This is a genomic window from Planococcus salinarum, from assembly GCF_007004625.1.
Lineage (GTDB): Bacteria > Bacillota > Bacilli > Bacillales_A > Planococcaceae > Planococcus > Planococcus salinarum.
Map to the genome: position 1 here is coordinate 1 of NZ_VIFV01000021.1, position 53175 is coordinate 53175.

Annotated in this window: 49 protein-coding genes; 18 read left to right on the forward strand and 31 right to left on the reverse strand. The window is 46.4% G+C overall.

Annotated elements, in window-relative coordinates; all coding sequences use genetic code 11:
• Positions 1 to 523: 523 nt before the first annotated feature.
• The 7 genes from DIJ65_RS11575 to DIJ65_RS11605 form a co-directional block, all read right to left on the reverse strand.
• Positions 524 to 2503, reverse strand: a complete 1980-nt coding sequence (locus DIJ65_RS11575) for a S9 family peptidase (protein WP_117302487.1) — start codon at positions 2501 to 2503, stop codon at positions 524 to 526.
• A gap of 464 nt (positions 2504 to 2967) precedes the next feature.
• A complete protein-coding gene (locus DIJ65_RS11580; RefSeq protein WP_117302483.1) occupies positions 2968 to 4524 on the reverse strand; it encodes a fatty acid--CoA ligase family protein in 1557 nt (518 codons plus the stop codon).
• A gap of 100 nt (positions 4525 to 4624) precedes the next feature.
• Positions 4625 to 6562: an ABC transporter permease gene (locus tag DIJ65_RS11585; RefSeq protein ID WP_117302481.1), complete on the reverse strand. Its 1938-nt coding sequence runs from the start codon at positions 6560 to 6562 to the stop codon at positions 4625 to 4627.
• Positions 6534 to 7307, reverse strand: a complete 774-nt coding sequence (locus tag DIJ65_RS11590) for an ABC transporter ATP-binding protein (RefSeq protein WP_117302479.1) — start codon at positions 7305 to 7307, stop codon at positions 6534 to 6536. The genes DIJ65_RS11585 and DIJ65_RS11590 overlap by 29 nt, the downstream gene beginning before the upstream one ends.
• Positions 7288 to 8313, reverse strand: a complete 1026-nt coding sequence (locus DIJ65_RS11595; RefSeq protein ID WP_117302477.1) for a sensor histidine kinase — start codon at positions 8311 to 8313, stop codon at positions 7288 to 7290. The genes DIJ65_RS11590 and DIJ65_RS11595 overlap by 20 nt, the downstream gene beginning before the upstream one ends.
• Positions 8313 to 9017, reverse strand: a complete 705-nt coding sequence (locus tag DIJ65_RS11600) for a response regulator transcription factor (protein WP_117302475.1) — start codon at positions 9015 to 9017, stop codon at positions 8313 to 8315. Before DIJ65_RS11600 ends, DIJ65_RS11595 begins: the two co-directional genes overlap by 1 nt.
• Before the next feature lie 70 nt (positions 9018 to 9087).
• Positions 9088 to 10080, reverse strand: coding sequence for a lipoate--protein ligase (locus DIJ65_RS11605; RefSeq protein ID WP_117302473.1), 993 nt, complete (start codon positions 10078 to 10080; stop codon positions 9088 to 9090).
• Between the two features lie 145 nt (positions 10081 to 10225).
• Here DIJ65_RS11605 and yhfH point away from each other — a divergent pair, with 145 nt between their 5' ends.
• Positions 10226 to 10351 (forward strand): protein YhfH, encoded by a 126-nt coding sequence (gene yhfH, locus DIJ65_RS11610; RefSeq protein ID WP_117302471.1) that lies wholly within the window; start codon positions 10226 to 10228, stop codon positions 10349 to 10351.
• 58 nt (positions 10352 to 10409) lie between these two features.
• On the opposite strand, the gene DIJ65_RS11615 is transcribed toward yhfH, so the two are convergent.
• The 3 genes from DIJ65_RS11615 to hemE all read right to left on the reverse strand — a co-directional run bounded on the left by DIJ65_RS11615 (position 10410) and on the right by hemE (position 12982).
• Positions 10410 to 10886, reverse strand: a complete 477-nt coding sequence (locus DIJ65_RS11615; RefSeq protein WP_117302469.1) for a FixH family protein — start codon at positions 10884 to 10886, stop codon at positions 10410 to 10412.
• Between the two features lie 92 nt (positions 10887 to 10978).
• Entirely contained in the window at positions 10979 to 11911 is a 933-nt protein-coding gene (gene hemH, locus DIJ65_RS11620; protein ID WP_117302467.1) for a ferrochelatase, read from the reverse strand.
• Positions 11912 to 11938: 27 nt separating this feature from the next.
• A complete protein-coding gene (hemE, locus tag DIJ65_RS11625; RefSeq protein ID WP_117302497.1) occupies positions 11939 to 12982 on the reverse strand; it encodes a uroporphyrinogen decarboxylase in 1044 nt (347 codons plus the stop codon).
• Between the two features lie 204 nt (positions 12983 to 13186).
• Between hemE and DIJ65_RS11630 the strand changes: the two genes are divergently transcribed.
• From DIJ65_RS11630 to DIJ65_RS11640, 3 genes are all read left to right on the forward strand, one after another.
• Positions 13187 to 13696: an antibiotic biosynthesis monooxygenase family protein gene (locus tag DIJ65_RS11630; protein ID WP_117302465.1), complete on the forward strand. Its 510-nt coding sequence runs from the start codon at positions 13187 to 13189 to the stop codon at positions 13694 to 13696.
• Positions 13697 to 13754: 58 nt separating this feature from the next.
• Positions 13755 to 14753 carry a sodium:calcium antiporter gene (locus DIJ65_RS11635; RefSeq protein ID WP_117302463.1) on the forward strand — a complete coding sequence of 333 codons (999 nt, stop codon included), beginning with the start codon at positions 13755 to 13757 and terminating at the stop codon, positions 14751 to 14753.
• 216 nt (positions 14754 to 14969) lie between these two features.
• Entirely contained in the window at positions 14970 to 16136 is a 1167-nt protein-coding gene (locus DIJ65_RS11640) for a M20 family metallopeptidase (protein WP_117302495.1), read from the forward strand.
• 43 nt (positions 16137 to 16179) lie between these two features.
• Here the strand turns inward: DIJ65_RS11640 and DIJ65_RS11645 are convergent, their stop codons facing one another.
• Complete coding sequence (locus DIJ65_RS11645; protein WP_117302461.1) at positions 16180 to 17385, reverse strand: ABC transporter permease; 1206 nt, start codon at positions 17383 to 17385, stop codon at positions 16180 to 16182.
• The gene (locus DIJ65_RS11650; protein WP_117302459.1) at positions 17369 to 18118 is read right to left on the reverse strand and encodes an ABC transporter ATP-binding protein; all 750 of its coding nucleotides are present in this window, start codon (positions 18116 to 18118) and stop codon (positions 17369 to 17371) included. Before DIJ65_RS11650 ends, DIJ65_RS11645 begins: the two co-directional genes overlap by 17 nt.
• A 331-nt stretch (positions 18119 to 18449) precedes the next feature.
• Between DIJ65_RS11650 and DIJ65_RS11655 the strand changes: the two genes are divergently transcribed.
• The 7 genes from DIJ65_RS11655 (at position 18450) to DIJ65_RS11685 (ending at position 22718) form a co-directional block, all read left to right on the forward strand.
• Positions 18450 to 18881 (forward strand): HIT family protein, encoded by a 432-nt coding sequence (locus DIJ65_RS11655; protein WP_117302457.1) that lies wholly within the window; start codon positions 18450 to 18452, stop codon positions 18879 to 18881.
• 108 nt (positions 18882 to 18989) lie between these two features.
• A complete protein-coding gene (locus tag DIJ65_RS11660; protein WP_117302455.1) occupies positions 18990 to 19520 on the forward strand; it encodes a tryptophan transporter in 531 nt (176 codons plus the stop codon).
• 124 nt (positions 19521 to 19644) lie between these two features.
• Positions 19645 to 20091, forward strand: coding sequence for a YtxH domain-containing protein (locus DIJ65_RS11665; RefSeq protein ID WP_117302453.1), 447 nt, complete (start codon positions 19645 to 19647; stop codon positions 20089 to 20091).
• 141 nt (positions 20092 to 20232) lie between these two features.
• Complete coding sequence (locus DIJ65_RS11670) at positions 20233 to 20790, forward strand: HTH-type transcriptional regulator Hpr (protein WP_142836498.1); 558 nt, start codon at positions 20233 to 20235, stop codon at positions 20788 to 20790.
• A gap of 109 nt (positions 20791 to 20899) precedes the next feature.
• Positions 20900 to 21445 (forward strand): DUF3267 domain-containing protein, encoded by a 546-nt coding sequence (locus tag DIJ65_RS11675; protein ID WP_117302449.1) that lies wholly within the window; start codon positions 20900 to 20902, stop codon positions 21443 to 21445.
• 59 nt (positions 21446 to 21504) lie between these two features.
• Positions 21505 to 21690, forward strand: a complete 186-nt coding sequence (locus tag DIJ65_RS16585; protein ID WP_033542465.1) for a hypothetical protein — start codon at positions 21505 to 21507, stop codon at positions 21688 to 21690.
• A 140-nt stretch (positions 21691 to 21830) separates the two neighbouring features.
• Positions 21831 to 22718, forward strand: a complete 888-nt coding sequence (locus tag DIJ65_RS11685; protein ID WP_117302447.1) for a peptidylprolyl isomerase — start codon at positions 21831 to 21833, stop codon at positions 22716 to 22718.
• Between the two features lie 53 nt (positions 22719 to 22771).
• Here the strand turns inward: DIJ65_RS11685 and yhaM are convergent, their stop codons facing one another.
• The 5 genes from yhaM to DIJ65_RS11710 form a co-directional block, all read right to left on the reverse strand.
• On the reverse strand, positions 22772 to 23710 hold the full coding sequence (yhaM, locus tag DIJ65_RS11690) for a 3'-5' exoribonuclease YhaM (RefSeq protein ID WP_117302445.1): 939 nt from the start codon (positions 23708 to 23710) through the stop codon (positions 22772 to 22774).
• Positions 23707 to 26544, reverse strand: coding sequence for an ATP-binding protein (locus tag DIJ65_RS11695; RefSeq protein WP_117302443.1), 2838 nt, complete (start codon positions 26542 to 26544; stop codon positions 23707 to 23709). The genes yhaM and DIJ65_RS11695 overlap by 4 nt, the downstream gene beginning before the upstream one ends.
• A 4-nt stretch (positions 26545 to 26548) precedes the next feature.
• Positions 26549 to 27766 carry a DNA repair exonuclease gene (locus DIJ65_RS11700; RefSeq protein WP_117302441.1) on the reverse strand — a complete coding sequence of 406 codons (1218 nt, stop codon included), beginning with the start codon at positions 27764 to 27766 and terminating at the stop codon, positions 26549 to 26551.
• Positions 27767 to 28259: 493 nt separating this feature from the next.
• Complete coding sequence (locus DIJ65_RS11705) at positions 28260 to 29507, reverse strand: ABC transporter permease (protein WP_117302437.1); 1248 nt, start codon at positions 29505 to 29507, stop codon at positions 28260 to 28262.
• Positions 29500 to 30399: an ABC transporter ATP-binding protein gene (locus tag DIJ65_RS11710; RefSeq protein WP_117302435.1), complete on the reverse strand. Its 900-nt coding sequence runs from the start codon at positions 30397 to 30399 to the stop codon at positions 29500 to 29502. Before DIJ65_RS11710 ends, DIJ65_RS11705 begins: the two co-directional genes overlap by 8 nt.
• A gap of 133 nt (positions 30400 to 30532) precedes the next feature.
• Here DIJ65_RS11710 and DIJ65_RS11715 point away from each other — a divergent pair, with 133 nt between their 5' ends.
• Entirely contained in the window at positions 30533 to 30718 is a 186-nt protein-coding gene (locus DIJ65_RS11715) for a YhzD family protein (protein WP_117302433.1), read from the forward strand.
• 183 nt (positions 30719 to 30901) lie between these two features.
• Here the strand turns inward: DIJ65_RS11715 and DIJ65_RS11720 are convergent, their stop codons facing one another.
• The 3 genes from DIJ65_RS11720 to DIJ65_RS11730 form a co-directional block, all read right to left on the reverse strand.
• The gene (locus DIJ65_RS11720) at positions 30902 to 31681 is read right to left on the reverse strand and encodes an enoyl-CoA hydratase (RefSeq protein WP_117302431.1); all 780 of its coding nucleotides are present in this window, start codon (positions 31679 to 31681) and stop codon (positions 30902 to 30904) included.
• Between the two features lie 279 nt (positions 31682 to 31960).
• Positions 31961 to 32308, reverse strand: coding sequence for a YlbF family regulator (locus DIJ65_RS11725; protein WP_117302429.1), 348 nt, complete (start codon positions 32306 to 32308; stop codon positions 31961 to 31963).
• Between the two features lie 13 nt (positions 32309 to 32321).
• The gene (locus DIJ65_RS11730) at positions 32322 to 33470 is read right to left on the reverse strand and encodes a DUF445 domain-containing protein (RefSeq protein ID WP_230321400.1); all 1149 of its coding nucleotides are present in this window, start codon (positions 33468 to 33470) and stop codon (positions 32322 to 32324) included.
• A gap of 81 nt (positions 33471 to 33551) precedes the next feature.
• Between DIJ65_RS11730 and DIJ65_RS11735 the strand changes: the two genes are divergently transcribed.
• Complete coding sequence (locus DIJ65_RS11735) at positions 33552 to 33755, forward strand: YheE family protein (protein WP_117302427.1); 204 nt, start codon at positions 33552 to 33554, stop codon at positions 33753 to 33755.
• Between the two features lie 533 nt (positions 33756 to 34288).
• On the opposite strand, the gene DIJ65_RS11740 is transcribed toward DIJ65_RS11735, so the two are convergent.
• Together DIJ65_RS11740 and DIJ65_RS11745 are read right to left on the reverse strand one after the other, a co-directional pair.
• On the reverse strand, positions 34289 to 36043 hold the full coding sequence (locus tag DIJ65_RS11740; RefSeq protein WP_117302423.1) for an ABC transporter ATP-binding protein: 1755 nt from the start codon (positions 36041 to 36043) through the stop codon (positions 34289 to 34291).
• A gap of 2 nt (positions 36044 to 36045) precedes the next feature.
• On the reverse strand, positions 36046 to 37782 hold the full coding sequence (locus DIJ65_RS11745) for an ABC transporter ATP-binding protein (RefSeq protein ID WP_117302421.1): 1737 nt from the start codon (positions 37780 to 37782) through the stop codon (positions 36046 to 36048).
• Positions 37783 to 38625: 843 nt separating this feature from the next.
• Here DIJ65_RS11745 and DIJ65_RS11750 point away from each other — a divergent pair.
• Both DIJ65_RS11750 and DIJ65_RS11755 read left to right on the forward strand, forming a co-directional pair.
• Positions 38626 to 39147: a universal stress protein gene (locus DIJ65_RS11750; protein ID WP_117302419.1), complete on the forward strand. Its 522-nt coding sequence runs from the start codon at positions 38626 to 38628 to the stop codon at positions 39145 to 39147.
• A 176-nt stretch (positions 39148 to 39323) separates the two neighbouring features.
• A complete protein-coding gene (locus DIJ65_RS11755; protein ID WP_117302417.1) occupies positions 39324 to 39758 on the forward strand; it encodes an arsenate-mycothiol transferase ArsC in 435 nt (144 codons plus the stop codon).
• A 45-nt stretch (positions 39759 to 39803) separates the two neighbouring features.
• Here the strand turns inward: DIJ65_RS11755 and DIJ65_RS11760 are convergent, their stop codons facing one another.
• The 3 genes from DIJ65_RS11760 to chrA are packed head-to-tail and all read right to left on the reverse strand — an operon-like array spanning position 39804 to position 42868.
• Positions 39804 to 40427: a cyclase family protein gene (locus tag DIJ65_RS11760; RefSeq protein WP_117302415.1), complete on the reverse strand. Its 624-nt coding sequence runs from the start codon at positions 40425 to 40427 to the stop codon at positions 39804 to 39806.
• A complete protein-coding gene (gene kynU / locus DIJ65_RS11765; protein ID WP_117302413.1) occupies positions 40428 to 41681 on the reverse strand; it encodes a kynureninase in 1254 nt (417 codons plus the stop codon).
• Between the two features lie 17 nt (positions 41682 to 41698).
• A complete protein-coding gene (gene chrA, locus DIJ65_RS11770) occupies positions 41699 to 42868 on the reverse strand; it encodes a chromate efflux transporter (protein ID WP_260678703.1) in 1170 nt (389 codons plus the stop codon).
• 296 nt (positions 42869 to 43164) lie between these two features.
• Between chrA and DIJ65_RS11775 the strand changes: the two genes are divergently transcribed.
• From DIJ65_RS11775 to DIJ65_RS11785, 3 genes are all read left to right on the forward strand, one after another.
• Positions 43165 to 44481, forward strand: a complete 1317-nt coding sequence (locus DIJ65_RS11775; protein ID WP_117302411.1) for a hemolysin family protein — start codon at positions 43165 to 43167, stop codon at positions 44479 to 44481.
• A gap of 65 nt (positions 44482 to 44546) precedes the next feature.
• Positions 44547 to 45449, forward strand: a complete 903-nt coding sequence (locus DIJ65_RS11780; RefSeq protein WP_117302409.1) for a cation diffusion facilitator family transporter — start codon at positions 44547 to 44549, stop codon at positions 45447 to 45449.
• Positions 45450 to 45452: 3 nt separating this feature from the next.
• Positions 45453 to 46016: a hypothetical protein gene (locus tag DIJ65_RS11785; RefSeq protein WP_117302407.1), complete on the forward strand. Its 564-nt coding sequence runs from the start codon at positions 45453 to 45455 to the stop codon at positions 46014 to 46016.
• A 40-nt stretch (positions 46017 to 46056) separates the two neighbouring features.
• On the opposite strand, the gene DIJ65_RS11790 is transcribed toward DIJ65_RS11785, so the two are convergent.
• The 6 genes from DIJ65_RS11790 to DIJ65_RS11815 all read right to left on the reverse strand — a co-directional run bounded on the left by DIJ65_RS11790 (position 46057) and on the right by DIJ65_RS11815 (position 52691).
• Positions 46057 to 47157, reverse strand: coding sequence for a mechanosensitive ion channel family protein (locus DIJ65_RS11790; protein WP_230321399.1), 1101 nt, complete (start codon positions 47155 to 47157; stop codon positions 46057 to 46059).
• 3 nt (positions 47158 to 47160) lie between these two features.
• Positions 47161 to 48462 carry a DUF2254 domain-containing protein gene (locus DIJ65_RS11795; protein WP_117302405.1) on the reverse strand — a complete coding sequence of 434 codons (1302 nt, stop codon included), beginning with the start codon at positions 48460 to 48462 and terminating at the stop codon, positions 47161 to 47163.
• A 138-nt stretch (positions 48463 to 48600) separates the two neighbouring features.
• Positions 48601 to 49008, reverse strand: coding sequence for a DUF2512 family protein (locus DIJ65_RS11800; protein WP_071152190.1), 408 nt, complete (start codon positions 49006 to 49008; stop codon positions 48601 to 48603).
• 88 nt (positions 49009 to 49096) lie between these two features.
• Positions 49097 to 50293, reverse strand: coding sequence for a cytochrome P450 family protein (locus tag DIJ65_RS11805; protein WP_117302404.1), 1197 nt, complete (start codon positions 50291 to 50293; stop codon positions 49097 to 49099).
• 107 nt (positions 50294 to 50400) lie between these two features.
• Complete coding sequence (locus tag DIJ65_RS11810) at positions 50401 to 51465, reverse strand: phosphotransferase family protein (protein ID WP_071152191.1); 1065 nt, start codon at positions 51463 to 51465, stop codon at positions 50401 to 50403.
• Positions 51466 to 51482: 17 nt separating this feature from the next.
• A complete protein-coding gene (locus DIJ65_RS11815) occupies positions 51483 to 52691 on the reverse strand; it encodes an acyl-CoA dehydrogenase (RefSeq protein ID WP_117302402.1) in 1209 nt (402 codons plus the stop codon).
• Between the last annotated feature and the right edge of the window lie 484 nt (positions 52692 to 53175).

The following is a 53175-nucleotide window of genomic DNA, read 5'->3' on the forward strand; positions in this document are numbered from 1 at the left end:
CGGTTTCCTGGTCCGGATTCTGAGATCCACGCATCCGCACGACTTCACTTCACTTCTACAAAAAAATAGTAGCACAGACCATGGCCGTGGTCTGTGCTACTAATGTTAGTATGTTTCCGCGGGGAGCGGCCTGAGCCTCCTCATCGCTGACGCTCTTGCGGGGTCTCAGTCTCGCTCTTTGTCCCGCAGGAAGCGATTCACGCTTGCGTGAATCGTTTGCGACGAAGCAGCGCAGCGATGCAGGAGCATATCTTTGCCCTTCACCGCCTGCCGCTCCATGCTGGTTCTGTGTACAACAGTGTTATCAACTTCTCGAAACAGACTTGAAAGGATATTCCATTATAGAAGGTGATCCTGAGATATGGAGCAAAACAGCGAAGACGCCTTGGGGACCAAGCGAAGTGCTGAGATCCACTCGGGCGAAGTGCAACGAGACCGAGTTAGCTCAGCGCAAGCCCCCGGCAAGCGAAGCTGTTTTGCGGAATATCGATTATTAAAAATTATTAGTTCGAACTATATAGTTTTATTTCAAGTACTTCTCCATCCAGCCTGCAATCTGTTCTAGACGTGCAAAGCGCAGATTCGGTTTTCCTGTACGGGACAGATTATGGTCGGCTTCAGGGAATCGCACAAATTCCGTTTCTTTGCCCATGCTTTTCAGCGTGATATACAATTGCTCCGATTGTTCGATCGGGCAGCGGTAATCGTTTTCGGAATGCAGGATCAATAATGGGGTTTCCACATTCTTGGCATATTTCAACGGAGAATGGTGCCATAGCTTATCGACATCTGTCATATCCGCCTGCATCTGCCATTCGGAGAAATAATAACCGATATCCGACACGCCGAAGAAGGAAATCCAGTTGGATATTGACCGTTGAGTTACGGCCGCTTTAAAGCGGTTACTGTGTCCGACGATCCAATTGGTCATGAAGCCGCCGTAGCTGCCGCCGGTGACGCCGAGGCGTTCCGTATCAATCCAGCTGTTCGCTTCAATGGCGCCGTCCAGCGATTTCATGATGTCTTCGTAGTCACCGCCGCCGTAATCGCCGCGCACCGCATCGACAAATTGCTGGCTGTAGCCGTGGCTGCCTCGCGGATTGACATAGAGGACACCAAAACCGCGAGCCGCCAGCAACTGCATTTCATGGAAAAATGAATTGGCATACATCGCATGCGGGCCACCGTGGATATTGACCACGAGTGGATATTTCTCTCCTTCTTTGAAACCCTGGGGCTTCATCAGCCAGCCATGGACAGCCCATTCCTTAGCCCCTTTGGCAATGATCAGTTCCGGCGCCACCAATTCGGTTTCTTCCATATAAGCTTTATTGAATTGGGTCAGCGCTTTTCGCTCGCCGGTTGCAATCGTCAAAAGGTATAGTTCGCCTGGGTCCACCGGGTTGGTGATTGCCGCAAGCGCAAACTCGCCGCTGCGTGCCACATCGTAGCCATAGACATGCTCCATATCCGGTGAAGCCGGATAGACTGCACCGTCAAGCGATGCAAAATACAGACGCACATCGCCCATTGTAGACACCTGGAAATAAAGATGATCGTCTTTCGTCCAAACAGCTCCCGGTGCACTCGCATTCTGCTGATGATCCGCCACCACATAATCGCCGACAGGAATGTCCAGGCCTTCTGTCAGGCACATAGAGGTATCCGATGCAATCGTGTGGACATAAAGCTCCGTATGCGTCGCATTCTGAAAATGGCGCGTGCTGCCCACATAAGCGATATGTGCATCGTCATGGGAAAATACTGCGTCTCCGAAATAGCCTTCTTCGTCAACCAGCGGTGTTTCCTTTTTGCTGTCGGTATGGTAAATGAACAGCGGCTGGCGGAAGACGAAATCGAGGTTTTCTTCGCGTGTCACGCCGTAGACAATTTTACTGCCGTCATGCGACACGGCTTCCAGGCCGTGATGGTATGTGCCGTCAGTGATCTGTTCGACTTCCTCCGTTTCAATGTCAATGAGGCCAACCTGCCGGTGAAACTCTTTCGGCAGCAGGCCCATGCCGTCCATTTTGTATTTCATTTTATCCACAACGTACGGTTCCGGAAATTTCTTTTCATCTTTCTCTTCTTTGTCTGTGAATGTCTTGCCTTCTTTCACCATTGCATCGAACCAGATCCTCTTGTTGCACGGAGACCAGCGGAAGCTGTTGACCCCTTTTTCAAAATTGGTCAATTCACGTGCTTCGCCGCCTTTTGCAGGCAAAATGTAAAGTTGGTTCTTTTCGGTCCGGTCTGAAAGAAACGCAACGGATTTTCCGTCTTCCGACCATTGCGGTGATGACACCCGCTGCTTGCCATATGTCCATTGCGTCAATTCGCTTGAGTCGAGATCAACGTGCCAAAGGTGTGCTATATATGTATTTTCCTCTTCATCAATATGCGTCCGGATAAAAACGGCTTCTGTGCCATCTGGTGAAATATGCGGATCTGCCACCGATACCAATTTTGTTAAATCTTTTGTTTCCACTGCTTTTTTAACCACTCTGTTTCCTCCTCGAAACTATTTCGATTCTCGCAATACTTACTCTTCCACTATAATGAAAAAAGTCAGTAAGTTCAATGAATTTTGAAATTTATAAATTGAGATAAAAAATGTGGAAAGCGATATTCCGCAAAACAGCTCGCTTGCCAAAAACCCTGTGCTCCTGCATCGTTGCGCTAGCTTCGTCGCAAAGAGCCGGCCTTGCAGGCTGCGGCCAACTCTTGGCTCGTGTCGAGCTAACTCGGGCTCGTTCCCCTTCGCCCGAGTGGATCTTGCACTTCGTCGGCATTCGCCTGCTCCCCTGGGCGTCTTCGCTGTTTTTCTCCATATCTCTAGAGACTTCTCTCAACGCAGAAGCAGAGAATTAAATAGTTTTTAGTTTAAATAATTTTGTTAAGGTATTTTTTCAGAAAAAATATAACACAAAACCCCCGGCAAATACGACGGGGGTTTTGCAACTCCTATTATTGCTGTTTCAACGCCTGGTCCTTCAACGAGCGGCGCAGGATTTTGCCTGTAGTGTTTTTCGGCAGCTCATCAATGATTTCAAAATGCTTCGGCACTTTGTATTTCGCCAAATGTTCTGTGCAGTATCTCTGAAGGTCTCCGGTTGTGTAGACCTGGTCCTTCAAAACAACATATGCGTTGATCGATTCGCCGAAATCCGAGTCCGGCAAGCCGACGACAGCCGCTTCGGATACGCCCGGATGCGCGAACAGCACTTCTTCGACTTCACGCGGGTACACGTTATAGCCACCTACGATAATCATGTCTTTTTTACGGTCCACGATGAAGAAATATCCTTCTTCATCCACTGTTGCCAAGTCACCCGTATAAAGCCAGCCATCTTTGATCGTTGCATTCGTTTCTTCCGGCATCTTGTAATAACCCTTCATGACGTTCGGACCGCGAACGATCAATTCCCCGACTTCCCCGACAGCCACTTCTTCTCCGAGTTCATTGACGACTTTGTTTTCTACATTGATGATGGACGTTCCAATTGAACCGGCTTTGCGCTCGCGGTCAATCGGGTTGAAGCAAGTAACAGGCGATGCTTCAGAAAGTCCGTACCCTTCGGAAATGCGGACATTGAATTTGTCTTCGAAATTATGGAGCAAAGCCACCGGAAGGGCAGAACCGCCTGAGATTGCCATCCGGATGGAATCGAAATCAGAAGGTTGCGCATCCGGAAATTGGTACATGAAATTGTACATTGTCGGAACGCCTGCAAAGACGGTCGCTTTCGTTGCTTTGATGGCATCAAATACGTCTTTCGGATTGAAACGGGGAACAAGAATGATTGTAGCTCCCTGGATCAGTGGTGCATTAACAACTACTGTCAAAGCGAATACATGGAATACAGGCAACGTTGCCACAACCCGGTCGGCAGATGAGATTTTCAAGTATTCACCGACATCCCGGGCATTGGAATAGAGATTGCCATGCGTCAGCATTGCGCCTTTCGGTTTCCCCGTAGTTCCGGATGTGTAAAGAATGACCGCAGTGTCGTCTTCAGCCACTTCGACGGGCAGGTTTACAGAAGAGGCATTGAATAGCATGCTGCTGAAGGCGTGCACTTTCCCTTTTACTGCATCCGGCAATTGAGCAAGTTTGGTCCCGGTTGACGGGTCAGTTTCACAGATAATATAGGACTCTACTTTTGGAAGAGCCATATGCGCTTTTTCAATAAGCGGCAACAACGCATCCAAAGCAATGACTACATTTGCATCGCTGTTGTTTACTATGTAAGCGATTTCATCAGGGGTATAGATCGGATTGACCGGCACAGCAGTAGCTCCGAGACGCATTGTTGCATAAAGTGAAATCATGAAATGAGGTGTGTTGCTTAACAGGAACGCAACATGGTCCCCTTTTTTCACTCCCAATGATTCCAGGGCGTTGGCAAACTTTCCGACAGTTTGTTCAAACTCTCCGTAGGAAGTATCTTTTCCCATAAAATGATAAGCCGCTTTTGATGGATTCTGGCCGGCAATTTCGTGAACACGTTTGACTAAATTCATTTTGGCATCCCTCTTTCGTATTGAATGAATACTCATTCATAATCGTCGCTTTCTTCATTATAAAATAAATCTTCAGACAATACAACAGACACCGTGAAAATCACGATGCCTGCAAGTGTGCAATATAACGCCAGCGAATCAGGTAAAAATAAAGCAACTGAACAAGTGTGAAGCCTGCCAGCACTGCGGCCATTTCACCGAGTATCGAAAGTTCGGCAAATTCATCCCATACGACCTGCAGCGAAATGAAGGCAAAACAGCTGTGAAGAAGCGCAATTGTCCACGGCAGGAAAAACTGCGGCACCAATTGCCGGTTGACGATTTTGAGCAATTCTTTTTCAGTCATTCCGAGACGCACCAGTAAGGCATATTGCTTCCGGTCCCTTTCCAATCCAGTGTAGAGCTTGAAATAGATGAAACTGCCCGCCGCCAACAGAAATACCAGCGCGACCATAACGCCGATGAACAGCATCAACGCGAAAGAAGATTTGAACCAGCGGTAATCCTCACCCGGATTTTCAAAGTAAAAAGCTATCTCATCAAAATTCCCGGTTTCGAAAGCTTCAGCCATTCTGTCTGACAGCGAATTGCCAATACCGAGCGTCGCTGTCCAGTCCGGCACATCAAATGCGTAATACGTAAAACTCGACTGCTCCCCGGTGTAGCCGGTTAGCGGTTCGTCGATTGCTTCAAAGTCCTGGTCGTTTACGATAATGCTGTTGGCATTCAGCGTATGGTTCGGAAACATGATATGCGGGTAAGCATCGTCGATAAAAAGCGGTACATCGCTTTCACTGAGCACGGTGTCTGTTACCGTCTCATTCAAAGCTGCCAGGGATTCCTGCGAATACGGGATGAAGATTCCTTCTCCGGAATCAGGATCAACCACTTCATGGCCAAGCATTGCGGCCAGCCGGTTGAATTGCGACGCCTGCAATATATCAACTTCATTGCCGCTGGCTGCCGAGGTTTGCCTTTTGACGGTCAATTGGGCAACGCCATAGGCAAGCCCTTTTTGCTCCAACTGGTTTTTCAGCAAATTGATATGCTCATCTTCCTGCGGGTTTTCTTCAAACGAAATATAAATCAGGCTCAGCGGATTCGACTCCCGGAAATCACCGGTATAGGAAGTGAACGATGCCAAGGTCCCGACTGTGAGAAAGGCAATGGTGGAAACAATCGTCACGATAAAAAACATCTGTGCGCTGTCTTTCAATTTGACGGATGAGTCGGCAATCGAAACAAGTCTGGTTTTGTCCCAGAAAAACGTTTTTTTCTTTTTTAAAAGATTGAGTAGCGCTTGGATCGAATGCGTAAAGAAAAGATAAGTGCCAATTGTCGCAAGAGGCGGAATGATGAAGGCCATCGTATAGACGGAGTCATCATCGACAAAAGCAGCCAGTGTATACGCTACTGCCAGGAAACCGATGCCGGAAACCGAGAGAATGATTGAATTTCTCCCCATTTCATCCGCTTTCCAATATCCCTGCAACAGATTCAGAACTCTTTTTGTGCGGATAAAGCCGACGCTGATGAATGAAATGATAATGAACAGGCTTGCGAATGCGCCGATCGTCAAAACAAATGGCTGCCAGCTGAGGTATAGAGGCAGCGATTCGAGTTCCATGATTTCACGGCCAATCATGAAGAAAAACTTTGAAAACGTAAAGCCGAATGCGATACCGGCAGCCGTCGATATGCTGCCCAGAATCATCATTTCAAAAAAAATCATTTTGCTTAATTGCTTTTTGGTCATCCCGAGATGCACTAATACCCCGAACTCCTTCGACCTGGCCTGCAAAAATGCACTCATCGAATAAAACAGGAAGAAAAGGGTGAATATATAGAGTACGACTTCAGCAATCAGCATCCCGCGCACCGCCAACGTCCCAAGCCCCTCTTCTTCGAATAACGGATGGAATATGAACATCGAATAGACGAAGAACACCATTACGGACACTACACTGGCAAGAAAAAAAGCTGCATAGCTTCTGAAATTGCGCAGCACATTACGGTAAGCGAGCTGCCGAAAGGTCATTCACATTCCCCCCCAACAAGGAGAGGACGTTCAAGATGCGCTGGTAAAACGTCTGGCGCCGGTCATCGCTGTAGATTTCATTGAAAAATTCTCCATCTTTGATAAACAGGACCCGGTTGCAGTAACTGGCGGCGATCGGATCATGAGTCACCATGATAATCGTCGCGCCTTCTTCCCGGTTGATTGCTGACAGCAGCTCCAAAACTTCACGCGATGCTTTGGAGTCCAGATTTCCTGTCGGCTCATCCGCGAGAATCAGATCCGGTTTATGGATGAGCGCGCGGCCGATTGCTGTACGCTGCGCCTCGCCTCCCGAAATCTCATTGGGGCGTTTGTGGAGGATTGGCGCCAGGCTTAGCCGATCAGCAATTTCCAGAACTCTGCTCGTCATTTGATCCAATGGAATATAATCGAGTGTCAACGGCAGAACAAGGTTTTCCTCGACTGTCAACATCTGCAGCAGATTGAAATCCTGAAAAACAAAGCCCAATTTCCGTCTGCGGAAAAGTGCCAGTTCGTTTTTGTCCAACTCGTGCGGGTTGATGCCGTCGATCTGGATGCTGCCGGAAGTAAGGTCATCAATGGTTGAAATAAGATTCAGCAATGTCGTCTTGCCGCTGCCGGAAGGCCCCATAATTGCCAGGAACTGCCCTTTTTCAACTTCAAATCCCAATTGGTTTACAGCCCGGTGCGTCACTTTTCCTTCATAAACTTTCGTAATATCATCAATTTTCACTAATGGCATTTTTTCCCTCCTGTAGAACCGTATCCTGATTTGAGAAAAGGATGGACACAGTTGTTCCTTGGCCGACGCTTGATTCAATCGTCAATTCATGACCCAGTTTGCGGCAGACTTCTTTGGCGATATAAAGACCCATACCGGTGGATTCGGCTGTTTTCCGGCCATTTTCACCGGTAAAAAAGGCTTTGGTCACCCTCCCTAAATCAGTGGACGGAATACCGATACCTTCATCACGTATTGAAAGATGGATGTGGCTGTCGTGGCAAATAGCAGAAATATATACTTTTTTATCTCTTTCGAACGTGTATTTAATGGCATTTGTCAGCAATTGCCCTACTATGAATTTCATCCATTTACGGTCGGTGGCCGTGATAATTTTTTTATCCACCTCAATTACGGGATAAATTTGCTTTGATATGAAAAGCCGTTTGTTTTCCGTGATGATTTCGGTTGACAGCGCATGCAGATTTACTTGCTCAATTTGCATATCCTGTTCAAAAGTATCGAGCCGCGCGTTCATCAGCACCGTATCCAGACTTGCTTTCAGCCGGTCGATTTCTTCTGAAACACTACCTTTATCCAGTTCACCGGGATTTTGAAGAAGCAGCTGTATGACAGAAATAGGCGTTTTCATCTGGTGCACCCATTGGTTCATGAATTGAAGATGCCTGTTTTGAGAAGCGTAGAGGGACTGCGCTTCATTCTGGTAAACTTTATACAGCTTTTGAAGGTAACGTTCCAGTTGGAGCTGCTCAGGGGATCGCCCTTCTTTTTGCAGCATGTGTTCCATATTATTGGGATTTTCGGTGATTTTCTTATAATAGCGATGGCGCTTGATATAACGGGCACCCAGAAATGCCGATGTCAGCAGGATGCTGATAACAAAGGAATAGATGGCTGTATCCAGATTACGAAAACCATCCAGCCAATAAAGGATCATGATGAAGGCTACCAGTACAGCCTGAAACACCATGAAAGCGGCATGTTCTTTTAAAAAAAGACGCAGCATCAAAGTTCCTCCTCATCAATCAGGAGACGATAGCCAGCTCCCCTTACCGTTTCAATGATGGACTGCACACCATATTCAGCAAGCTTTTTGCGCACTCTCGTCATATTGACGTTGAGGGTGTTTTCATCTACAAAAGCCTGGTCATCCCATAACTCCTCGAGCAATTGCTCCCGGGAAACGACTTTCGGGTATTGGGACAACAGCAATCCGAGAATTGCGGCTTCTTTTTTTTGCAGCGGAATCACTTCATTTTTCACATGCAATTCCATTCTTTCCATATAAAGAGCAATGCGTCCCGCTTTAACAGATCGTTCATCCTGTTTTACAGCATACTCGCCGTAGGCTCTGCGGAGATGGCTTCTTATTTTTGCAAGGACGATTTCATAATGGAAAGGTTTCGTAATAAAATCATCGCCGCCGTTTTCCAATGCGAAGATCTGATCCATTTCGCCGGAACGTGCTGAAATGAAGAGGATTGGACATGTGGTTGCCAGTCGAAGTTGCCTGCACCAATAATAGCCATCATAAGAAGGAAGATTGATATCCAGCAGAATCAGATGGGGTTCAAATACTTCAGCCTCTTCCAGAATGCGGTCAAAATCCTTGGCAGTTTCCACTTCATAATGATACTTCCTCAAGGTCTCTGCCAGCAGTCTGGCAATCTTCAAATCATCTTCAACGATAAATATGCGCTGATCCGACATGAAAGCCCCCCTTCCTTTTCTCTCCATTTTAACAAAAGAGCCTGCTCAATAGCAGGCTCTTCATTATTTCTTAATAAATTAATTGCAGAAATTCATCTTTCGTAATTCCGCCGAGAAGTTTCGGAATATCAATTCCGGAAATTGCCTCATCCAGTGCAGCGCGCTCGTATTTCACGCCGGTAATGGCAGTTTCGAGTTCGGATACATCACCCACACCGAAAAAGTCGCCAAAGATTTTTGCATCTTCCACCAAACCCTTTTCAACCTGCAGGCGCACATCAATGCCGCCAACAGGGAACCGGTGTGAATGTTTCACATTGAATTTAGGCGATTTGCCATAATTCCACTCCCAGTTGCCGTAGCGCTCGCGGGAAATTTCATGTATGCCTACCCAGTCTTCCTCCGTTAGCTCCCAAAGCTTGACGTTTGCTTCACCTTCAAAAACTGAGTGAAGGATTGAAGAACGGAATTCCGTGATAGTCATAGTTTGTTCCAGGAACTCGGAAATATTCGCCACCCGGCTCCGGATGGATTTGATCCCTTTTGATTCGATTTTCTCTTTGCTGACTTTGAGCGCAGAAACAACTTCTTCCACGTCCGTATCGAACATCAAAGTACCGTGGCTGAACATGCGGCCGCGGGTGGAAAATTGAGCATTGCCGGAAACTTTGCGCCCTTCAGCCATCAAGTCGTTGCGTCCTGATAATTCTGCGTTGACCCCAAGGCTGTTGAGAGCTCTCACAACCGGCTCGGTGAACTTACGGAAATTACGGAAGCTTTCACCGTCATCAATCGTGATGAAACTGTAATTCAAATTGCCGAGATCGTGGTAAACCGCTCCTCCACCAGACAGGCGGCGCACGACGTGGATGCCGTTCGAATCGACATAATCCGTATTAATTTCTTCGGCGGTATTCTGGTTCTTCCCGATGATGATTGACGGTTCATTGATATAGAACAACAGGAAAGGATCTTTTTCAACGTCCATCTTCTTCAGCAGGTATTCTTCAATAGCCAGGTTGATGCGCGGATCGGTAATTCCCTTATTATCTACGAAATACATTAATCTCTCTCCTTTAGATTGTTTACTTCTTTCAGTTTAACGGATTTTTCATAATTATTCACGACTTAGAGTTGACTTCTCTAAACTGTTATAATACACTGGGTTTAATTATAACAGTACTATAACAAAAAAGGAGCTGGGATGAATGGTTGAGAACGTAGTCGAATTTTTCAAGAACCTGCCGCCAAAACAATGTGCAACGTGTGGAGAAAAGATTGAAGAACAGCACGAGTGCTACGGTACCAAGTGCAATTCCTGCGAAGAAGTATAAAATGAGAAAAGGCAGGCGCCGATGCGCCTGCCTTTTCATTTGCTGTTATACAACTGTATCAATGGCCGTCGCCGTGGCCCTCCATGCTGTCCATGCTGTCTTCGTCACCGCTGTCATCCGGCACGATTGTCTCCGGATCCGGATCGCCAACGGTAATTTCCTGTTTCGGCATTACGTGAAGGCGGCGGGCGGTTGTGTGCGCCTGCGCGTAATACACGCCTTCTTCGTCGAACGCAGTTTCAACTTCATAGACACCATCTCCGATATGGTCAGCAGGAAGCATTTCACTTTCTTCCCGGTTGCCTGATTCCCACACTTCATAAACCACTTCATCCGCGTCTTCCACAAATTCTTCACCTTGTGTCACGGTAACAGAAAGGATCATTTTATCCCCAGGTTCAGAAGTTTCCCCGGAATTGAATTTTGTTTCGATCGGTTCAACGTTCATGCCTGCACCCGAGGTTTCGGATTCTTCTCCACAAGCTGACAGCATCAAAAGGGATGATAACAAAACGACCCATATAAGTTTTTTCATTTTAATATAATCCTCCAGATCTCAATTGCGAAAGAGCCCGGTAAAATGCTTGCCGCCACTTTCGCACGTCGCATGATCTAAAAACAGGCAGATTATTTTTCAGCCAATTTTCTCATTACAACATCAGCAAGGCCATCGATGAACAATGGCTGCACGTTGGGCATTTCCGGACGGCGGTAAGTTGCACCGATTTCATCACATACCACTTTGCATTCGTAGTCATTGTCGAAAAGCACTTCAAGGTGGTCCGTTACAAAGCCTACCGGCGTGTAGACAAATGAGTTATAGCCTTTGACATCATGCAATTCACGCGTCAGGTCCTGAACATCAGGGCCGATCCACGGTTCAGGCGTTTGCCCGGCACTTTGCCACCCTATTTCGTAGTTTTCCACGCCTGCCGCCTGAGCAATCAGGTCCGCAGTTTCTTTTAATTGATCCGGATACGGGTCGCCGTTGGCAATGATTTTCTCCGGCAGGGAATGCGCAGAAACGATCAGGCAGGATTTTTCACGTTCTTCTTCAGACATTTCGGCGAATGTCGCACTGACTTTTTCGGTCCAGTATTGGATGAATTTCGGTTCTGTGTACCAGCTTTCCACAGATGTCAGAGAGATGCCCGCTGCTTCTGCTGCTTCTGCAGCGCGGCCGTTATAGGATTTAACAGAGAACGTTGAGAAGTGAGGCGCCAGAACAATGGAAACCGCTTCTGTAATGCCGTCTTGCTTCATCGCTTCCACTCCGTCTTCGACGAAAGGTTCGATGTGCTTCAACCCAAGATAAACTTTAAATTCGATGTCATCCTGCATGGCATTCAGGCGGTCGCCTAAAGCCTGTGCCTGCTCCTCTGTAATTCTCGCCAAGGGAGAAATCCCCCCGATTGCCTTGTAGCGGTCGCGGAGATCTTGCAGACTTTCTTCGCTCGGCTTGCGGCCGCGCCGGATGTGCGTGTAGTATCTTTCGATATCTTCTTCCTTATAAGGCGTTCCATATGCCATTACCAATAAACCCATTGTCTTTTTCATCATCAATCACCCCTGAGATTTTTTAGTCCATCATTTTTGAGATTTATATGCCGCACTGTATTCATGCACGAATGTTGTAAGGCGTTTTAATGTATCCGGATTCACTTCCGGGAAAACCCCGTGTCCCAGGTTGAAGATGTAGCCATCGTCCTGCATGCCCATATCGAGGATTCTTCTTGCGCGTTCTTCGATTACCGGCCAATCCGCCAATAGATAGGAAGGATCGAAATTCCCCATCAAGGATTTTGTCAAGCCCATTTGGCGTGCTTCTGAAATCGGCAAACGCCAATCGAGACCAACAACATCAACCGGCAGTTCATGCCATTCCTTCGCCAGATGGCTTGCACCGACTCCAAAAATTGTCAATGGCACTCCCTCTGTCCGAAGTTCATTGAAAATGCGGTCCATAACCGGTTTGATGAAAATCCGGTAATCTTCCACGTTCAAAGCGCCAACCCATGAATCGAAAATCTGGATTGCTTTGGCTCCCGCTTTGATTTGGGCTTTCACATAAGGAATGATCGTGTCCGCCAATTTGTCCATCAAGGCAAACCACATTTGCGGTTGTGACACCATCATCGCTTTGGTTTTATTGTAGCTGCGTGACGGTCCGCCTTCGATCATATAGCTGGCAAGCGTGAAAGGCGCTCCGGAGAAACCGATGAGCGGGACGTCCAATTGCTCTTCGGTTAACAATTTGATGGTCTTCAGGATATAATCGACGTCCTGTTCCGGATTGATCTCGCCAAGGCGGCTGATATCTTCCATTGTGCGGATCGGATTGTCGATCACTGGACCGATGCCAGATTTGATTTTCACATCCACACCGATTGCCGGCAGCGGGGTTACAATATCTTTGTACAGAATTGCAGCATCAACATTATATTGATCAACCGGAAGCTTGGTTACATAGGCACAAAGCTCAGGTTGGTGCGTAATTTCTTCAAGCGAGTATTTTTCCTTGATTTTGCGGTATTCGGGCTGTGAGCGGCCAGCCTGCCTCATAAACCAAACCGGTACATGGTCAGTTTTTTCGCCTCTTGTCGCCCTCAGGTAAGTATCGTTAAAAGCCATATCAAAAATCATCCCTTCAAAATGTATCATCCACTGCATATCGTTGCTATATCCGTATATACTATAGACGCTCTGTTTTCCATTGTATAGATTCTGTGCACAAATGTCATAAATTAGACGCTTCTGAATTCACCAGTTCGACAAAGAGGTTTGCTGTTATTTTGTTCAGGGAAAGTTATACTGAATATATAGGAGGGATTTAAGATGAATTTATTCATGACTACAGGAACATATGAGTACATGAGAAAAATGCGTGAGAAACACCCCGAAGAAAGCATGGTTGTCATGCAGGGCGAAAACACGACATTGATACTGCACGAAACGGAAGGCAAGAGCATCTTCCAGACCCCCCGCCGCTATGAGGTGGTGGATGGTACAGGGGAATTCAAGGAGAAAGGTTTTTTTGTCTTCAATAATATTCCTGTCACTGAGGAAGGCCGTCCGATTTTTGAACATCGCTTTAAAAACCGTGCAGGAGCAATAGAAAGCGAACCAGGTTATGTCGCGTTCCGTGTGCTGCGTCCTCTGGATTCCGACACCTATGTCGTGTTGACTGAGTGGGAATCTCCGGCTTTCTTTGAAAAATGGAAAGAATCGCAGGCTTTTTCTAAAGCGCATTCCAAACCCGAAGGTGCACCGCCGTCGAAACCGGTCAATATTTTCGCGGGATCTTCGTATGTCACCACTTATCAAGCAAAACCAGAAGATGAATGATCGACAAGCCCCGCTGATGGCGGGGCGCAGTACATATTTAGAACAGGAGGAAAATTAAGTGGTTTTTGTTTATTTTTTAATCGCCGGCATCATCACCGTCTATGCTTCAATCAAATTATCGCAGTACGCGGATGTCATCAGTGAAAAGACAGCAATGGGTGGCATGATGGTCGGTACTTTGCTATTGGCCGGGGCAACTTCCCTGCCGGAAGTTTCAACGAGTTTTTCAGCTGCTGTCATCGGTAACGCCGATATCGCAGTCGGGAACATGATCGGATCCAACCTTTTCAACTTATTCATCCTGGCAGGATTTGACTTCCTGCTTCGTAAGCGCCGCATTTTGGACCGCGCGTCACGAAACAATATTTATACAGCTCTCTTGGGTATCCTGTTGACCGTATTGGTCATAATGGCGCTTTGGCTGCGAATCGAGACACAGGTTCTTGGTATCGGCCTTGACGCCCTGATCATCGGTATCACTTATATCGTCGGTATGGTACTTATCAATAAGTTGCCTTCACTCGACCCTGCAGCTGAAGCTGCAGCTGAAGAAGAGGAAGAGCCGGACAACCCGAGCGCGACCCTTTCGCCAAAAGCCGCAATCGTCCGCTTCATCATAGCGGCACTTGTCATTCTGGGTGCCGGAACTGCCTTGTCGATCACAGGTGACCAGATCGCCATCATTACCGGCATCGGTTCCAGTTTTATCGGCAGTTTCCTGATTGCAGCCGCAACTTCACTGCCGGAAGCGATTGCTGTATTTGTTGCATTACGCCTCAACAATGTCAATATGGCTGTCGGTGCGATCCTCGGATCGAATATCTTCAATATGATCATTCTTGCTTTGTCTGATCCTGTATACAGAGAAGGCAGTTTAATTGCCGCTGCAACACCGGGCGCAACAATGATCATCGCCTCTGGGGTTTTCATCATGTCCCTATTGGCATTGTATTCACTGATCAGAAGAAACAGTGCAACCGTCATGACTTATGCACTGCCATCTCTCATCATTGTCATCATCTACTTTGTCGCATCTTATATGAACTTTACCTACTAAAAGAAAAGAGGACGTGCCTGTCCAGCTCTGAAAGGCATAAGGCAGACCAGCGAAGTGGCGCTCTTTGCCACACAGCTGGGTTGAATTATGTCCCGAAGAGCTAGGCACTGGAGTCTAGACATCGAAAGAGAGCGAACTTTGCTCTCTTTTTTTTATTGTCAATTTTTTATGTTATTATTTACTGAATAATAGATATTTCGAGGAGGAATCTGATTGGTGATCGAAAAATTATACGCTGAGCTCGATACCGCATACCCCGAGATGGTGGATATTCGGAGACATCTCCATATGCACCCTGAGGTTTCATTCAACGAAATAAAAACGGCCCATTATATCCGCCATTACTACGAGCAATTGGGTGTGGAGGTGCGCCACAACGTTGGCGGCAACGGCGTCGTCGCAACAATCCGCGGCTCTAAACCCGGCAAAACAATCGCACTGCGGGCTGACTTCGATGCATTGCCCATCCAGGATCAAAAAGACGTTCCGTATAAATCCCAGAACCCAAATGTCATGCATGCGTGCGGTCACGACGGCCATACCGCGACGCTTCTTGTGCTGGGCAAAATTCTGCACAGCCTGAGAAGTGAACTGGAAGGAACCTATGTGCTGATTCACCAGCATGCCGAAGAACTGGTGCCGGGCGGAGCAAAAGCAATGATCAAAGAAGGCGTCCTTGAAGGTGTCGATAGGATATTCGGCACCCATTTATGGTCTATGACTCCCCTTGGCCAAATCGATTACCGCGTTGGTCCGATTATTGCAGCCGCCGACAGCTTTACATTGAAAATCCAGGGCCGCGGCGGACACGGTGCGATGCCGCACAATACGAAAGACGCCATTGTACTGGGCTCACAAATCGTCATGAACCTGCAGCAATTGGTGTCGCGGCGTGTGGACCCCTTAGAGTCAGCTGTTTTGTCGGTCGGATCATTTGTTGCCGAGAATCCTTTCAACATCATCGCTGACCAAGCTGTTCTAAAAGGAACGATCCGCACTTTCAATGAAGAGATCCGAGACCTCATGGAACAGGAAATGGAACGCGTCATTAACGGCAACTGCCTTGCAGCAGGATGCACATACGAATTCACTTATAACCGCGGCTACTCCCCTCTCGTGAACCACGAGAAAGAAACGGTGTATTTAAAAGAAATCGCCGAACAGGTACCGGGTGTCGAAAAATTGTATAATACGCCGCCCCTCATGATAGGAGAAGATTTTGCTTATTATCTGGAGAAGGTGCCGGGCACTTTTTTCCTGACTGGCGCTATGCCGGATGGCGAAGTTTATCCGCATCACCACCCGAAATTCGATTTCAACGAACGGGCGATGCTGATTGCTGCCAAGACGCTGGGCAGTGCAGCCATCAATGCCCACAAATAAGTAAAGAATCCCGCCTGCTGAATCGTCAGCAGGCGGGATTCTTTCATTTCTTCTGTTTATTCTTCGCAAAAGCAAGGGTGGCCACCGATACAACCAGGATGGTAACAAACAGGATGCCGGCGGTAAGAGGAGCCCCTGTAAACAGAACAACCACCGCTGCCAATATGGATTGGAGCACCTGTAAAACCGCAATCAGTTTCCATACCGCCTGCTGCCTTGAGAATTCGGACAGCGGAAACAGATTGTCCATCCGGAAATGCTGGGTTTGGTTCAGCCCCTGCCATAATTGGATGGCGGTAGCAAATGCAAGCGCTCCTGCAAAGACAGCCGCCGCAATGGTGAACGGAATCAGCAATGCTCCGGCAATCGACAGCAACGTTAAGCGAATCCATAAATAGAATAACTCATCGGAGCGGATGAACGTCCGCCACACCAAATAATAATGCGCGTCTTTCGGCTGCTTTCCGACAAACTTATAGATCCAGTTCAGCCAGCGCCGCGCTTTGATTTTCCCTTTGATCTGCGGAACATCCGTAAAATAATTGGCGAATTGATAAAAACGCAGCATGCGATTTTCTTCCAGCCGCACGAAATGTTCGTAAGGAAAAGGAAGGCCGGCGGCGCGATTCTGCACCCATTTGCCATAGACAATCATGAAAAACAGGAAGAATGCGGCAAACAGAATGAGGTTTTCCACATACAAAAAGGTGAACGCCGCAGTCATAGCAAAACGCACGAGCCGGTCCAGCCAGGCTCCATTGCCGGCAAAGGCTTTTCGATAGAAAAATTCCAGCTGGATATTCCACCATTTGATGATCATTAATAATAGGGGGAATCCGATCAGATAAGAAGTTTCCAGTCCATAGATCGCGTTGACCATCGGCAGTGAAACGATAAATGCAATAACGGGCAAATACAGCTGTGACAAAAAAGACCAACGCAGCGCGGGCTTCAAAAATTCATCCAGTTTGCTTTCGAGCGGCAGAAAATACACCATATCCGCTTCTTTCAATAATGTCGATGGCGGACTATAGGCAAGCATTACACCAAAAATCAAAGCCAGCAGCCAAGCCGCCGGAAAATCCTGCGGGACATTCTGCACCCAATCGCTGTAAGCGTAGCCAGCTGCACCAAGAGCAAACAGTAAAACCACGGCAATATGTCCTGTGAAAATATATTTTAAATAATTCTGGACTTCAATGCTGTAGCTATGAAGTCGCTTTGACCAGACATCATGCAGGTTCTTCATTGTCATCATCCTCGGTCATCGCGATGTAAAGGTCATCAAGTGTAGCGTTCGGCATGCGGAATTCCGTCCGGAGATCATCCATCGTACCGATTGCCCGGACGCTGCCGTTGTGGAGCAGGATGATGCGGTCACAGTATTTCTCAGCAGTGGCAAGGATATGGGTGGACATGAGCACCGATGCCCCCTGCCTCTTCTGCTCTTCCATTTGATCCAGCAGCGATTTAATGCCGAGCGGATCCAAGCCGACAAATGGTTCGTCAATAATATAGAGCGCCGGATTCACGAGAAAAGCGCTCATGATCATCACTTTTTGGCGCATCCCTTTTGAAAAATGGGAAGGGAACCATCTCAGCCTCTTTTCCATCCGGAATTCCTTCAATAATTCTGCGGAACGTTTTTCAAATGTATCTTTGTCGAGACCGTAGGCCATGGCAGTAAGCTCCAAATGTTCACGCAGCGTTAATTCTTCATATAGGACCGGCGTTTCTGGTATATAGGAGAAAGATGAACGGTAAGCATCCATATCTTCCTGAAAACTTTTTCCGTTCAGACGTATTTCTCCGGATTTTGCCTGCATGATGCCTATGATATGCTTAATGGTGGTGCTTTTCCCCGCCCCGTTCAAGCCGATCAAGCCGACAAGTTCACCTTTGCCGATTGAAAAACTGACTTCTTTCAAAACCGGTTTCCGGGTATATCCCCCTGTTAATGCTTCCACTTCCAAAACAGCCAATTCAAACACCTCTTTCTTACTATGTAAGTTGAATCAAATTGAAATTAAAGTACCCGATATTCCGCAAAACAGCTCCGCTTGCCTGGGGGCTCGCGCTGAGCTAACTCGGGCTCGTTTCACTTCGCCCGAGTGGATCTCAGCACTTCACTTGGTCCCCTGGGCGTCTTCGCTGTTTTGCTCCATCTCTCTATAGACTTCTCTCAGCGCTGACGCGGTATAGACAGACTAATTATTTTTTCACCTTATATAGCATTGTACCAAAAACTGCGTGCAATTTCTTTTCCTTCATGTGTATTATGATAGACTGAAGAAAATGGAAAGGGTGTTGTATATGACGAATTGCATTTTCTGCAAAATCATTTCAGGCGAAATTCCCAGCGTAAAAATCTATGAAGATGAGCATGTTTTCGCCTTCATGGACATTATGCCTTTGTCCAAAGGGCATACCCTGCTGATTCCGAAAACGCACCGTGAATCGGTCTACGATCTCCAGGGAGATGAAGCTGCACAGCTTTTCAGCGTTGCTCCGAAAATTGCATCTGCAATCAAAGAGACTTTCAATCCGGAAGGCCTAAACCTGCTCAATAACAATGGCGCCAAAGCCGGCCAGAGCGTTTTTCACTTCCATTTGCACTTCATCCCCCGCTACGGCGAAACGGATGGCTTCGGAGCGAAATGGATCACCAAAGAAAAAGAGTATACGACTGAGCGGATTCAGGAGCTTGCCGAACAGGTAAAGAACAAGTTGGCTGCCGACGCTTGATTTAACCGTCGGGAACCTATAGAATCAGAAATAAGTTTTTCGCCTGCGGTCACGAGGACACGCCGGGAAGAATTTAAAATATAGCCTTGAGCTGAGGAGAGATGAGAAATGAATACGAAGAATCTTGTACTTATGGCGCTGCTGGTCAGCGTTGGGGCGGCATTATATGTTGTCATCCCTGGAATCAACGGTGGAATGAAGCCGGATTTTATGTTGACGATGATGTTTGTCGGCATCCTGCTGTTCCCTAATTTAAAATCAACCTTTTTACTCGCTGTTACAACAGGTGTAATTTCCGGATTGTTTTCAACTTTCCCCGGAGGGTTTTTCCCGAATATCATTGATAAATTCATCACTGCTTTCGTCTTTTTGGCGTTTGTCTTCATACTGAAGAAAGCCGCAGCGAAACTGCCGGTGGCCATTGCTTTGTGTGCAGGCGGCACCGTATTATCCGGCTCGATTTTTTTATCGGTGGCCATTGTGCTCATCGGGGCTGACATACCATTCGCTTTGTTATTTACAACAGTTGTCTTACCGGCCACGATTTTCAACGGGGTGGCATTCGGCCTTATCTATCCGGTTGTCGTCAATTTAGTGAAACGATCCAAATTTGATACTGCCGTATCTCAAGCGGCTTGACCAAAACTTTCCGGTATATAATATACCGGAAAGCTTTTTTTCTTTGAACAGCAATTCATTTTTATGTTTTAATTAAGTGGAATAGAGGAAAAGACCTTTATAGGACGAAAGGGGCGCATTATTCATGAAAGCATCGAACTTTTTTATCGGACTCGCGACAGGACTGGCTGCCGGAGCAGCAGCAACATTGTTTTCAACACCACAATCGGGTGAAGACCTGCGAACTTCTGTCAAAACGGCTTCAACAGATTGGAAGGAAAAAATGGCTGATGTAAAAGAAAAGGTCAACCAGTTAAAAGAATCTGTAAACCACTTGAAGATCGAAGCCAAAACACAAGTACCTGAAGCAATGGATGGATTAAAAGAGTCCATGGCTGAATGGCAGGAAAGTACTGCTCCTGCTAAAGAGCACCTTCAGTTGGAAATACTGGCTATCCAGAATGCAATTGAAGAATTGCAGAAATCCATCAGCAAAGACAACAAAGAAGAAAAAGATGACGATAAAAAATATGTTAAAAACCAGAATTCTGATGAATCCACGTCAGAAACTGATAAAAAAGATTCAGTATAAATCGCTCTTCAATTGATAAACTTATTAAAAAACTGCCAAAAGGCAGTTTTTTAATAAGTTTTTTTACTATTCGGACTTTAATTCACTTTACTTTATTGCTATAATTAAGAAAATCTCAAAATATGGGAAGTAGGTGCTTTTGTGGACGAACGCGAGTATACGATGAAAGAAGCGATGATGTTTAGCCAGCGTATCGGACAATTATCCAAAGCGTTGTGGAAAGCAGTCGAAAAAGACTGGCAATTGTGGATCAAACCTTATGATTTGAATATCAATGAGCATCACATTTTGTGGATTGCCTATCATTTAAAAGGCGCTTCCATTTCAGATGTGGCAAAATTCGGTGTCATGCATGTCTCCACCGCCTTTAACTTTTCAAAAAAACTCGAAGAACGGGAGCTTCTTTCTTTCTCGAAGCGTGATACAGATAAACGAAACACGTATGTCGAACTGACGGAAAAAGGACAGAATCTTATGCAGGAAATGATCGAACGCTATCATGAGACACCACATTCTGTGATTGACGGCTCGCTCAAACTGCGTGAACTTTACGGAAAATTCCCGGAGTTCCTGGATGTAATGGCTGTTATCCGCACAATTTATGGAGATGATTTCATGGAAATTTTTGAGGCTTCATTTAAAAATATCGAATCTAAATTCAATGAAGAAAATCATGTCGTTGACGTTGTCAAAAAATAACGATATCCCTCTCGGAATTATTGTATTGAATTAGGTTGCATTAATCAGAAATTCATTGTATTGTATGTATCGACTCATCGGAGAATACCATCGCACGGGGGATACTTATATGCATTGCTGGAAAACGATAAATGTTAAAAAAGAATATGGCCTGAATCGCCTTTTCACCTTTGCAGTGATGGCTGGGATGGGCGTTTTTACGACTTTCTATATCTTTTTGAATTTCTTTTATACTGCCCCTCTATCCGATCGCTATTTCCTGTATTTTATCCTGGCGATACTTGCAGTCTACCCGCTTCATAAAGTTCTCCATTTCCTGCCGCTAATCGGCAGCCGGAAATGCCTGAAGTTTATCCTGCGGAAACAGCTTGGCATGCTTCCCGGAATTTCACTTCATGTTAAAGAACCGGTGGCCAAAACAAGATTTCTGCTTGCTTTGATGACGCCTTTTGTACTTATAAATTTTTTGATTATCCTGTTAAGCGTTCTCTACCCTGCCTATATTCATTACTTTGCAATTCTACTTGCTTATCATTGCAGCCTCTGTCTGACAGACCTGATCTATATCCGGCATTTGCTTCGCACACCGAAGCATGCATTGATTGAAGAAACAGAGTCCGGTTTTGAAATACTGGTTCCACAATCAATGGCTTAATCCTGTATTTTCCCTCTCAATTTGTTATACTTAAATCTAAGGCAGAGGGGAGGAAATACATGATTATCGCGTTTGTAGTTATGTTCTCAGTGTTTTACCTGTTCCAAATCAACCGAATGACTTTGGCATTGGTGACATCACGGGAAATTCCAGAAGAAAATCACGAGAAAATATTCCGCACCATCAATATATTGATTACTATACTATTGGTATCACTCTATGTTGGCGTTGAATTTACCCCATAAGTCTATTTGCCCTTCGGCAGATAGCTTTTTTTTGCCTGAATTTTGCAAGAAGCTTATAATTTCGGAGAAACTTTTTTAATTTTTAAACGTTTATGGTATAGTAACAACGGCAATAAGAATGTGAGTTGGGAGCGAAAACTATGAAAAAATCAGTATTAACCTTATCTTTAGCGGCGTCGGTATTGGCATTGACAGCTTGCAGTGATGACAACGCAGACAGCACAGTCATCGTTACTTCAGAAGTCGGAGATGTTACCAAAGAGGACCTGTATGAAGAAATGAAAACGTCCATTGGCGACCAGGCGATTCAGATCCTGATGATCGAAAAAGTTTTGGCTGAGGAATATGAAGTCACGGACGAAGAAGTTCAGGCTGAGATTGAAAGTTCTAAAGAAGAGATGGGCGAAAATTACGAAGCCTTCCTCGAGCAAAACAATCAAACAGAAGAAAGCTATGAAAAAGTAATCCGTTTAAATTTACTGCAGGAAAAAGCATTGACAGATGGCGTGGAAGTAACGGACGAAGAAATTCAAGCGCATTACGAGCGTCAGGGAACGGAACTTAACGCACGCCATATCCTGGTGGCTGATGAAGAAACAGCTGCTACAGTGAAAGAAGAACTCGAAGCCGGTGGAGATTTTGCCCAATTGGCAGAAGAATATTCTTCTGATCCGGGTTCTGCAGCAAACGGTGGAAGCCTTGACTGGTTCGGTGCAGGCGCCATGGTACCTGAGTTCGAAGAAGCGGCTTACTCTCTGGAAGTCGATGAAATCAGTGAACCTGTTCAAACACAGCACGGTTTCCACATAATCCAAGTTACAGACAAGCGTGAAGTGGAAGGCCAGGAGCCTCTGGAAGAGCAAAAAGAAGAAATCCGCAGTGAACTGGCCATGCAAAAAGCTGACCAGGCAGCATTGCTTCCTAAAATTGCGGCATTGATGGAAGAAGCGAATGTTGAAATCCAGGATGAAGAACTGGAAGGCGCATTGGACGAAATCATGAACGCAGGAGCTCCTGCTGAAGAATAAAGATGAATAGCATTATAAAACCCCCATTTCTTTTTGAAATGGGGGTTTTTGCATTAGATTTTCGGTTTGTAAAAGGAACGGTTTTCCAGCGGGAACAGCCTCTCGGAAAATTCGCCGGGTTTTGTTTTTTCAAGCGCACGGTCAAGCATGCTCATTTTTGCATCAATATTATCAATGTAATGAAGTATTTCCGCTTCTTTGATCATCGGCCGTTTCGGACTGCCCCATTCTTCTTTCCCGTGGTGGGATAAGACCATGTGTTGGAGCAGCATGACTTCTTCCCCTTCAATTTCAAGCTCGTCTGCTGTTTTGGAGATTTCCGTCACCATAATTGAAATGTGTCCCAAGAGATTGCCCTCTACTGTATAAGTGGTTGCAATCGGACCTGACAGTTCGAATACTTTGCCGATATCGTGCAGGATGATTCCGGCATACAGCAGATCTTTATTCAACGTCGGATAAATTCCAAGCAGTGCTTTTCCCAGGCTCAACATCGAAACTACATGATCCGCCAATCCTGACACGTAGTCATGGTGATTGCGGGTCGCTGCTGGAAAGGTCAATATGCTTTGCTGATGCTTTTTCAGTATGTGGCGGGTGATCCGCTGGATTTGCGGATTTTCCATTTCAAAAAGATACTGCATAATTTCTTCAGATAATTCTTCCGTAGTCCTTTCGGAAGCCGGCAGCAAATCACCGATTGACTGGTTTTCTTCCGGCTTTGCCGGACGGATGCTCTTTATGCGCAATTGATTTTTCCCCCGGTAGTTGTGTATTTCTCCGCCTACCCGGACAATCGTTTCTGCTGCAAACAGTTTTTCATGTTCATCTTTGGTATCCCATAATTTCGCTTCGATGTCTCCGCTTTTGTCCTGCAAAACCAGTGATATGAAAGGGTTCCCCGTGGTGGTCACCCCTTTTACCGATTGCTTGATCAAAAGGAATTCATCTATTGTTTCTCCAACAGCTCGTTGGGTAATGCCTTTTTTCATAAATACACACTCCTTCCAGTGTTGGCCACATCGATAATTTGTGCATCAGGCCAGGCCTTGCACATTTCTTCGTGACAGGTGAAATAAATGAACTGATGATCCCTTTGCAGTTCTTTTATCAAGTTTATCACTTGCTGAAGCCGCAGGCGATCAAAATGGACAAACGGATCATCCATTATGATCGGGAAAGGATGACTCTTCTGCATCGAAACCGCCAGACTGAGCCGTAGTGCCAAGTACGCCTGCTCTTTAGTCGCCTGGCTCAGTTCCGCCATACGAAAACGGATATTGTCCCTTCTGACCGCTTCAAAATGTCCATCCGGGTGGATTTCCATCGCTGTATAGGACTCTCCTGTCAAACGCTGAAAATACTCGCAGGCTTTGGAGAGCACGGCAGGCAGCGATTTCTCTTTCAGCTCGGCCATTGTACTGCGAATCGCCTCTATAATCGCTTTGTTCACTGACCAGCGCTGGGCCAGCTCGTTGAACTGCGCCTTTTTCTCTTCATATTGCTGGAGTTTCATTTCATAATCTTCATCTGTAAGCAGGTGGTTCACCTTTTGCTGGAGTTCAGCTCTTGCATTCAACATTTGATTGCGTTCGTTTTTTAATAGAGAACGCTCTTTTTCCAAGTTATTAATGGAATCCTGGATGGAATAAACCGTTTCTTCCGGTTTCGGGTCAGTTGCACCAATCGCTGACAACTGGCTGCTGACGAGTTCGAGCTCCTGCTGCAATTCCTTTTTGCGCAGCCACTCAAGATGAAAATGATGAAACTGTTCAATATCTGCAGTCCCGCTTTCTTCCAGCAGAGCGGCTCTTTCCGATTCCAGCTCTTCCAGGTAATTGGATTGCCGCTGCAGTTCTGCGGTCACCGCTTCCCTCTTGTCAGTTAGCCGCTGATTTCTTTCGTTTCGCTCATGAAGTTTTTTGGATTCTGAACGGAGAATTGTATACAATTCTCCAGCCTGAATATTTATGCCTGCTGCCGCTGCTGCTTTTTCCAGCCATTCAGCTTTCTCCATATCGATTTTTTTCAAAGCTTCTTTGGTTCTGATCAGTTTACCGTGAATTTCCTGTACTTTCCTGATTGTTCGAAATAACTCGATTACAGTAGAAGAACCTGCAGTGGAGGTTATTCCCAGATTTGCTAGATAGGAGACGAACTCTTCTTTGGCAGGCAGCAGACTGATACTGCTCGTCAGTTCATCAATTTGTTGATCGGCCCTGGAGATGGTACGCAAGGTTTCCTCGACTTTTCGGTTATGCTCAGCGATTTTGCGCTGAAGCATTTCCATTTCGGCTTCTTTTCCGCTGAAACGTTCAATAATATCATCCAAATCTTCCGATAAACCCGGTTTTTTGCGAATTTTTATAAGCATCATCACTCCCACTGCAGCCGCTGTGAAAGCTATGATTGTAATCAGTATATCCCCGCTCAAAAGCCCTGCAAAAATACCTGCAGCACCAAGTGCAACAAGTATATAGGAAAAGAGCTGATTTGCCGGTTCAGCGTCCATCCGCTTCAAGGCCTTCGCCTCAGCAAGCTTCAGTGCATTTTTCGGCCATTTTGCCGCAGCCTCCAGCTGTTCAGGTGTCGGAGCGGTGTTTTCAAGATAAGACATCTCTTTTTCGGCTTCAATCAGTTTCTTCTTTTCATCCTGTAGTTCCCGCTCACGGAAGCGGCTGTCTTCTTCTTCCTTATCTGCTTCTTCCGCTAACTTCCGAAGTTTTTCTTCATTAATCAATGATACGTCAAACTGCAACGCCTCATTTTCTCCCATGCCGCTCAGCCCAAGCAGGCGGCCATGTTCTTCTGTTAACTTTTCCGCTTCTTCTTCCATCTCTCTATATCGCGATAATAACTGCAGCCATTCCGATTCCTTTTCAAGCAATTCTTCCAGTCCTTCACCGATTGTTCCGCTGTGTGTAATTTCAGGTAAACCGGCAAGTTCTTTTTCCGAGTGTTTCTTTTTCGCTGAAGCTTCTGATATCCTTTCAGCCAAACGATCCATCCGATGGCTGCCGTCAGCCGGAAAGTAATCGACTGCAATGGAGCTCAGCTGCTCTTCCAGCCGCTTCTTCTGCTCTGCTAATGGAGCTGCCTGCTGGCGTTTTGCAGCTTCCGCAAGCAAATTGGAAATGGAATTTTCCCGCGACGCCATCTCTTCAAGGCGGTAGTCCAATCCATCCAGCTGTTCAAGGTAAGGTCCATATAAATCCGCCTGTTCGCGGTGTTCCTTCAATTCACGCTCATCGTTCCGGAGCTGCTCGATCAAAAGGTTCAGCTGAGGATTGCGCCCACCTTTTTTGAACAGAGTGCCCATATCCTTTTCAAGTTCCGTTTCCATCTGTGTGATGGCATCGACCCCTGTAGTGCCTGAAGCCAGCAGGGTTCGGCTCAATTGTTCTTCCGTCATTTTATCCAGTCCCTGCAATTCATGGATGGAAAATGAAAAAATCGCTTCATATGAAGCACGGTCATAATCTCGCAGAATCTTTTTCAGTTCGCTTTCCGCTCCCCGGGAGCCATCTTCAAAATAGACGGTTACATCTCCAGCTGCCTTGCCTTTTACACGTTCGACTGTCACTTTTCCGTACTGTGCATCGTGTAAATAGAGCTGGCCTCCATATCTTCCCCCGGCTTTCGGTTCATATCGGTTTCCTGACTGATTGCGTGATGGAAATCCCAATAAAATCTGAATGATGAATTGTTGGATGGTGGTTTTTCCAGCTTCGTTATTGCCGTAGAAAACCGCTAATTCTTCATTGATATCCAATGTAAGATTTTCGTGCTTGCCGAAGCCGTAAATCATCATTTTTTCAATTTTCATTCTTTCAGTCACCCGCTCTCATGGCTTTATGGATTTTCGGAACCGCCTCAGCCGCTAATTCTTCTATAAATTCCTCAGTTAATGAATCCAGATACCTGCTGGCTTTCGGATGCTGATAAAGATCCTTCAGCACCCGCTTCCAATCGGTTTGATCCCATTCAGCCATTGTCGCGGAAATTTTTTCGCCAATAGCCGAGACGCGGGTTTCACTGTAGGCATCCTCCATAATTATGCTGGTGATCCAGGCTTCAGCGGCACTGGATTCAATCGCCTCCTGTATCGCTTCCAGTAATGCCTCCGCCGGAACCCCTTCCAAAAGTTCAGCGGAGTGCTCATCCACATCCTTCAGATGAAGAACAGCCATAACGGCGTCATTTTCGGCTGTATATTTTTCTACAGCTTCTGTACAGGCATCAATCAATTCGTTCATGTGTATGATTCCTTTACAGGACACTTCAAGCGAATCGAAACACACGGCCGATGTGCGGATGAACTCCATGCTGGTCTCAGCGTTCTCCAGACGCACATCGTAAAATCCTTTCGGCCCGGTTTCCTTCCGGTGCCGTCCCTGTATATTTCCCGGATAAACAATGTATGGATCAGTGTGGAGAATCTGTCGAAGATGGATATGGCCGAGTGCCCAATACTGATAATTTTTGCTGAGCAGCTGCTCTTTTTTAAAAGGAGCATAAACCGCATGGCTGGAATCCCCATCCATACTGCCGTGAAGCATGCCGATATGGTAGGCAGACGATTCATCCGCTTGCGGGAATTCATGGATTTTGGCTTCTTTTACATGGCGCTTATCGTAGCTGAAACCCGTAACGGTAACCTTGTTTCCGGAAACTGTAAAACTGTGGCTGGTAACCCCGCCATCAAAAACATGGACATTCCCCGGCAGTTCAAAGCGGGTCCATCCGCCATCCAGATGGTCGTGGTTGCCATGGCAGATGATTACAGGAATTCCCGCCTCTTTGAGCCGCTCCATTCCCTTTTGGAATCTATATTGTGCGCGAAGTGTCCGGTCTTCCCCGTCATAGATATCACCGGCTATCAACAAAAAATCCGGCTCTTCTCTGACCGAATAATCGATAAGTGTGTCAAAAGCCTGATATACGGTATCTGCCAACTTTTTCCGCTGTGCTGATGCAAGGCCGGATATGCCGGTGAACGGACTGCCCAAATGTAAATCTGCGGTATGTATAAAACGGATTGGCGCCATACTTTCTCCTCTTTTCCGGCAGCGAATATTTGTTCTAATTTTACCATGCCCACCCCATAAAAAAAACTGTTTGCGGAAATCTCTCCGCAAACAGCATTTGTAGGTTTTATAAGTTGAATGTAGTAAATAGAATATATCGCTTTGGCGCTATGGACAGTGCGAAGATTATGCTCCTGCGCACTGCTCGACGCAAAGGAGGCGCCATCTTTGTTTGGCGCACCTTAGCTCCCACAATAAGCCGAGAAGACCACTCGTCTTTTACTCCGTCGGCTTTCGCCTGCTCCTGAGCCGCGCCTTTGCTGAGAGAAATCTCTGAGATATGGAGCAAAACAGCGAAGAGTTGACCGAAGCTAGCGAGGGCAGCTCTTTGCGACGAAGCAGTGAAGCGATGCAGGAGCACGGGTTTTAGTTAGTTCAGCGCAAGCCCCCGGCAAGCGCAGCTGTTTTGCGGAATATCGATTATAAAATCTATTAATTCAACTTATATAATTCACTATTTTTTATTGCCCAGACGGATCGCTTTGCCGATATCTTTCAGTGACTGGGAAGAACCATACATCAATACCCCGCCGCGGTAAACGCGGGCACCGAACCAGCCGAGCACACCGATTGTAAGAAGCATGATGGCGATGGACAGCAACGGTTCCCAAAGAGGGATGTCGAGCATGCCGACGCGCAGAAACATGACGAGCGGTGCAAAGAATGGTATGAAAGATGAAATCGTCACATAGCCCGCTTCCGGCATGCCAATTCCGGAAAATGCGATGAACGATGAAATGATGATCAGGAACATCATCGGCAACATCAATTGCTGAACATCTTCGGTTCTGCTGACGAGCGAACCAAGCAACGCCGCGAGAACTGCATAAAGGAAATAACCCAGCAGGAAGAAGAGAATGGCAAACAGGAACGTGCTTACTTTTATCTCCGAGAATCCCATAACACTGAAAAATCCTTCTGCCATATCCGATCCGGACGTTTTAAAGGCAAAATATCCGGCGATTCCAAAAATCATCATCTGCACAATGCCAAGCGTGCCAATTCCAGCAATTTTCGCAAACATATGCTTAACCGGCGACACAGAAGAGATCAAAATTTCCATGACGCGTGAAGATTTTTCATTGGCCACTTCCATGGCAATCATATTCGGGTAATAGATGACTGCGACGTAAATGAGCAGGATGAGAACGTAGACAAGCCCCCTTGCCTGGCTCAGCTCCTCTTCCGTCTTGGAGCTTTCCGACACGGCTTCCCGTGCAAAATCAGCAGGCGTGAACAATTCGCCGACTTCCGCATCAGTAAGGCCAAGCCTCTCGGCTGTCATGGCTGTCTGAATCGCCTGCACAGCGTTTTCTACCTCCGCCCCTGCACCAATTTCATTCGCTGATTCGGAGACGTAGCGTGCAGAAAGCGTGTTTCCTTCCTCCATCACCAGGTAGGATTCGATTGTGCCTTCTGTTATGCCCTGCTTCAGCTCTTCTTCGGACAGATCCGTCGGCATCGCCTGTATATCGCTTTCCGACTGTTCAAGCTGAGCCTGCAATTGCACAGTCAGCCCCCCACTTTCATCAATGACATGGAGAACCTGGCCATCATCTTCCCCCTGGAAGGATTCGATGATATTCGGCAGGTTCGCAAGCAGGAAAAACGCAGCGGCAACGATGATTGTCGTGATGATAAAAGATTTCGTCCGCGCTTTCGTCATGAACGCCTGTTTGAATATAATCCAGAAACTATGCATACGCCTTCCCCACCTTTGCAATAAAGATCTCTTCGAGTGAAGGTTCTTCAATTGAAAAATGGCGCAGCTGCCCCAATTTCATGGCTTCTTCCAGTATCGATTGCGCTGACGATTCGTCTGAAATCTGAAGTAATGCGCCATCGATCGTTTTCGTATAGTTTTCAACTCCAGGCAGCCGGCTGAGGCTGGCCAGATCCTGATCAATTTTGAGCCGGACATTCTGTTTGCCGAAATTCCGCTTTACTTCACGGATGGAGCCGCTAACCACTACCTTCCCGTGATCAAGGATGCTCATGTCATCACACAATTCCTCGACATGGTCCATGCGGTGGCTGGAGAAAACGATGGTTGCCCCTTGTTTTTGGACATCCAGAATAGCGCTTTTCAGCATGCCGACATTCACCGGGTCCAGGCCGGAGAATGGTTCGTCCAAAATAATCAGCGATGGTTTATGTACCAATGATGCAATCAACTGGATTTTTTGCTGATTCCCCTTTGACAATTCTTCCACTTTCTTGCCAGCGTAATGCGGAACTTCAAAGCGCTCAAGCCACGCAGCGGTTTCTCTCCGAGCATCGACTTTCGACATTTTCCGCAGCTGTGCCAAGTAAATTAGCTGGTCTTCCACTTTCATCTTCGAGTATAAACCACGTTCTTCCGGCAAATAGCCGATAATTGGACTTGACTCATAAGTGATCGGTTTGCCGTTCCAGGTTATTTGTCCCTGTGTAGGATCGAGCAACCCGAGAATCATCCGGAAAGTCGTGGTCTTCCCGGAACCGTTTGCTCCCAGGAAACCATGCATCTCCCCTTCTTCGACTCTCAATGACAAATCATCCACCGCTGTGAAATCCCCGAATTTTTTTGTTGCGTGTTCAACGGACAACGCCATTTTATATCCTCCTTTATATATGTACAGTCCTTATACGGTCTCAGTCCCGAAACGTTTCAAATTATGGCAGGACATTTTGGATAAAACCCTTTATACTGAAACTGAATAGTGATTCAGAAAGGATTGATCCATTATGAGAACCTATAAATTAACCGCATTCGAAAAGACCGGCAAAATGATTGCAGATGAAACCTTCACTGCTGAGACTGATGAGCAGGCAAAAGAAAGAGGCCAGGAAATATTGAAGGAAAAAGATCTCGAAGACAAAACACACCGCTTGGCGTCACCTGCCGGCAAGCTCTTGCTTTTTCATGTCTGATCACAGATAAAAAGGTGTCCCGCAACTTATGCTGGGACACCTTTTTTTTCATTGTCTAGACTCCAGCCGGCCAGTGCTCCTGTCTCTGTCCCTGCATCGGGACATGGTGAAGCGTTGCATCGCTCCGCTGCTTCGCCAGAGTATCTGACGCTTGTCGGAGCTGAACGGCCGTTTCCGCTTTTCTTATTGTCCTGTAAATTCCGGTTTGCGCTTTTCGACAAAAGCCTGTATGCCTTCCAGGTGATCTTTTGATTTGCGCATCGCTGATTGAGCGGATGCTTCCATTTCCAGTACCTTTTCAAGTTCTTCCAGTTTCAGGGTATGGAGGATGTTTTTCGATGCCAGTCTGGCAAGTACTGGTGAAGCCAATACCTCATTGGCATATGCTTCTGCATGCTCCATGGCACGGCCTTCGGCTGTCACTTCTTCAATGAGCCCTTTCGCCAATGCATCATGAGCTTTCAAGGTTTGACCGGCCCAGATGATTTCTTTGGCTTTTGGCACGCCGACCCGTTCTTTCATAAAGAAATGGCCGCCTCCATCCGGAACCAACCCGATGCCTATGAAGTTCATGGCCAATTTACTGTTTTCCTCTGCGATTGCATGGTCACAGGCTAGTGCCATACTGAAACCCAGGCCCGCTGAGGCACCGTGGATAACGGCAATCGTTATTTGCGGAAGTGTATAGAGTGCCTTCGCCAACCTGCTTACGTCTTTCATGACCAGGTCAATGTCCATCGGATTGTTTGGATCCATCATTTCTTTGATATCGCCCCCGGCGGAAAATGCACGGCCTTCACCGTAAATTTTCACCACATGAAGCGATTGCTCATCCTTCAATGATTCGAAGCAATCTGCCAACTCCTTCATCATCTTTCCATTCATTGCGTTCATGGAATTTGGACGGTTTAATACGACATGGCCGATGCGGCCCTGTTTTTCAAATCTGATTGTTTCATACATAAAAAAAAGACACCCTTTCGTAAAAATGAATTGTCATTCATCTTTACTTATTCGGTGTCTTTTTTCAAATTCCTCTATTTTTTACTAAAGGAAATTTTTAATGGATAAGAAAATATTACTTTTGCATATGAAGATTCTTAGAAAATAGTGTTTCCGTGTCCAGACTCCAGCGGCCCAGCTCTTCGGGTCATAAGCCGACTCAGCTGTGCAGCGAAGAGCGCTGCTTCGCCGATTCGTCTTATGCCTTTCAGAGCTAAACGGGCGCTGTCGCTTTTCTTATTACATGCTTTCGTATAAAGATTGAACCGGTTTAATCAGAACACGGTTAACTTCTTCGATCATCTGGCTAAGGCCCATTTCGGCTTCCAGCATTGCAAGGATCTTCTCGTTTTGCTGCGCAGCCTGTGCTGTTGTTTGAGCGTTCATCATTTCTTCTTCAGAGATTTCTTCACCTTGCTGCTGTTTCTGCTGAAGTGTAATCTGAAGATCGCGGAAACTCTTGAACAATTCATTTGCTTCGTCGTCTGCTTTTACTTCGTCTACAGCTGCCTCAAGTTTCTGGAATTCCTCTGTTGAACGGAATGTACCTTCCAATTTGTTGATGTCGTCATAAATGTTTACTGCCATTATAAATTCTCCTCTACAATATATTCAGTACTGTGACCAACACTCCCTGGAGGATACCCACGGCTCCACCGATAAATGCGCCCAGCACTGTGATCATTTTGAATTCTCTCCGTGAAATCCCCAGAACGAGTTCTTCCAGGCGGCTCAGCGGCAAAGAATCCACTTGCTCTTTCACCATACCTTCGATATTGATCTTTTGTACGGTCTCTTCCAATTTGTGCTCCCCTTGCTCGAAAATGAAATCGGTGACAAGTGGAGTAAAGTTTTTACTTGTCCATTCTAACCCTCCAGGCCAGGAGTCTGCAAGTGTTGCGTTTAAACGCCCTTCGATATTGGCAGTTTCACGCACATATTGTTTTACTGCCTGGAGTGCAGGATCAAAGTCAAATTCCGCAAGCAGTGCATCAGCCCGGCGGTCCTGCAGTTTATCCCATTCGGCATAGGCGATTGATACCAATAACTCGAAAGTTTTGGGTGAATTCAGGAATTTGATGATTTCAGGCTGAATCCGGTCAACCAGTGGGCGGGATTCACCGAGAAGCGAATGCAGCATATTGCCGAAGCGGCCGCGGGAAGCTAAGAATTCATCGAGCAGCGTCTTGATGGCACGCCGGCCTTCCATCGATTCAAAGTAATCAGAGCCTCTGTCAATGGCATATTTCACTGACTGGAGCATTTTAACTTCAGCTTCATCTTTCCAGGATTCGGGCATCAGCTCCCGGACAGTTTTCCCGTCAATATAAGAAAGCATCAAGTCGTATTGACGTTCGACCAGTTTGTCGATTTTCTGTTCAATTTTCAGTTCGACGTTTTTCTGGCCAGCTGCATCGAACCAATCTTTCAAGGTTTTGGGTGATTCAAAAATATGTTTGGCTAATTGGCGCTGGATCCATTTTTCTGTTTTCACACGCATCTCTGCATTAAAAAAGCGTTTCTTGAATGTTTCCGGCGTCAAAAGATGCTCGACCACTGTGCGCCCGAGCTGGGTTGAAAGTTCATCCCGCCTTTTTGGAATCAGACCCGGTGTGAATGGAATGCGGAAATTGCCGATATATTTGGCTTCGTAAGGCCAAAACAGCATTTTGATGGCGATGTGATTGGTGACGCCACCGATCAACGCGCCAATGAATGCCATAAAAAGCAATGTAAGGATAATATTCAATTTCGTCACTCATTTCTTTTTCTTCTTTGTCAATCCGATTTTCTGCCTTTATAATGGAAGCAGAGGCAAAGGAGGATCTTTATGCTGCAGCATTTTAAATTTACACCGATGTTTGAAAACCGCCAGCTGCCTGGCTGGAACATCTCGTTCTTTTATCGGAACGAGCGCATCACGGGCGAATACCACCCCGACGGCACAATCACCTGGGGCAATAAACAACCTGAAGATGAAGAGGTCGTGAAAGAAATGATTCACGAACTCATGCTCTATCATGTATACGATTAAAGCGCTGGAAAGTTCCAGCGCTTTTTCTTATCGTTCTTTTCATTATAAAGTAAAGACTTACAAAGTTAACAGCAATAGCAATTTGAATGCTTGAATTAAAGTTTGCAATTTCCATTCGCTTCGGCGCTTAGGACAAAGCTCCCGCAATAAGCCGAGAAGACCACTCGTCTTATAGCTTCGCCCAGTCCATTGGCGCGCCGGCGCTGAGAGAAGTCTTTAGAGATATGGAGCAAAACAGCGAAGACGCCCAGGGGAGCAGGCGCATGCCGACGAAGTGCAAGATCCACTCGGGCGAAGGGGACCGAGCACGAGTTAGCTCAGCGCGAGCCAAGTGTTGGCCGAAGGTAGTTCGGCCGGCGCTTTGCAACGAAGCAGCGAAGCGATGCAACGCCTTTTCATGTCTCGTAGCTAGCGAAGCGATGCAGAGACATGAGCACGGTTTTTGGCAAGCGCAGCTGTTTTGCGAAATATCGGTTGGAATGTATTATTAATTCAAATAAATAAATCTTGAAATAAAAAAAGGGAATGCCCCCTTACCCGATTTTCTGGGCAGAAGACATTCCTGATTGGATCTGATACATCTGGAAATAGGTGCCGCCGAGTTTCATCAGTTCATCGTGTGAACCGGATTCGGCAATTTCACCGCGGTCGAGCACCAGGATGCGATCCGCATTTTTTATAGTCGATAATCTGTGTGCAATGATGAAAGTTGTTCTTCCTTTTTTCAGCACTTCCATCGCATGTTGAATGATTTCTTCCGTTTCGGTATCGATATTCGATGTGGCCTCGTCCAGTATCAGTATCGCCGGATCAAAAGCCAACGCGCGCGCAAATGACACCAATTGACGCTGGCCGGAAGACAGTGTGCTGCCTTTTTCGACAACGGGCTCATCAATGCCATTCGGCAGATGCTTCAGCACGCGTTCACCGCCAACTTCTTCCAGCGCTCTAACTGCACGTTCTCGGCTGATACGCTTATCGCCCAATGTGATGTTCGACTCAATCGTGCCGGAAAATAAATACGGGTCCTGCAATACAATTCCCATATGTTCCCGCACAGCCTGCCTCGACATGTCATTGATGTTGATGCCATCAATCGTAATACTGCCTTTGGAAACATCGTAGAAACGGAACAGCAGGTTCATGATGGAACTTTTCCCTGAACCGGTGTGGCCGACCAGCGCAACCGTTTCCCCTTGTTTCGCTTCGAACGTCAGATCCTTCAAGACATATTCTTCATCCTTATAAGCGAACCAGACATCTTCAAAGCGCACATTGCCGCGGTATCTTGCAATCTTCTCATCGCTGACATCTTCCCCGCTGCGGTCAAGCAAGCGGAAGACCCGCTCAGCGGCCACCAACGCCTGTTCCAATTTCGCAAACTGGTTGACGATGCCGCTGATCGGATTGAACAGGCGGATGATGTAATCGACGAAGGCATAAAGGACACCCACGGTTACAACTTCGTTGCCGGACATGGTCGACCCACCAAAATACCAGATGAAAGCGATGAAAACCATCGAACGCAGAACCCCTACCATGTTATGTGAGGCTGCTGCTTCCAAGATCAACAGCTTTTGCTGAAATTTAAAATGCACATTGTTCATGCTCTCAAATTCCTCTTTCATCTGCTTCTCGCGTCTGAATGCCTGGATGATCGTCATGCCTTGGATTGACTCATTGATCATCGCATTCATGTCACTGACTTTTTCACGGACCACATGATTGTATTTTGCAGCATATTTCCGGTAGACCAGCATCCATACATATAACAGCGGCACGATGACAAACGTAATCAGCGCCATGCGCCAGTCAAGATAGAACAGAGCTGCATAAATACCTGCCATATACATGAAGCTTGTCGCGAACTGCGACAGCACCGTAACAAATAATTCACGGATGGCTTCCGTATCATTCGTAATCCTGGCGACAACTTTGCCGGCCGGCAGGTTATCGAAGTAACGGATCGGCAACCGTTGCACGTGCTCGAAAACATCATTGCGCATTTTCCGGATGATCCTATTCGCGCCTTTCTGCAACAGAATATACTGCAGGTAGCGGAATACGGCAGTGACGATTCCGAGTGCAAAGAACAACGCCAACAGGTAGGCAATCGGTTCAAAATCGATCGCTTCACCGGATGTTGCGATATGATTGTCTATTATTTCTTTTGCAATAAGTGGTGTCGCCAAGTCTGCAGCAACTGCAATTGCCAGAAATACGAGGCCGACAATCAAAACCCCTTTAAAATTCAGAGCATAATTTAATAGTCTTTTTCCTGTAGTCATTCTTACACCTCCTCAATCTGCTGACGGAGGAATTGTTCGTTATACCATCCATTTTTCTTCAGCAAATCATCATGCGTTCCTTCTTCGATGACTTCTCCGTCATCCAGGACGACAATCCAATCAGCATGCTGAACCGCTGACAAGCGGTGCGTAGTGATGATTGTTGTTTTCCCGGAACGTTCTTTTTGAATATTTTCGATGATCCGCGCTTCTGTTTTCGCATCTACAGCTGATAGGGAATCATCGAGTATTAAAATTTCAGGATTTTTGATCAACGCTCTCGCAATCGAAATCCGCTGTTTCTGACCCCCCGATAATGCGACCCCTTTTTCCCCCACTAACGTATCAAGGCCGTTCGGCAGCATTTCCAAATCTTTGGTGAAGTGGGAAAGACGAATCGCTTCAGCAATGTCTTCTTCGGTCGCATCTGATTTTCCGAACAGAATATTCGCCCGGATCGTTCTTGAGAACAGGACATGATCCTGCGGAACATAGCCGATCCAGCCCCTAAGCTGATCTTTCGTCAGATCCGCCAGTTCGATGCCATTCAGCATAATTGAACCTTCACCTGCAGGATATTCCCTCATCAATTGTTTCACGAAGGTCGTTTTTCCGCTTCCCGTTTTCCCTACGATCCCCAGAGTTTGCCCGCTGTTCATGGACAGATTGATGCCCTGCAGGTTAATGGAACTTGATTGTGGATATGTGAAACTGAAATCACGGAAACCGATATTTTCCGGTTTTTCCGCATATACCGGTTTCACCGGATCGACAACGTCTTCCTCGTAATCCAGGGTTTCATTTACACGGTCCAGTGAGGCATTGCCCCGTTGAAGGATATTGATCAGTTCGCCGATTGCGAACATCGGCCAGACGATCATCCCGAGATATACATTGAACGCTACAAGGTCACCGAGCGTCATAACCCCGTCCGCCACCAAAAGGGCACCGTAGCCGAGGCCGATCATGTAACTGATCGCCGTCAGCACCTTTGTGACCGGCGCAAACAGCGCATCAATCCGTTCAACCGCCATATTCTTTTCATAGACATCATCCGTCATTTCGGCGAATTGCTGCTCGGAAGCACGTTCCTGTACATAAGCCCTCACCACTCGCACGCCGCCGACTGATTCAAGAACACTGTCGTTCATATCACCGAACGCATCCTGCGCCGATGTATAGCGTTCGTGAATTTTCCTTCCCAGTATCTGGACGACAATCGCCAGGATCGGCAGTGGAATCAATGCCAGTAACGTCAGTTCCCACGAGACGAGGAATCCCATCGCGATGATGATGGTCCCCATATATAATGTCGAATCGACAAGTGTCAATATCCCAAAGCCAGCGGTTTCCGATATAGCCCGCAGGTCGTTTGTGGACCTCGCCATCAAATCGCCAGTCCGGTTCTTTTCGAAGAATGTCGGCGTCATTTTCAGGAAATGTCCCATCAAACTTGAACGGAGCTGGCGCTCAATGACATAAGCACCGCCGAACAATTGGTATTGCCAGACAAAATTAATCAGATAGGCAAGAATCATTGCAACCGCCAAAATGATGATGTATTCCCACAGCAATTCCGATGTCAACTCATTTTGCGCAATCGAGTCGATGGCGACCCCGATCAACCATGGTGGAATGATCTCCAGGACATTGGCAATAAGCAATAAGCCGACCGCTATTGTATAGCGGATCCAATTTTCTTTAAAAAACCATTTTAATTTCCATAAAACATCAAACATATACAATTCCTTCTTTCGTTTCCGATTTCAGCTAGTCGCCTTCGAGCGCTTCCTTCGTCATAATTTTTCTTTGTTGGATTTTTTCCATTTTCATATTCTCCTTTGTTTTTTATTTGGCAACTGATCCCCAGTGCCGATTATTTAAACAGCAGGTGCTGGTTAAAACTTATTAGAAATGCGACAGCGAGAGATAGCCCAAACTTGTTTGGGCCTATCTCTTGCGACGAAGCAGCGCAGCGATGCAGGAGCAGGGTTTATAGCAAGATCAATGAAGTGGCGTTCTTTGCCACGCAGCTGGGCCGGCTTATGCCCCGAAGAGCCGGGCCGCTTGAGTCTGGACACCGAAATGCGACAACGCCCCAAAACTTTCATAGGGTTACATCCATCTCACGGACTCTGCATTCCGATTAAAATCGTTTCATAGCCATAAAAAAGCGCATGCCGATTTTTCTCGGCATGCGCTCACGAAAAAAGGACAGGTACTCAGACCCGTCCCAATACTTCTAGTCACGAAATAAATTCAAAGACAAAAAACAGGATGGCCTGACGTAAATATGAAATTGAATTGAGTGTTTACAAGTACTTTTTTCATCGTCAAAACCTCCATTCCTTCAAATTTGATAGTTCAAGCGTACCACTGCCTTTTTTGAATTGTCAACATTATTTTAAAAAAAGAGAATATTCTTTTAGATACTGAATGGTACGGATGGGAAGTGGCCCTCACTTTCCGGCACTGCAGCCCCATTGCACCACTTCCAATTCTTCAGCGGCATCCGAATGTTTCTCTTTTCTGAATGGCGGGTACTTTCAGTAATAAGAGAAATTCTTAGTGAGGTGAAGATGATGTTCAAAAAAGTCGCCGTGGCATACGACGGTTCAGACGGCAGCAGGATAGCGCTGGATAAAGCAATGGAACTAAAACAGGATTTTCCGGAACTGCAGTTATCAATCATCTACGTTAACGAAGAAACAGAGGAAAGCATCGGATTCATGAGTGCTGGTGATGCCTCTTCACCTGTAGTATCTTCCGAAGTCGACAGTACCTATGCACAATTTATGCCTTATGGAATCGGTGACAATAATGGGCGCCGTGTTCCGAAAGACACCCTGGAGCGCTCCTCCGAATTTTCAAAGCATATGCACAACTCTATTCAGCAGCAATTGGATGAAAAAAAGATTGAGGCAGATGTTTTGGCACTGGAAGGCAATGCTTCCAAAACAATTCCAGCCTTTATTGAAGAACAAAAAGTTGATCTGCTCGTGGTCGGCAACAGCGGCAAGTCCGGACTGCAAAAGTTCTTTATCGGTTCTGTCAGCAAAAAACTGCTGAAAGAATCTCCCTGCTCCGTTCTGGTAGTGAAATGACGAGGTCTGGATGCGTTGATATCGCAGAGGAATGCTTTGGGCATTTCCCCTTTCTAAGTCCAACTAACCTCATTTGTGCTATTTCCGTCACAAAAACAACAGTTTAATTTGCCTGGATATGGGTAAACATTACTAAATACAAGAAAACTCGAAAACAAGGAAGAAGGAGAACAGCCATGTCTAAGCAAACCGTCTACTTTCTGTCTTCGCACCAGCACCGTGGACTAATGGCTGAGATATGGGCAAATCGCCTCGAACTCCCGGATTGGGAAATCCGAAGTGCCGCTTGGAGCCAGCCCTCAGTCAGCGAAACCCCTATCGAAGTCATGAGGGAAATCATCCTTGACCTGCCTGATGTCGAACCGAGATCCTACAATCACGATGAAGTCAGCGGAGCGGATTTAATCATCGCTATGCATGACGGGGAATTGGAGCAGGATGATATACCGGCAGATTTGCCCGCTCAAAAACTGCTGCGATGGAATATTAGGAATCCTGAGCTCCGGTCTTTGGATGAAACAGAACAATGGGCATTATATCAGGAAATTTGTGATGAAATTGCCATGAATATAAAAGGTATGGAAACTTATTTCCGTTCAAACTATATGTAAAAACCTTCACCCCGAAAAAAGGTGAAGGTTTTATTTTTTTGCATTTCAGCGATACAGCACTGCCCGGACGGGACTTCCTTCTGCGCCTGTTATTTTCAATGGCAAAGCGGATAGTTGGTAAACTCCTGGCTCAACACCATCAAGGACAATGCCCTCCAGAATAAAACGCCCGTTTGTATTCATCGAATGATGCATCGGCAACTCCTTGCTGGTTTCCGGATCCACCGAAGGTACGTCGACTCCGAGCAGCCGGATTCCCCTTTCTTTCATCCACACAGCGATGGCCTCCGAAAAAACAGGCCAGCTCTTTGGAAAGTCCCTGCGATTCTTCCAGCTGCAGGTCTTCAACAAAACTGCGGTCACTCCATCTTCCGGTTCCTGCATATTTTCTACGCCAATTTTATCCAACCCTTGCACATCCAGCACCTGGGCGGTTGAAAGATAAACTTCCAATGGCATTTCGTCTATCCTCAGGCCTTGATCATCATAATGAAAAGGGGCATCTATATGAGTTCCCATATGGGTGCTGGATTTCAGTTCCCCTATATTGACTGATCCGCTCTGTTCCTTGGTCACGGAAAGGGCATATTCAAACGGCCGGTCCCCCGGCCATTCCGGAGTTTCATCGTTCAGTTCCATGGAAATGTCGAAAATTTCCTTAACACTCATTTATGCCACCACATTTCGTTCGTTGCTGTAGTTTTTATATAATTCTTCATTCATGATCATTTCAAGAATTTTAACTGTACGTTCCACATCTTCGAACGATGTATAAAGAGCAACTGGCGCAAGACGTATGATATTCGGTGCCCGGAAATCCGGCACGACGCCTTCCGCTTTCAGCGCTTTGCAGATTCTGGCCGCTTCGGGATGGGATAATGCAATATGTCCACCGCGATCCTCATCCTGTTCAGGAGTTACATCAGTCAATTCCGGAACTCCCGCTGCCAGCCCTTTGCGCAGCGCAAGAGTCAACTGCAGCGACTTTTCGCGGACACGCGAAATTCCGGCCTCCTCGAAAACTTCAATGCTGCCCAGCAGCGGGGCCATACTGAAGATATTCGGGGTCCCGATTTGATATGCTCCTGCCCCTTCTGCTTTGGAAAATTGATGGGTCATGTCAAATTGCTTTGTTTTATCAGACCCGAACCATCCGGCATTGCCCGGCAATAGCTGGTGATGGCGCTCATGGATGTAAAGGCCACCCGTCCCGCCAGGTCCTGAATTCATGTATTTATAATGGCACCAAACCGCGAAATCAACGCCGTCTTCGTGAAGCCGGTGTGGCATGGCACCTATCGAATGGGCAAGATCAAATCCAACAAGGATCCCTTTTTCATGCGCGGCTTCCGTTATTTCCCGAATCGCCAGCAACTGCCCGCTCCGGTAAAGCACGGACGGCAACAGGACAATTGACACATCTTCGGTCAATTTCTCCAAAATATCCTCCAGTTCCAATGTATAGCCATCCCTGCTTTCAATTTTCCGCATGGCAATTTCCGGATTCAGTCCGCGCAGGCGGAGATGGCTTTCCACCGCATAAATGTCCGACGGGAAATTCAATTCATCGACAAGGATAACCGATCGTTCTGCTGTCGGCTGGAATAATGTCGACAGCATCTGGTGGATGTTTGAGGTGATCGAGCCCGTCACCATCACTTCATGTGGCTTCGCACCGACAAAAGGAGCGATACGCGAACTCATCTCCTCTGCCAGTGTGAACCAGGGATTGTCCCCTTCTGTCCAGCCGTCGATTCCGTAACTTCTCCAGCTATCCACCAAACTGAGCATTTTTGCTTCGGCCCGTTTTGACATGAGTCCGAGAGAATTTCCGTCCATATAAATTTGTCCGTCTTCCATATAAAACTCTTCTTTAAAATCTTTCAGCACATCCTGTTCATCCAAATCCCTGGCAGTCGCCATAGTCATCTTCCTTTCATCTATAGGAATGCATACATTGCAGCGCCGAGAATTGCGGTTATCAGAACAACAATCCAAGGGGCGAGTTTAAAATAGACTAACATGGCAAAAGCGATTACCGCAACGGCAAAGTCAGCCGGGCCGTTTATCGCTGAAACAAATACGGGATCATACAGCGCAGCAAGCAAAATGCCCACCACAGCTGCATTTACTCCCTTCAACGCGGCTTGGACGCCGGATTTGGTCCGTATGATGCTCCAGAACGGCAATGTGCCGATGACCAGCAGGAACGAGGGCAGAAACATGGCAAAGACAGCGATGAATACCCCCCACCCACTGCCCATCAATTGGCCCAGATAAGCTGACAGCGTGAACAGTGGACCCGGAACCGCCTGTGCCGCACCGTAGCCGGCGATGAATGTATCGGCATCCATAAATTCAGGCACAACTTCACGTTCAAGCATCGGCAACACTACATGGCCGCCACCGAACACAATCGAACCGACACGGTAAAAAATATCAAAAATCGCATAGTAACCCGATTCGATCAGGGGTCGCAGCAACGGCAGCCCGATCAATAATCCGGCGAAAATTGTCCATGCAGCTATACCGGTCTTTTTGCCGAAAGTAAGAACCAATTGGACAGCTTCCGGCGCTTTTTCGTAGCGGTAGATGAAGAACCCGATTGACCCGGCCAGTATGATGACTGCGATTTGCGCCCAGGCTGTCGGCACCAGTAATATAGCTGCCGCCGATAAAACGGCAATAGCCACCCTTTGCCTGTCCGGCACCAAAGACTTGCCCATCCCGAGCAGCGCATGGGCAACAACGGCAACTGCCACTATTTTTAAGCCCTGGATCCAACCGGTATCAAAAGCTCCTCCTGAAATGAACATCGCAAACAATGCCAGTATAAGGACAGATGGCATGGTGAAACCGAACCATGACAAGAACCCTCCAAGAATCCCTCCCCGCAGCATCCCAATCGAAATACCGACCTGAGAACTTGCCGGGCCTGGCAGGAATTGGCATAATGCAACAATGTCTGCATAAGCTTTATCATCAAGCCATTTCCGCTTTTCAACATACTCATTCCGAAAATATCCAAGATGGGCCGTGGGACCACCAAATGAAGTCATTCCAAGCTTGGTGGATGCTTTTAGAATTTCCAGGTATTTATTTTGTGCCACTGGAGCCCCTCCTTTTTCTTTATCTCCTATTAAGGATAACTGAATGCTTATGTGTTTTAAATTACAATTGTGTAAATTTCATTTTACGGAATTATTTGTCTTTTCATTTTCCTTGCCGTATTATTGAATTACTTTATATTTCTATATTTGTTGAGATAATAATTTGCATAAGTCGATATTCCGCAAAACAGCGCCAAAGCGGCATATAAAGTATTAATCTTCTATTCAAATTATTTAACCAGGAGGTGCAAACTTTGTTTCACTCATAACCTTTTTGACTGAAGCAAAGGAATTATTTGGATATAGCCATACACTTAATTACATTTTTTCTGCTTATCAGCACTGCGGCCTTTTTTTCGGCAAGTGAATATGCCATTGTAAAAGTACATAAAAGCCGGATTGACCAATTGATGGAAGACGGCCACAGAAATGCAGCAGCTGCCGGCCGCGTCCTGTCGAATGTGGACGATTATTTGTCTGCCTGCCAGATTGGCATTATGTTATCCGTACTCGGTTTGGGCTGGCTTGGCCACGCAGCCGTTCTGGATATCATCACTCCCCTGATTGCGAACCTGCAGTTGCAGACCGATGTTGCGGGCGTAGTGGCATTCCTGATTGCATTTTTCATTGTACTGTCGATTTTGTCGATAATTGGTGAGCTGATCCCGAAAACGATCGCCATCCACAATGCTGAAAAAATCACCTTGGCAATCGCCAAACCATTAATTGCCTCCTATTACCTTATGTATGGCTTTATCTGGCTTTTTCATAAAGCGTCGAGAATCATTACGGGGTGGTTTGGCATCAGCCAGGTTACACAGTCGGACATCGGACATACGGAAGAAGATCTGAAGTTGCTGTTGGCGGACAGTTTGAGAAGTGGAGAAATCAATTCCTCGGAATTCGCATTCGTCAATAAGATTTTTGAATTTGATGAACGCATTGCCAAAGAAATAATGGTTCCAAGGACCGGGATGAAAATCATCGAAAAAGAACTGACTCTGAAAGAGGTGTTCGAAGTTCCCGGTATTGAGAAGTTTACCCGCTATCCCGTCATCGACGGAGACAGGGATCATATCATTGGCGTGCTCAATATGAAATATCTTCTTACGGCCTATATCAGAAATCCGCTCAATGGCGATAAAGCCGTTGAAAATTTTGTGCTTCCCGTTATCCAGGTCATCGACACGATGCCCTTGAACGAATTATTGCTGAAGATACAGCGTGAGCGCATTCATATGGCGATACTGCGCGATGAATATGGGGGGACAGCGGGGCTTGTGACAATTGAAGACATCATCGAGGAAATCGTCGGCGATATCCAGGATGAATTTGATATGGAAGAAGTTCCCGAAGTACAAAAAATTGGAGATGCACATTATATCTTCAGTGCCAAGATGCTGATTGACAGCATTAATGATATACTGGATATAGAAATTGATGAAGAAGACATCGATACTATTGGCGGGTGGATCATGAGCAAAAGTTTTGATGCCATACCCGGAGAAAAGATAATTGAACAAGGATATGAATTTCTGATCAAAGAAGTTGATGGCCATCATATCCTCTACCTGGAAGTTCAGAAAATTGATGAAGCTGAACAGGATGAATAACGACAGCGACTCTCATGCGGGGGTCGTTTTCACTTTGTCCCGAAGATTTGGAGGCAGGAAACTTTATGGAATTATACACAAATTTACGCCGCGGGGAAAAAGGCGCCTGGCTGAGCATAGGGGCTTATGTCTTTCTCAGCGCCCTGAAACTGGCTTTCGGTTTTGCCGGCTCATCAGAAGCGCTGAAAGCCGACGGACTCAATAACCTGACTGATATCATTGCATCCGTCGCTGTATTGGTGGGATTGCGGATCTCTCAGAAACCGCCGGATGAAAACCACCATTACGGCCATTTACGCGCTGAAACGGTGGCTTCGCTGTTGGCCTCTTTCATCATGGCGGTCATTGGCCTCCAGGTTCTGCTCGGGGCCGGACGAAATTTAGTAAATCCAGGTGAACAGACGGAACCTTCTTTGTATACTGCCGGAATCGCTTTCTTTTCCGCAATCGTCATGTATGCTGTTTACCGCTACAACTTGAAATTGAGCCGTGAAATCAACAGCAGCGCTGTCAAAGCGGCGGCTTATGACAACCGGTCCGATGCCGTTGTCAGCATCGGTGCCGGGATTGGAATCGTTGGCGCTATCCTCGGCGCACCGGTCCTCGACGTCATCACAGCTTTTATCGTCGGCCTGATTATTTTGAAAACCGCTTTGGACATATTCAAAGAATCGGTGATGACCTTGACTGACGCATTCAATGAAGATGAGCTCGAGACCCTGTCTGTCATAATACGAAAAGTGCCCGGTGTCCGAAAATTAAGCGACTTTAAAGGGAGACATCACGGCAATGTCATGTTTGTGGACTTGACCATTGAAGTGGATCCCCGGTTGAATGTAACGGAAAGCCATTGGATAACGGAAGAAATTGAAAGAAAAGTAAAAAAATCGAAACCCAATTGTGTCGTGCTCGTACATATAGAGCCGGACTATTCCGACTTTGACGACCCGGCACAAGAGGAGGAGTAAGTGATGTATGATTTAGTTGACCAAAAGAAAATCGTTTATATTGCCATTGCAGTTATTTTGTTGATTTCCGCTCTGGTTGCGCCCGTTGCTGTTTTTTACCCCATCAAAGCCACCTTCATCACTCCCGATGCGCTGGCAATCGGCACATCCCCTGCATCGCTGCTCACCGGGGGCATTGGCCTTGCGCTGTTGGCGGGTGCTTTGATTGTCCTGGCTACTGTCGAACAGAAGCTGAAAAAATATGGCACTGCTCTTGCATTAGCCGTTTTGGGGGTTCTTGGGCTCAGCTTTTCATTGACCGACTATTATTACATAACTTCAGAACAGTTCGTCTATAATGCCCCGTTGGCGATAACTTCCGACAAATATGATTGGACGGATTTCGAAAAAATCGAAGAACGCATCATCAAGGAAAATGGCGTAACCAAAGTAGACTCAATTGTCTTTTACTTGAACAATGGCACAGTCATTGATATGTCCGGTGGATCCATCCTCACGATGAGCGGCAGCATCATCAATAATGTACAGCGGTCCGGCGGCTCCCATGAACGAATCCGGGAAGAATAACTGGTACTCGAAAAGCCCTTTGCCTATCAGGCAAAGGGCTTTAACTATTCAGCGGGGGCTGTGCTGCTGCCAGCTTCACATCATTTCCAAAGAATAAGCCGGCAATCCCATGGCGGAGCCTGCTTTCGAGCCGCTCTTTCATCTCGACATCGGTGACGTGCACCTCCACCTGAAAATCCAATGCGGAATTCCGGAATCCGATGAACCGCACATCCGGCTGCTGATTCTCCGGGACTCCATCCATCGCAGACATTTCCTTTTCTGCAGCTTCACAGATCAACTTCTCGACTTTCGCCGTATCACTGCCATAAGCGACACTGACCTCTACCCGGGCGAACAATTCGGCACTGGAACGATTTTTTACAATCTGCTCGATAAAATATTGGTTCGGTACCACCATTGTTCCATCCTTTAAGGTTTCCACCACTGTGGAGCGCAATTTGATCCTTTTAATTTTCCCTATTTTTTTATCAATTTCCACCATTTCCCCGACTTCCATCGGCCGTTCGAAAAGAATGATGATGCCTGATACAAAGTTAGCGGCGATATTGCGGACACCGAAACCGATCCCTATGCCCAGGACACTGAAAACGACGCCCAATGCCGTGAGATCAAGTCCGACTGTGGTGAAGCTTAACGCTAGGGCAAGAAACATGACTGTGTAGTAAATCAGTCGGTTGATGGTAAAACTCAACCCGACATCGATATCAAATTGCTCGTATATATAAGGCATTACATGACGCGTGAATGTCTTGATGATGCGGCTCGCAAAAGTCACAATCATTACGACTACCACGATCAGGAAAATAGTCACCTCAACGCCATCGGTCTCGTAAAACGGATAGGTAAGCCATCTTTCCTTCCAGAAATAGAACAAGAACAAAATAATGGAACTGTAGAAAGCCAGCCAGTTCAGGATGGCTTCAATAATCGGTATAAACCTTTTCTTGTATGGCGTTCGTTTTAAAATCATTTTCAGGGTCCACTCAATTGCCAGCTTGATGACGAAAATCAAAGAGAGATAGACGAAGAACATGAAAAATTCCCTAACCGATAAATCCTTCAGCATTTCTATGCCCCTGAAGATCTGGCCATTGTCCATTGTCATCGCCTCTTTCCTTTCATCTGATGAAAATTGCATCAATCAATTCCCTTTTAACATCAGCAAATTGACTGAAGACTTTCCAAGCTGGTCAGCAAGTCTGTCCACTTTCCCCTGCAGGAACTTGCGGTCCAGAGACTTCATTTCCTGGGGATTGATTGCCTCCAGCACATATAATTGAATGTCCCACAAATCTTCATATCGTTCTGAAGAGGTTGATTCAGCGGTAACTACCAATGAATCTGTTATTGCCGACATTACTGAAATATCATCTTTTCCATAATAGGCGATCTGGTAATAAACTTTATACAGAATTTCCTCGAACTTCGGCAACGGGTACAGTACGCGTCCATTGCCTTCCTTGTCAGTGAACACCAATCCACCTGTACTGAGATTCCCTATTTTACCGAGCAGATTGCCGAGGCGGACAATAATATCATTTGCAGTGTTAGGATCGTTAATGCCCGGCGAGATGGCCCTCAAGCCAATTTCGACAAGTTTCTGCATGGCAAATTCAATATCCTGTTCGGAAGTTCGTTCTTCGCCGAACACGAAAAATTCATCGACAGGAAAATCGTCGGAATCCGCCTTAAAGATATTGACCAGCGGTTTATTTTCATGGACATATTCACCGATGCAGGAAAGCACTTCAATTTCCATATTCTTTTTTTGGGCAAAATCCTGCAATTTTTCAAAATAGATATAACCAATGAATCCGGTCTTTCCTGCCATGATGGTTTGCTTGATGCCATCCGGTTTCCAGCCCGCACCGGAACTGGCACTGCCTGACTCGAGTTTATCGAATTTACCCACGACCCGCTCCGTATCATCGACCAATTCGATAATGAGCTTCCCAACCTGGACTGTGGAGGAAATATGATGAATAAAATAGGCAAAAGTCGCGAGACAGAAGAATGCTATCAGGATGCCCACAAAAGTGGAAATCACATCGTGACTGTAAAGATGCGCCCTCATGAACAGCAGCGACAGGGTGTTATAGATAAAACCGCCAAGAAATATGCCCAGTACTCTCCACGTCAGTCGGTCATGGACGAAATTCTTCAATGTTCGGGGCGAGAATTGTGAGGAATACATTGTCAGCACGACCAGAATGGTGGAAAACGTAAAAGTCGTCATTGTCAGCAACGCACCGGATAAGCTCCCCATGATTGTTTTTGCCAAATCAACGTTTGTCAGGAGTATTGATGGTATGTATTCACTCATCGCGTCGATCCAATGCAAATCGATGTAAAAGAAGATGATCGATAATGCTACTGCAAGTATGCTGTAGGCAGCAGGGGTCACCCATAACTTTTCTTTGATCCATAAAGTGAATTTTTTCATCGCCGCTTCCCCCTAATTATTTCTATATCAAATATTTCCCCTGTTGTTGCCTGTGACAAACACATTAAGCCCGGTTTTCACTTTTTCAACTGGCTCGCACAAAATAAAAAAGCCCCTGACAGTCAGGAGCTCAAAAGTTCAACGGGTATGTGCAGTGTTTGCTGTATCGTGTTTCTCCGGAAAAATACTGCTGTCCAGATACTTGTGGAAGAACCATTCTCCGCCTCCGATAACGATTGCAGAGATAATCGCAGGCGTAATGATATCGACGTTATTGCCCACCAGTGCATCGCCAAGCAGCCATATTACAAGAAAAGCCACAACAATATCCGAAACTGTCGCAATGGCATTGCGCTTATTCTGCTCGGAGCGGTCACCTGCTTTTCTGAAAATCATCAGGTCACCCATCAAATAAGCTATTATTGTCAGCGCTAAGCTGATCCAAATAGTATCCATGAACGGAACATCAAAGAATAAAGTCAAGATAATCAAGAGGACGACTGCAATCATCAGGAATTTGATTACCAGTGCTTTTGCGTGATTCATTGATTCCACTCCTTTCTGTAGAATATTTTAGTATTCTTTACCCATTTCGCAAGACTTAAACCTTATTTTTCCACTTTTTATAAAGCACTTATTCTTTTACTGTCACCGGAATTTCTTTAACACCACGAACGATCATTCCCGGTCTCCAGACAAGTTCGCTTTCCGGCACACGCAATCTCACATTCGGAAAACGGTCCAACAGCTTGCTGATTGCTATCTTTCCCTCGAGCCGTGCAAGCGGCGCTCCGAGACAATGATGGATACCTGTTCCAAAAGCGAGATGCGGGTTCTTTTCCCGGCTGATATTGAATACTTCGGGGTCTTGGAATTTATCAGAATCGCGGTTCGCTGCATTCAAAGCAACTACCACTAATTCCCCCCGCCTGATTTCTTTTCCGGCAAATTGAAAGTTTTCACTTGCCCATCTTGATGTACTGAATTCAACTGGTCCATCGAAACGCAATGATTCCTCGATTGCTTGGTCAATCAGTTCCGGATTTCTCCTTAACAGCTCTTTCTGTTCCGGATGCTTTAGCAAGTTCAAAAAACTGTTGCCTATTAAATTGACCGTGGTCTCGTGGCCAGCAATAATCAATAAGGTCACTAGCCCATATAACTCTTTTTCCGTTAGCCGGTCACCGGCTTCTTCCGCTGTTATCAGCTTGCTGATCAGGTCGTCCTTCGGTTCCCGCCTTGTTTCACTGAACCATTCCCCAAGATAGCGGATAAAATCATTCATGTGCTGATAAATACTGACTCCGGGCTCACCGCTGCTTCCTTCAATAAGTGAATTCGACCAGATCCGAAACTTATCGCGGTCTTCCGAAGGCACACCAAGAATTTCGCAAATAACGATAATTGGCAATGGAAAAGCGAAATCGTCAATCAGATTGACTTCCTCTTTTTGTTCCATGTCGTTTAACAGCTGATCGGTTATTTCTTCTATCCGCTCTTTCATGCCTTCGATGACCCTTGGAGTAAAGGCTTTTTGCGCAAATCCCCGGAGACGGCGATGATCTGGCGGATCAGAAAAAAGCATATTCTGTGTAAATACACTCATTTCGTCCATCGAACCTCCGTAAAGCTTGCTGAAGTCCTTGATAAAACGCGGCTCCTTCAATGCCTCCACCGCTTCCGTATAGCCTGTAATCAACCATCCGTGCTGGCCATCCGGGAACCGGGTTTTATAAACCGGATTCACCCGACGCAATTGTGCGTAATATGGATAGGGATTTTCCACAAATCCTTCTGAGAATAATTGCTGGCCGTATTTATTGACGTCCACCAGATCGCCTCCTTTCTCTATTCATACCCGCTGCCGTCCGTTTTTTTCTCCGTCAAATCACCTAAAAAAGAAAAGGCCGTAAATTCCGGCCTTCTCTTTACTCCAATCTATTTTGTTGCGGCTCCAAGTGCATAGCGGATCAGGCTTTTAACGAATCGATCGAAATTCGCAAATCGCGGATCCTGTGTCTGACCATTTTTATACCGGAAATAAATCTGTTGGACAATGACTGCCAGTTTAAAATAAGCGAACGTCAGGTAAAAATCAATTTGAGAAACATCCCGGCCGCTCTTTTCCGCATAGCGGTGAATAAATTCCTCACGTGTGTAAAATCCTTCCTTGACAGTAACAGGCGGTTTGCCCATTCCCTTTTTCAGAAGTTCCGGATCATCCGCCTGGATCCAGTAGCTCATTGCTGCACCCAAATCTGCAAGCGGGTCACCGACAGTTGCCATTTCCCAATCAAAAAGTCCGGTTATTTCCGTATAATCTTCACTGAACAACGCATTATTCAATTTAAAATCGTAATGGATGATTGTTGGTTCCTGTGATTCCGGTATATTGGCCAGCATCCATTTTTTCAGAGCTTCTACCTCTTCGATATCATCTGTTTTCGCACGTTCATAACGGCCAATCCACCCATTGACCTGCCGTTCCATAAATCCTTCCGGTTTCGCCATGCCGGCAAGCGCCGTTTTTTTGTAATCGATGGCATGAAGCTCTACCAGCGTATCCACCATTTTTTCGGAAATTTTCCTGCTGAGTTCTGCAGTCGTTTCTGTTCCTTCTGGAAATTCGGTGTCCAGCACAATCCCATGCCGCCTTTCCATAACGAAGAATGGACTGCCAGTTATAGAAGTTTCTTCCGAAAACACATATGGTTTTGGGGCTGCAGGAAAAATCGGCGCAAGCGACTGCAGAATTTTGAATTCCCTTTCCATATCGTGCGCTTTCGGAGCCACTGGCCCAAGCGGCGGTTTACGGAGAACCCCTTCCCATTCACCAATTTTCAGTGCATAGGTTAAGTTGGAATGGCCCGCGCCAAATTGGCGAATTTCAAGTTCACCTTCGGGCAGTCCTCCAATTGACGAGCGAAGAAATTCTTCAAGTTTTTGCAGGTTAATTTCTTCCCCTTTTCTAACCGGAATCGTTGCTTGCGTAAAATCCCCCACTGGTTCTCCCTCGTTTCCTATAGATATTTTTTTAATTCCAATTTGGCGATTTGGCTTCTGTGTACTTCATCCGGTCCGTCCGCCAGTCGCAGCGTCCGTGCATTCGCCCATTGTGCCGCAAGTGTGAAATCGTCACTGACGCCCGCTGCACCAAAAGCCTGGATTGCGCGGTCAATGACGCGCAGCGTCATACTCGGTGCTGTGACTTTAATCATGGCGATTTCCGCTTTCGCTTCTTTATTGCCGACGGTATCCATCATATAGGCCGCTTTCAGCGTCAAAAGACGTGCCTGTTCAATGTCGATGCGTGAATCAGCGATCCATTCACGGATGACTCCCTGGTTCGCCAGCGGCTTGCCGAAAGGTGACCTTTCCTGGACGCGCCCACACATTTCTTCCAGTGCGCGTTCTGCCGCCCCGATCAGGCGCATGCAATGATGGATTCTGCCGGGCCCGAGCCTTCCCTGGGCAATCGCAAATCCTTTCCCTTCGCCCCAAATCATGTTGCCCGCCGGCACACGAACATTGTCAAAATTGATTTCCGCATGTCCATGTGGTGCGTGGTCGTAGCCGAAAACCGGCAGCATACGTTCAATCGTCACTCCTGGCGTATCCAAAGGGACCAAAATCATGGACTGCTGTTCATATTTCGCTGCATCCGGATCGTTCTTGCCCATCACGATGGCGATTTTGCAACGTGGATCGCCTGCCCCTGAGGACCACCATTTGCGGCCGTTGACGATCCATTCGTCCCCATCTTTAGTAATGGTTGCAGAAATATTCGTTGCATCACTCGATGCTGCATCCGGTTCGGTCATCGAAAAACATGAGCGGATCTCCCCGTTCAAAAGCGGTTGGAGCCATTGCGATTTCTGTTCTTCAGTTCCGTACCGTACCAGTACTTCCATATTGCCGGTATCCGGTGCGCCGCAATTGAAAACTTCCGGACCGATCAGCGACCTGCCCATGATTTCACACAGCGGCGCGTATTCCTGGTTGTTGAGGCCGGCACCATATTCGCTGTCCGGGAGAAACAAATTCCACAGCCCCTGCTCTTTCGCTTTCTGCTTCAGTTCTTCCATAATGGGAGGCACTTGCGCCCAGCGGTTTTGCTGCTCATTCAGTTGTTTTTCATAAACCCTTTCGTTCGGATAAACATGCTCTTCCATAAAACTCGTTAAGCGTTGCTGCAGATCCTGTGTCTTCTGCGAATAGGAAAAATCCAAAATAAGTTCCACCTTTCTTTTATACTGACCAGTTGGTATGTTCAGAATATTAGTTTAATGGTAGCGCTTCTATTAATTGTTTGCAAGACTTTGGAAGCCCTTCTTCCGAATTCTCTTAAAAATTGGAATCATGAATAAAAAAGGGATTGACCATTTCAGAATAATCCGGTATCTTAAAGATAACTTGAGGAAAGAGGTGGGGTATTATGGCTATTCTATTCATTGCAACGACACAGCAGATCCAGTCCATAGTATCCCGCTCCGTGTATCGCTGACGATACGCTTCTTCCATTATGCCCGGGAACCATGGACTGCGATTTGCACGACGCATCCATGGTTTTTTATTATGCATAAAAATTCACTAGTGTTGCATAAAAACTGACGAAATATTCAGTCACAATTTTTCAATTATTTTTGCCAAAAAGGGAAGCACCCGAATAAAGGTAGCACTGTCCATTTGGTAGATTTATACAGTTTGACGAAG

Excerpts from the sequence above, each read along its gene's own strand:
- DIJ65_RS11675 (WP_117302449.1), top strand. The coding sequence starts at position 20,900 with ATGCATTGCTGGAAAACGATAAATGTTAAAAAAGAATATGGCCTGAAT.
- DIJ65_RS11585 (WP_117302481.1), bottom strand. The coding sequence starts at position 6,562 with ATGACCTTTCGGCAGCTCGCTTACCGTAATGTGCTGCGCAATTTCAGA.
- DIJ65_RS11685 (WP_117302447.1), top strand. The coding sequence starts at position 21,831 with ATGAAAAAATCAGTATTAACCTTATCTTTAGCGGCGTCGGTATTGGCA.
- DIJ65_RS11735 (WP_117302427.1), top strand. The coding sequence starts at position 33,552 with ATGCTGCAGCATTTTAAATTTACACCGATGTTTGAAAACCGCCAGCTG.
- hemH (WP_117302467.1), bottom strand. The coding sequence starts at position 11,911 with ATGATGAAAAAGACAATGGGTTTATTGGTAATGGCATATGGAACGCCT.
- DIJ65_RS11755 (WP_117302417.1), top strand. The coding sequence starts at position 39,324 with ATGTCTAAGCAAACCGTCTACTTTCTGTCTTCGCACCAGCACCGTGGA.
- kynU (WP_117302413.1), bottom strand. The coding sequence starts at position 41,681 with ATGGCGACTGCCAGGGATTTGGATGAACAGGATGTGCTGAAAGATTTT.
- DIJ65_RS11705 (WP_117302437.1), bottom strand. The coding sequence starts at position 29,507 with ATGCATAGTTTCTGGATTATATTCAAACAGGCGTTCATGACGAAAGCG.
- DIJ65_RS11580 (WP_117302483.1), bottom strand. The coding sequence starts at position 4,524 with ATGAATTTAGTCAAACGTGTTCACGAAATTGCCGGCCAGAATCCATCA.
- hemE (WP_117302497.1), bottom strand. The coding sequence starts at position 12,982 with ATGGCTTTTAACGATACTTACCTGAGGGCGACAAGAGGCGAAAAAACT.
- DIJ65_RS11790 (WP_230321399.1), bottom strand. The coding sequence starts at position 47,157 with ATGCAATTTTCATCAGATGAAAGGAAAGAGGCGATGACAATGGACAAT.
- DIJ65_RS11700 (WP_117302441.1), bottom strand. The coding sequence starts at position 27,766 with ATGGCGCCAATCCGTTTTATACATACCGCAGATTTACATTTGGGCAGT.
- DIJ65_RS11660 (WP_117302455.1), top strand. The coding sequence starts at position 18,990 with ATGAATACGAAGAATCTTGTACTTATGGCGCTGCTGGTCAGCGTTGGG.
- DIJ65_RS11760 (WP_117302415.1), bottom strand. The coding sequence starts at position 40,427 with ATGAGTGTTAAGGAAATTTTCGACATTTCCATGGAACTGAACGATGAA.
- DIJ65_RS11720 (WP_117302431.1), bottom strand. The coding sequence starts at position 31,681 with ATGTATGAAACAATCAGATTTGAAAAACAGGGCCGCATCGGCCATGTC.
- DIJ65_RS11645 (WP_117302461.1), bottom strand. The coding sequence starts at position 17,385 with ATGAAGAACCTGCATGATGTCTGGTCAAAGCGACTTCATAGCTACAGC.
- DIJ65_RS11655 (WP_117302457.1), top strand. The coding sequence starts at position 18,450 with ATGACGAATTGCATTTTCTGCAAAATCATTTCAGGCGAAATTCCCAGC.
- DIJ65_RS11800 (WP_071152190.1), bottom strand. The coding sequence starts at position 49,008 with ATGAATCACGCAAAAGCACTGGTAATCAAATTCCTGATGATTGCAGTC.
- DIJ65_RS11780 (WP_117302409.1), top strand. The coding sequence starts at position 44,547 with ATGGAATTATACACAAATTTACGCCGCGGGGAAAAAGGCGCCTGGCTG.
- yhfH (WP_117302471.1), top strand. The coding sequence starts at position 10,226 with ATGGTTGAGAACGTAGTCGAATTTTTCAAGAACCTGCCGCCAAAACAA.
- DIJ65_RS11750 (WP_117302419.1), top strand. The coding sequence starts at position 38,626 with ATGTTCAAAAAAGTCGCCGTGGCATACGACGGTTCAGACGGCAGCAGG.
- DIJ65_RS16585 (WP_033542465.1), top strand. The coding sequence starts at position 21,505 with ATGATTATCGCGTTTGTAGTTATGTTCTCAGTGTTTTACCTGTTCCAA.
- DIJ65_RS11630 (WP_117302465.1), top strand. The coding sequence starts at position 13,187 with ATGAATTTATTCATGACTACAGGAACATATGAGTACATGAGAAAAATG.
- DIJ65_RS11795 (WP_117302405.1), bottom strand. The coding sequence starts at position 48,462 with ATGAAAAAATTCACTTTATGGATCAAAGAAAAGTTATGGGTGACCCCT.
- DIJ65_RS11665 (WP_117302453.1), top strand. The coding sequence starts at position 19,645 with ATGAAAGCATCGAACTTTTTTATCGGACTCGCGACAGGACTGGCTGCC.
- DIJ65_RS11600 (WP_117302475.1), bottom strand. The coding sequence starts at position 9,017 with ATGTCGGATCAGCGCATATTTATCGTTGAAGATGATTTGAAGATTGCC.
- DIJ65_RS11695 (WP_117302443.1), bottom strand. The coding sequence starts at position 26,544 with ATGAAAATTGAAAAAATGATGATTTACGGCTTCGGCAAGCACGAAAAT.
- DIJ65_RS11710 (WP_117302435.1), bottom strand. The coding sequence starts at position 30,399 with ATGGCGTTGTCCGTTGAACACGCAACAAAAAAATTCGGGGATTTCACA.
- DIJ65_RS11590 (WP_117302479.1), bottom strand. The coding sequence starts at position 7,307 with ATGCCATTAGTGAAAATTGATGATATTACGAAAGTTTATGAAGGAAAA.
- DIJ65_RS11615 (WP_117302469.1), bottom strand. The coding sequence starts at position 10,886 with ATGAAAAAACTTATATGGGTCGTTTTGTTATCATCCCTTTTGATGCTG.
- yhaM (WP_117302445.1), bottom strand. The coding sequence starts at position 23,710 with ATGAAAAAAGGCATTACCCAACGAGCTGTTGGAGAAACAATAGATGAA.
- DIJ65_RS11715 (WP_117302433.1), top strand. The coding sequence starts at position 30,533 with ATGAGAACCTATAAATTAACCGCATTCGAAAAGACCGGCAAAATGATT.
- DIJ65_RS11785 (WP_117302407.1), top strand. The coding sequence starts at position 45,453 with ATGTATGATTTAGTTGACCAAAAGAAAATCGTTTATATTGCCATTGCA.
- DIJ65_RS11745 (WP_117302421.1), bottom strand. The coding sequence starts at position 37,782 with ATGTTTGATGTTTTATGGAAATTAAAATGGTTTTTTAAAGAAAATTGG.
- DIJ65_RS11605 (WP_117302473.1), bottom strand. The coding sequence starts at position 10,080 with ATGTATTTCGTAGATAATAAGGGAATTACCGATCCGCGCATCAACCTG.
- DIJ65_RS11740 (WP_117302423.1), bottom strand. The coding sequence starts at position 36,043 with ATGACTACAGGAAAAAGACTATTAAATTATGCTCTGAATTTTAAAGGG.
- DIJ65_RS11725 (WP_117302429.1), bottom strand. The coding sequence starts at position 32,308 with ATGGCAGTAAACATTTATGACGACATCAACAAATTGGAAGGTACATTC.
- DIJ65_RS11595 (WP_117302477.1), bottom strand. The coding sequence starts at position 8,313 with ATGCTGCGTCTTTTTTTAAAAGAACATGCCGCTTTCATGGTGTTTCAG.